Annotated in this window: 35 protein-coding genes and 4 pseudogenes; 24 read left to right on the forward strand and 15 right to left on the reverse strand. The window is 73.8% G+C overall.

Translation table 11 applies throughout. From position 1 onward, the window contains the following. The 3 genes from MCAG_RS23210 to dxs form a co-directional block, all read left to right on the forward strand. A partial coding sequence (locus MCAG_RS23210; protein ID WP_036374874.1) for a class I SAM-dependent RNA methyltransferase occupies positions 1-676 on the forward strand: 676 nt, incomplete at its 5' end. Positions 677-893: 217 nt separating this feature from the next. After that, positions 894-1103, forward strand: coding sequence for an anhydro-N-acetylmuramic acid kinase (locus MCAG_RS35115; RefSeq protein WP_232290251.1), 210 nt, complete (start codon positions 894-896; stop codon positions 1101-1103). 72 nt (positions 1104-1175) lie between these two features. Continuing rightward, positions 1176-3110 (forward strand): 1-deoxy-D-xylulose-5-phosphate synthase, encoded by a 1935-nt coding sequence (dxs, locus tag MCAG_RS23220; protein ID WP_036374877.1) that lies wholly within the window; start codon positions 1176-1178, stop codon positions 3108-3110. A gap of 224 nt (positions 3111-3334) precedes the next feature. On the opposite strand, the gene MCAG_RS23225 is transcribed toward dxs, so the two are convergent. Beyond that, the gene (locus MCAG_RS23225) at positions 3335-4525 is read right to left on the reverse strand and encodes a hypothetical protein (protein WP_007075419.1); all 1191 of its coding nucleotides are present in this window, start codon (positions 4523-4525) and stop codon (positions 3335-3337) included. Between the two features lie 173 nt (positions 4526-4698). Between MCAG_RS23225 and MCAG_RS23230 the strand changes: the two genes are divergently transcribed. Continuing rightward, positions 4699-6633 (forward strand): hypothetical protein, encoded by a 1935-nt coding sequence (locus tag MCAG_RS23230; RefSeq protein WP_007075420.1) that lies wholly within the window; start codon positions 4699-4701, stop codon positions 6631-6633. Next, entirely contained in the window at positions 6633-8390 is a 1758-nt protein-coding gene (locus MCAG_RS23235) for a hypothetical protein (protein WP_007075421.1), read from the forward strand. The genes MCAG_RS23230 and MCAG_RS23235 overlap by 1 nt, the downstream gene beginning before the upstream one ends. Positions 8391-8408: 18 nt before the next feature. On the opposite strand, the pseudogene MCAG_RS23240 reads toward MCAG_RS23235, so the two are convergent. Beyond that, positions 8409-10261: pseudogene (locus MCAG_RS23240) on the reverse strand (hypothetical protein). Between the two features lie 138 nt (positions 10262-10399). Here MCAG_RS23240 and MCAG_RS23245 point away from each other — a divergent pair. The 7 genes from MCAG_RS23245 to MCAG_RS23275 all read left to right on the forward strand — a co-directional run bounded on the left by MCAG_RS23245 (position 10400) and on the right by MCAG_RS23275 (position 21175). Beyond that, positions 10400-11755, forward strand: coding sequence for a PQQ-binding-like beta-propeller repeat protein (locus tag MCAG_RS23245; RefSeq protein ID WP_007075423.1), 1356 nt, complete (start codon positions 10400-10402; stop codon positions 11753-11755). Positions 11756-11788: 33 nt separating this feature from the next. Further along, positions 11789-12457 carry a response regulator transcription factor gene (locus MCAG_RS23250; protein WP_007075424.1) on the forward strand — a complete coding sequence of 223 codons (669 nt, stop codon included), beginning with the start codon at positions 11789-11791 and terminating at the stop codon, positions 12455-12457. A gap of 165 nt (positions 12458-12622) precedes the next feature. After that, complete coding sequence (locus MCAG_RS23255; RefSeq protein ID WP_036377869.1) at positions 12623-13813, forward strand: cell wall metabolism sensor histidine kinase WalK; 1191 nt, start codon at positions 12623-12625, stop codon at positions 13811-13813. Between the two features lie 181 nt (positions 13814-13994). Next, positions 13995-16622, forward strand: a complete 2628-nt coding sequence (locus MCAG_RS23260; protein WP_007075426.1) for a malectin domain-containing carbohydrate-binding protein — start codon at positions 13995-13997, stop codon at positions 16620-16622. Between the two features lie 318 nt (positions 16623-16940). Beyond that, on the forward strand, positions 16941-18464 hold the full coding sequence (locus MCAG_RS23265; RefSeq protein ID WP_007075427.1) for an ABC transporter substrate-binding protein: 1524 nt from the start codon (positions 16941-16943) through the stop codon (positions 18462-18464). 8 nt (positions 18465-18472) lie between these two features. After that, on the forward strand, positions 18473-20239 hold the full coding sequence (locus MCAG_RS23270; RefSeq protein WP_007075428.1) for an ABC transporter permease subunit: 1767 nt from the start codon (positions 18473-18475) through the stop codon (positions 20237-20239). Positions 20240-20440: 201 nt separating this feature from the next. Beyond that, entirely contained in the window at positions 20441-21175 is a 735-nt protein-coding gene (locus MCAG_RS23275; protein ID WP_007075429.1) for a VOC family protein, read from the forward strand. Positions 21176-21326: 151 nt separating this feature from the next. Here the strand turns inward: MCAG_RS23275 and MCAG_RS23280 are convergent, their stop codons facing one another. Beyond that, positions 21327-22265, reverse strand: coding sequence for a DMT family transporter (locus MCAG_RS23280; protein WP_007075430.1), 939 nt, complete (start codon positions 22263-22265; stop codon positions 21327-21329). Between the two features lie 71 nt (positions 22266-22336). Between MCAG_RS23280 and MCAG_RS23285 the strand changes: the two genes are divergently transcribed. Both MCAG_RS23285 and MCAG_RS32810 read left to right on the forward strand, forming a co-directional pair. Then, positions 22337-23227: a LysR family transcriptional regulator gene (locus tag MCAG_RS23285; protein WP_007075431.1), complete on the forward strand. Its 891-nt coding sequence runs from the start codon at positions 22337-22339 to the stop codon at positions 23225-23227. A gap of 9 nt (positions 23228-23236) precedes the next feature. Further along, positions 23237-23348, forward strand: a pseudogene (locus tag MCAG_RS32810) (VOC family protein); the annotation flags it as partial. A 48-nt stretch (positions 23349-23396) separates the two neighbouring features. Here MCAG_RS32810 and MCAG_RS23290 read toward each other — a convergent pair. The 4 genes from MCAG_RS23290 to MCAG_RS23305 all read right to left on the reverse strand — a co-directional run bounded on the left by MCAG_RS23290 (position 23397) and on the right by MCAG_RS23305 (position 29112). After that, positions 23397-24107, reverse strand: a complete 711-nt coding sequence (locus MCAG_RS23290) for a hypothetical protein (protein ID WP_007075432.1) — start codon at positions 24105-24107, stop codon at positions 23397-23399. 160 nt (positions 24108-24267) lie between these two features. Beyond that, the gene (locus tag MCAG_RS23295; RefSeq protein WP_007075433.1) at positions 24268-26337 is read right to left on the reverse strand and encodes a 3-hydroxyacyl-CoA dehydrogenase NAD-binding domain-containing protein; all 2070 of its coding nucleotides are present in this window, start codon (positions 26335-26337) and stop codon (positions 24268-24270) included. After that, positions 26334-27554, reverse strand: coding sequence for a thiolase family protein (locus tag MCAG_RS23300; protein WP_007075434.1), 1221 nt, complete (start codon positions 27552-27554; stop codon positions 26334-26336). The genes MCAG_RS23295 and MCAG_RS23300 overlap by 4 nt, the downstream gene beginning before the upstream one ends. 229 nt (positions 27555-27783) lie before the next feature. Then, positions 27784-29112 (reverse strand): ribonuclease D, encoded by a 1329-nt coding sequence (locus MCAG_RS23305; protein ID WP_007075435.1) that lies wholly within the window; start codon positions 29110-29112, stop codon positions 27784-27786. 196 nt (positions 29113-29308) lie between these two features. Between MCAG_RS23305 and MCAG_RS31255 the strand changes: the two genes are divergently transcribed. The 3 genes from MCAG_RS31255 (at position 29309) to MCAG_RS23320 (ending at position 31644) form a co-directional block, all read left to right on the forward strand. Continuing rightward, positions 29309-30580: a S1C family serine protease gene (locus MCAG_RS31255; protein ID WP_083802458.1), complete on the forward strand. Its 1272-nt coding sequence runs from the start codon at positions 29309-29311 to the stop codon at positions 30578-30580. A gap of 86 nt (positions 30581-30666) precedes the next feature. Further along, positions 30667-30858, forward strand: a complete 192-nt coding sequence (locus tag MCAG_RS23315) for a hypothetical protein (protein ID WP_036374886.1) — start codon at positions 30667-30669, stop codon at positions 30856-30858. 192 nt (positions 30859-31050) lie between these two features. Further along, on the forward strand, positions 31051-31644 hold the full coding sequence (locus MCAG_RS23320; protein WP_036377874.1) for a hypothetical protein: 594 nt from the start codon (positions 31051-31053) through the stop codon (positions 31642-31644). Positions 31645-31725: 81 nt separating this feature from the next. On the opposite strand, the gene MCAG_RS23325 is transcribed toward MCAG_RS23320, so the two are convergent. Beyond that, the gene (locus MCAG_RS23325) at positions 31726-32298 is read right to left on the reverse strand and encodes a DUF3000 domain-containing protein (RefSeq protein WP_007075438.1); all 573 of its coding nucleotides are present in this window, start codon (positions 32296-32298) and stop codon (positions 31726-31728) included. A gap of 274 nt (positions 32299-32572) precedes the next feature. Here MCAG_RS23325 and hemE point away from each other — a divergent pair, with 274 nt between their 5' ends. From hemE to hemQ, 3 genes and pseudogenes are all read left to right on the forward strand, one after another. Next, entirely contained in the window at positions 32573-33664 is a 1092-nt protein-coding gene (hemE, locus tag MCAG_RS23330) for a uroporphyrinogen decarboxylase (protein ID WP_007075439.1), read from the forward strand. 10 nt (positions 33665-33674) lie between these two features. Further along, positions 33675-35091 (forward strand): annotated as a pseudogene (gene hemG / locus MCAG_RS23335) (protoporphyrinogen oxidase). Continuing rightward, positions 35088-35789 carry a hydrogen peroxide-dependent heme synthase gene (gene hemQ, locus MCAG_RS23340; protein WP_007075441.1) on the forward strand — a complete coding sequence of 234 codons (702 nt, stop codon included), beginning with the start codon at positions 35088-35090 and terminating at the stop codon, positions 35787-35789. Before hemG ends, hemQ begins: the two are co-directional and overlap by 4 nt. Before the next feature lie 127 nt (positions 35790-35916). On the opposite strand, the gene MCAG_RS23345 is transcribed toward hemQ, so the two are convergent. From MCAG_RS23345 to MCAG_RS23355, 3 genes are all read right to left on the reverse strand, one after another. Beyond that, complete coding sequence (locus MCAG_RS23345; protein ID WP_007075442.1) at positions 35917-36966, reverse strand: lytic polysaccharide monooxygenase; 1050 nt, start codon at positions 36964-36966, stop codon at positions 35917-35919. A gap of 221 nt (positions 36967-37187) precedes the next feature. After that, positions 37188-37628, reverse strand: a complete 441-nt coding sequence (locus tag MCAG_RS23350; RefSeq protein WP_036374892.1) for a GNAT family N-acetyltransferase — start codon at positions 37626-37628, stop codon at positions 37188-37190. A gap of 112 nt (positions 37629-37740) precedes the next feature. Further along, a complete protein-coding gene (locus MCAG_RS23355; RefSeq protein WP_007075444.1) occupies positions 37741-38001 on the reverse strand; it encodes a hypothetical protein in 261 nt (86 codons plus the stop codon). Between the two features lie 159 nt (positions 38002-38160). On the opposite strand from MCAG_RS23355, the gene MCAG_RS23360 reads away from it, so the two are divergent. After that, positions 38161-38436, forward strand: a complete 276-nt coding sequence (locus MCAG_RS23360; protein WP_036374895.1) for an isoamylase early set domain-containing protein — start codon at positions 38161-38163, stop codon at positions 38434-38436. A 13-nt stretch (positions 38437-38449) separates the two neighbouring features. On the opposite strand, the gene msrB is transcribed toward MCAG_RS23360, so the two are convergent. Continuing rightward, entirely contained in the window at positions 38450-38860 is a 411-nt protein-coding gene (gene msrB / locus MCAG_RS23365) for a peptide-methionine (R)-S-oxide reductase MsrB (RefSeq protein ID WP_007075446.1), read from the reverse strand. Between the two features lie 47 nt (positions 38861-38907). Between msrB and ligD the strand changes: the two genes are divergently transcribed. Next, positions 38908-39936 carry a non-homologous end-joining DNA ligase gene (gene ligD / locus MCAG_RS23370; RefSeq protein ID WP_007075447.1) on the forward strand — a complete coding sequence of 343 codons (1029 nt, stop codon included), beginning with the start codon at positions 38908-38910 and terminating at the stop codon, positions 39934-39936. A gap of 213 nt (positions 39937-40149) precedes the next feature. Here the strand turns inward: ligD and MCAG_RS32815 are convergent, their stop codons facing one another. The 3 genes from MCAG_RS32815 to MCAG_RS23380 form a co-directional block, all read right to left on the reverse strand. Then, entirely contained in the window at positions 40150-40305 is a 156-nt protein-coding gene (locus MCAG_RS32815; RefSeq protein ID WP_157548188.1) for a hypothetical protein, read from the reverse strand. 38 nt (positions 40306-40343) lie between these two features. Further along, positions 40344-40856 carry an RICIN domain-containing protein gene (locus MCAG_RS23375; RefSeq protein ID WP_007075448.1) on the reverse strand — a complete coding sequence of 171 codons (513 nt, stop codon included), beginning with the start codon at positions 40854-40856 and terminating at the stop codon, positions 40344-40346. Positions 40857-40992: 136 nt separating this feature from the next. Continuing rightward, positions 40993-41289, reverse strand: a complete 297-nt coding sequence (locus MCAG_RS23380; RefSeq protein ID WP_198141610.1) for a hypothetical protein — start codon at positions 41287-41289, stop codon at positions 40993-40995. Positions 41290-41478: 189 nt separating this feature from the next. On the opposite strand from MCAG_RS23380, the gene MCAG_RS23385 reads away from it, so the two are divergent. Then, positions 41479-44670 carry an FtsX-like permease family protein gene (locus MCAG_RS23385; RefSeq protein WP_036374898.1) on the forward strand — a complete coding sequence of 1064 codons (3192 nt, stop codon included), beginning with the start codon at positions 41479-41481 and terminating at the stop codon, positions 44668-44670. 743 nt (positions 44671-45413) lie between these two features. Next, a pseudogene (locus MCAG_RS33855) lies at positions 45414-45835 on the forward strand (hypothetical protein); the annotation flags it as partial.

A 45835-nucleotide genomic window follows, 5' to 3' on the forward strand; every position in this document is an offset into this window, starting at 1 on the left:
CGAGGCGGTGGAGGCCGTCGCCTCGACCGGCGGGGACGTCACCGTCACCGCCCTGGCCGACGGGGCGGTCACCCGGGTCGACGGGCCGGCGACGGTCCGCGAGGTGGCCGCCGGGCGGGAGTGGACGCTGCCGGCGTCCGGCTTCTGGCAGGTGCACCCGGCGGCGGCGGACACCCTCGTCGACGCGGTGCTCGACCTGCTCGACCCGCGGCCGGGCGAGTCGGCCTGGGACCTCTACGGCGGGGCGGGGCTGTTCGCCGCCGCCGTGGCCTCCCGGGTCGGCCCGGCCGCGCGGATCACCCTCGTCGAGTCCGCCGCGCAGGGCGTCGCCGCCGCCCGGGAGAACCTGCGGGACCTGCCCCGGGTTGAGGTGGTGGCGGCCCGGGTGGAGACCGCCCTGGCCCGCCGCCGGGTCACCGGCCCGGTGGACTTGGTGGTGCTGGACCCGCCGCGCACCGGGGCAGGCGCGCGGGTGGTGCGGGACGTGATCGCGGCCGGCCCGCGCGCGGTGGCGTACGTGGCGTGTGACCCGGCCGCCTTCGCCCGGGACGTGCGCACGTTCGCCGACGCCGGCTGGGAGTTGGCGGCGCTGCGCGGCTTCGACCTGTTCCCGATGACCCAGCACGTCGAGTTGGTCGGCCTCCTGCGTCCACGGGCCGCGCTGAACCGGCGCTGAGCCGCCCGCCGGGCCTGAGGTGATTGCAGGGGGCCCTTCCTATACCGAAAGCGTTAGCAGGGGGCCCTTCCTTTCTGACCGAGCTGACCGCCCGGACGGTGGCCGCCGAGTGCGACCGGCACGGGGTGGCCGAGGTGGTCGCCGTCGGCGGCGGGGTGCGCAATCTGGCCTGTGGGGCAGGTTGGCCGCGCTGGGGCGGGGCCGGTGGCGGCTGCGGGTGAGCGACAAGCTGGAGGTGCCGGCCCAGGCCAGGCAGGCGTACGCGTTCGCCCTGCTCGGCCGGCTGTCCTGGCACGGCCTGCCGGGGGCGATCCCGTCGGTGACCGGAGCCCGGGAGGCGGCCGTGCTGGGCTCCTGGACGCCCGCCGGGCCGGCCCGGCACGCCCCGCCGGCCGCCCCGCCCCGGCGGCTGGTGATCGTCGGCTGACTGCCTGCCCGGTCGGCGGGGTCGTTCCCCGGCAAGGCTGCGGCTACCGGGCGGCCGATAGACTCTTGGCTCATGAGTGCTGAAGAGGACACGGCCAACCACGGCCGGCTGCTGGCCACGGTGCGGGGTCCGCAGGACGTGAAGCGGATGACCGCCGAGCAGTTGGACATCCTCGCCGCCGAGATCCGTGACTTCCTGATCGCCAAGGTCTCCCGCACCGGCGGGCACGTCGGCCCCAACCTGGGCGTGGTGGAGCTGACGCTGGCGATGCACCGGGTCTTCGACTCCCCCCGGGACCGGCTCCTGTTCGACACCGGCCACCAGGCGTACGTGCACAAGATCCTCACCGGCCGGCAGGACGGCTTCGACCGGCTGCGCCAGCGCGGCGGCCTCTCGGGGTACCCGAGCCAGGCCGAGAGCGAGCACGACCTGATCGAGAACTCGCACGCCTCCACCGCCCTGTCCTACGCCGACGGGCTGGCCAAGGCGTACGCGCTGCGCCGCGAGTCGCGCTCCGTCGTCGCCGTCGTCGGCGACGGGGCGCTGACCGGCGGCATGTGCTGGGAGGCGCTGAACAACATCGCCACCGCCGGCAACCCCCTCGTGATCGTCGTCAACGACAACGGCCGGTCGTACGCGCCGACCATCGGCGGCCTCGCCGACCACCTCTCGTCGCTGCGGCTCAACCCCGGCTACGAGAAGATCCTCGACACCGTCAAGGACGCCCTCGGCTCGACCCCGCTGGTCGGCAAGCCGATGTACGAGGTGCTGCACGCGGTCAAGAAGGGCATCAAGGACGCGGTCGCCCCGCAGGCCATGTTCGAGGACCTCGGCATCAAGTACGTCGGCCCGGTCGACGGCCACGACATCGCCGCGGTCGAGTCGGCGCTGCGCGCCGCGAAGAACTTCGGCGGCCCGGTGATCGTGCACGCGGTGACCCGCAAGGGCTACGGCTACCGCCCCGCCGAGGAGGACGAGGCCGACTGCCTGCACGGCCCCGGCGCGTTCGACGCCGAGACCGGCAGGCTGGTCGCCGCCCCGTCGGTGAAGTGGACGCACGTCTTCGCCGACGAGCTGGTCGCGATCGCCGACGAGCGGCCCGACGTGGTGGGCATCACCGCCGCGATGGCCGAGCCGACCGGCATCGCCAAGCTGGCCCGCAAGCACCCCGGCCGGGTGTACGACGTCGGCATCGCCGAGCAGCACGCCGCCACCTCGGCGGCCGGGCTGGCCCTCGGCGGGCTGCATCCGGTGGTGGCGGTCTACGCGACCTTCCTCAACCGGGCGTTCGACCAGGTCCTGCTGGACGTGGCGATGCACAAGCTGCCGGTGACGTTCGTGCTGGACCGGGCCGGGATCACCGGCCCGGACGGGCCGAGCCACTACGGCATCTGGGACATGTCCGTCTTCGGCGTGGTGCCGGGCCTGCGTATCGCCGCCCCCCGGGACGCCGCGACCCTGCGCGAGGAACTGCGCGAGGCGATCGCCGTCGACGACGGTCCGACCATCCTGCGCTTCCCGACCGGTTCGGTCGCCGCCGACCTGCCGGCCGTGCGCCGCGTCGGCCCGGTCGACGTGCTGGCCGAGGCGGCCCGCACCGACGTGCTGCTGGTCGCGGTCGGCTCGTTCGGTCACCTCGGCATGGAGGTCGCCGCCCGGGTCGCGGAGCAGGGCTACGGGGTGACCGTGGTCGACCCGCGCTGGGTCCGCCCCGTCCCGGCCGAGCTGGTCGAGCTGGCCGCCGGCCACCGGCTCGTGGTCACCGTCGAGGACGGCGTGCGCGTCGGCGGCGTCGGCGACGCCCTCGCCCAGGCCATGCGGGACGCCGACGTCCGGGTGCCGCTGCGGGACCTGGGCGTGCCGGCCGACTGGCACCCGCACGGCACCCGCGCGCAGATTCTCGCCGACCTGGGCCTCACCGCCCAGGACGTGGCCCGCGACGTCACCGGGTGGATCTCCCGCCTGGACGCGCAGTCGGTCGAGGCGGTCGCGCTGCCCGCCGACTGATCGCATTGCAAGGAGGGGCCCCTTCTTAACGCCTGGCGTCGAGAAGGGGCCCCTTCTCGACGCCCCTGCCAACCGGTGCCGTGCGCTGCGGTGCGGGCGTGTGCTTACGAGGGCGCGCGCTGAGGTGTGGGCCGTGCGCCGACGGGGGCGTTGCGGTGCGGGCGTGCGCTCACGCAGGTGTGGGCCGTGCGGTTACGGGGCGAGGTGCCTTCGCAGGCGTGCGGCTACCGGCCGCCGACCGAGCGGTAGTACGTCTTCTCCGCGCCGGCCAGGCTGAACGTGGCCTTGCTCGCCGGCTGCGGCACCACCACCAGCCCCGACCGGTCGACCAGCCGGGGGGTGCCCGGCGGGACCGACAGCGAGGTGTACCGGTTGGCCCGCCAGCTCAGCACCACCAGCGGCTGCCCCGGCACCGGCAGCACGTACGCCTGCAACGTGCTGGCGCGGTCGGCCGGCGAGAACACCGGCTCGCCCGAGGCCGGGCGGTAGACGACCGCCGTCATCGTCCCCGTGCTGGTCTCCCAGCTCAGCTGCTCCAGGTCGGCCGGTTCGCCTCCGCCGAGGGCCACCTCGCCGAGGGCGCGCACGCTCACCTTCCCCCTCGGCCAGGACTCCGGCACCGAGCGGGGCGCGTCCCGGTCGCCGATGCGGCGCGGGATGCTGCCGAACGGGCCCCGCTCGTCGGCCAGCTCGCAGGTGTCCAGGTCGTCCAGCGCCCGCCGGCCCGAGCCCGTCTCGTCCCGGACCAGGGGATAGCGCGGGTCCGTGGTGGCCGTGCCCAGGTCGAGCAGGCGGTCGGCGGCCCGGCCGCGCGGCAGCGAGCTGGTGGCCCGCAGCGTCGTGGTCAGCGGCACGGCCTGGCAGGCCGGAACGTCCACCGGGTCGGTCAGCCCGTCCCGGGTGACGAGGGCACGGCCCTTGGGGCCGAGCAGCCGCTCCACCCGCTCGGAGAGCAGGTAGCGGCGCCCGGCGCTGGTCTGCACGGGCAGCACGTCGGAGTAGACGAGGTAGCCGGGGTCGGTGTATTCGCTGGCCCGGTCGACCACGTACCGGTCGCCGTGGCGGGTCAGTTGCAGCAGCCAGGAGGCGCTCTCGCCGGGGACGTCGGCGGCCACCAGGGCCAGCGGGGCGCCGTCGGCCTCGCCGGACCAGAGGATCCCCGAGGAGGGCAGGTGCGCCCGGTCGTCGACCGGCGACCGCCAGGCCCGGACCGCGTCGGTGACGGCCGCCGTGGCGGCGGCGTCGCCGGCCAGTCCGCCCCGCGCGGGCCACACCCGCAGGGTGCCGTCCAGGGTGTCGTATCCCACCGGGAGGGCGTCGGGCTTGCGGTCGGCCACCGTGCCGCAGGCCGTCGCGGTCAGCAGCAGGGCGAGCAACCCGGCGGCCGTCCCGCCGCGCCGGCGCGCTGAAGCCACCTGTACGCCCCCGTTCGCGTCGCCCGGTCCTGTTGCGTCCCACATGGTACGAGACGGCGTCGGGGCGGGAACCGGCACCTCGATCCCCGGCCGCGAGCTGCGCTCGGACCGCCCACATGGGACGCAACGGTGATTGCCGGGCGTGGCACCGGCTCCGGTAGACTCCGCCGACTGTGACTCCTGCCGAGCCCCGTGGAGACTTCCCGCCGGTCCCCGACGCTTCCGGGGGCTCCACCGACTCGCCGGTTCGGGCCGGGGCGGTGGCGACCGTCGAGCCCCCGGCCCGCGTGGAGCCCGTGGCCGCCCCGCAGCCCGCCGCCGTGGACCCGTCGGCCGGGTCCGCCGGGGCCGGGGACAGGCGGCGCTGGCGGTGGACCCCCCGGCGGCGGGACCTCGCCGTCTACGGTCTCTTCCTGCTCGCCGCGCTCTGGGTGACCAGCCAGATCTGGATCGATCCCGCCGGCCGGGTCGCCTCGCTGTACAGCAGCGACCCCGCCCAGGTGCAGTTCTTCCTCGCGCACTCGGTACGGGTGGTGCTGCACGGCGAGTTCCCGTTCTACACCGAGCAGTTCAACTACCCCGACGGGGTCAACCTGATGGCCAACACGGCCGTCCTGGCGCTCGGCATCCCGATGGTGCCGGTGACCCTGCTGTTCGGCCCCGCCGTCTCCTTCGTGGTGCTGGTCACCTGCGGCCTCGCCGGCACCGCCGCCGCCTGGTACCGGGTGCTCTCCCGGCACGTCGTGCGCAACCCGCTCGCCGCCGCCGTGGCCGGCTGGTTCTGCGGATTCTCCCCGGCGATGCTCTCGCACGCCAACTGGCACCCGAACATCATCAGCCAGTTCCTGCTGCCGTTCATCGTGTGGCGAGTGCTGGTGATCACCCGGTCCCGGCGGCCGGTCCGCGACGGGGCGCTGCTGGCCCTCCTGGTCACCGTGCAGGCGTTCATCAACGAGGAGATCCTGCTGTTCACGGCGCTGGCCTGCGGGGTGTTCCTGATCGCCATGCTGGTGCAGCGGCCGGGGCTGTGGTCGGCGGTGTGGCGGCCCCTGGGCATCGCCGTGGCGGTGTGCACCGTGCTGGCCGGGTCCCTGCTGGCGTACCCGCTCTACGTGCAGTTCGCCGGGCCGATGGCGTACCACGGGCTCAGTGACGCGGTCCGTGACTACGGCAACGACATCGCCGCGTTCTTCGCCCCCGGATCACCCACTCTCGGTGGCAACGAGCGGGCCAACGTCAACCTCGCCCCGAACTACTCCGAGGAGAACGCCTTCCTCGGCTGGAGCCTCGCCCTCATCGCCGTCGGTATCGTGCTCTGGCTGCGTCGCGAGCCGGTGGTCCGCGCCCTCGCGGCGACCGGCGCGTTCTTCGCGGTGCTCTCCCTGGGCGAGCGGGTGTCCTGGTGGGACCGGGAGCTGTTCACCGGCCCCTGGGAGTACCTGGTGCGGCTGCCGCTGCTCGACGCCGTCGTGCCGACCCGGTTCGGCATGATCACCACCGTGGTGGTCGGGGTGCTGCTCGCGCTCGCCGTCGAGCGGGTCTGGTCGCTGCGCACGGCCGAGGCTCGCACCATGCGTACCCTCGGGGTGGCCGCCCTGGTCATGGCGCTGCTGCCGATCGCACCGATGCCGCTGAAGGTCACCTCCCGTCCGCCGGTGCCGAAGTTCATCACCGCAGACCGGTGGCGCGGCTACGTCGCGCCCGACCAGACCCTCGTGCCGATCCCGGTGCCGAGCATGGGCAACACGCACGGGATGCGGTGGGCCGCCGCCACCAATCTCGACTTCAAGATCCCGGGCGGGTACTTCCTCGCCCCGCGCAACGGCAACACCGGCGACCCGGGCCGGTTCGGCGGCCGGCCCAGCGGCATCGGCGAGCTGCTGGAGGAGGTGGCCAGCACCGGCCGTACCCCGAAGCTCGACGACCGCCAGCGCCGCCGCTCGCTGGACGAGCTGCGGCACTGGCGGGCCGCGATCCTGGTGCTCCCGGTGGGCCAGCACAACGCCGAGCCGCTGCGGCGTACCGTCGAGGACCTGGTCGGCCCGGCGCGCCGCGAGCTGGACGTCTGGGTCTGGGACGTACGGACCCTTACCGACCCGTCGGCCTGATGGCCGAGCCCGCCGCCGGCGGCGCGCCGGGCGCGCGGCCCCGGTGGATACGGGGCGTCGACGTCGCCGTCGTCGCCGGCTACCTCGGCCTGGCGGTGCTGCTCACCAGCCGGCAGTGGGGCCGGCCCGACCGGCTGTTCCACCAGGACAACGACCAGATGCTGTTCGAGTGGATGCTCGCCCGGGCGGCCCGCGCCGTGACCGGCGGTGAGCATCCGCTGCACAGCGCGGCCCTGAACGCCCCGGACGGGGTGAACCTGATGGCCAACACCTCGGTGCTCGGGCTGGGCGTGCCGCTGACCCCGGTGACGCTGCTGTTCGGCACGCAGGCGGCCTTCCTCGTGGCGGTGGTCGCCAGCCTCGCCGGCACCGCCACCGCCTGGTACGTCCTGCTGGCCCGCCGGCTGGTCGACTCCCGGGTCGCCGCAGCGGTCGGCGGCCTCGTCTGCGGCTTCGCCCCCGGCATGGTGGCCCAGGCCGGGGCGCACCTGCACATGGCCGCCCAGTTCCTGGTGCCGCCCATTCTGGCGCTGGTGTTCCGGCCCGACGCCGACCGGGTCCGCCGGCACGGGGTGGCGCTCGGGCTGCTCGTGGCGTACCAGGTGTTCATCGGCGAGGAGGTGCTGGTCTTCCTGGCGCTCGCCGCCGGCACGTTCGCCGTGGCGTACGCCCTCGTCGACCGCGCGGCGGCCCGCCGGCTGGCACCCGCGATCCTCGGCCGGCTCGGCGTGGGCGCGCTGGTGGCGGGGGCGCTGCTGGCGTACCCGCTGTGGTTCCAGTTCCTCGGGCCGTACCACTACCGGGGGATGCCCTTCCACGCGCGGGGCTTCCAGCTCGACGCGGCCTCGTTCACCGCCTCGGCCCGGCAGACCGTCCTCGGCGACCGGTACGTGCCCGGGCTGCTCTCGCCGAACCCGACCGAGGAGAACTCGTTCTTCGGGCCCGGCCTGCTGGTGGTCGCCGTGGTGGCCGTGGTCTGGCTGTGGCACCGGCCGCTGGTGCCGGCACTCGCGGCCGTCGGGACGCTCGCCGCGCTGCTCTCCCTCGGCGACCCCGTGCGGGTGGACGGCGCGTCGACCGGGCTGCCCGGCCCGTACCGGCTGCTGGCCGGGGCGCCGCTGCTCGACCTCGTGGTACCGGCCCGGTTCGCCCTGATCTGCGTACCGGTGCTGGGGGTGCTGGTCGCCCTCTCCCTGGACCGGGCCCGGTCGGCCGACGCTTCGGGGGTGCCGGTGCGGCTGCTCTGGGGTGGGGCCGTCGCCGCCGCGCTGCTCCCGCTGGCCCCCACGCCGATCCGTACCGTGCCGGCGTGGCCGGTGCCGGCGTTCGTGGCCGGTGGCGGCTGGCGGGCGTACGTGCCGAACGGGCGGACCCTGGTGCCGGTGCCGCCGGTGACCGGCGCCGGGGTGAGCCCGGCGATGTTCTGGTCGGCCCGCACCGGGCTGGCCTTCACCGCGCCGGGCGGCTACTTCATCGGCCCGAGCGCCGCCGACGATCCGACCGCCCGCTGGGGCGCGCCCGACCGCCCGACGGCGGAGTTGCTGCGCCGGGTGGCCGAGACCGGCCAGGTGCCGGTGCTGACCGACGCGGACCGCCGGCAGGCGGTGACGGACCTGCGCCACTGGCGGGCGGCCGTGCTGGTCCAGGGCGGACTGCACCGGGGCGACCCGGTCCGCCGTACCGTCGACCAGCTCGTCGGCCCAGGGCGCGAAATCGACGGCGCGTGGGTGTGGGACGTACGCCCCCTGACCGGCTGACCGCCACCGCCCACACCGTCAGCGGACGTCCCAGAGCCAGACGTCGTCGACCCGCTGCGGCGGGCCGAGCAGGGCGGTCATCAGCTCACGCAGCACCGCCTCGCGGGGGTGCGCGCCGAGGACGACCACGGACGCGTTCCAGTGGCGCAGGTCCTCGGCGGCCTGCCGGCGGTTCTCCTCGGTCAGCGGCGGCAGGGTGCCGGCGTCCATCGTGGAATAGATCAGGGTGCTGGTCGGCCGGTTCGGGGCGCCGAAGACGCCTTCGCCGTCGGGGTTGGGCCCGATGAAGTAGCCGCCGGGGATCGGGAACTCGTGCCGGGTCAGCGCGCTCCAGCGCAGCGTGGGCAGGCCGTGCACGTTGCTGGGGATCGGCACCGGCACCAGGGTCCGGCCCGCCGGGACGTACGGCCGCCAGCCGCCGGACGTGATGAAGTGCGGCGGCGGGTCGATCCGCTCGGCCGGCAGCGGCCGGGGAATCAGCGGCAGCACGGCGAGCGCGAGCGCCGCGTACCCGACGGGGCGCAGCCAGCGCCGCGACCGGCCGGCGGCCCCGGCTCCGGCCGGTGCCGCGTCGGTCGGCGCGGTGCGGGCGAGCGCGTCCCAGGCGAGGGCGAGCAGCACCCCGACGGCGGCGACCACCACCAGGGCCAGCCGGGTGGGCATCATCATCTCCACCAGCGGCAGGTCGTCCGGGATGTACGCCCACGGCCCGTCGATCGTGGTTTCCGCCCCGTCGAAGCGCACCACCGGGCCGATCGAGGCGACCGTGAACACGACCACCAGCACGGCGACGATCCGGGCGGCCAGCGACCGGCGCACCAGCAGCGCCAGGGCGACCAGCGCCACCCAGCACCAGCGGCCAGCCGAATCAGGTGTTCTGCTCGGTCAGGCCCGATGGTTATTTACCACCGCATCGTTCGCCGGGCCCCGGTGTCCCGGGCGAACGTGTACGAAAGGCCACCCAGGTCCTTTGCCCCCATTTTTGGGGACACCCCCCCCCTGGCAACCCCCGGTTAGGACTGCGGGCCGTTGAACTGGAACCAGATCGGGTACGCGGTGAGCAGCAACGCCAGGGCGCCGCCGAGGCCGAGCGCGGACAGGAAACCGCGGGCGCGGGCCCACGCCGCCCGGGGGCGCTGCGCCGCGTACGCCAGCACGACCACCAGGCACGCCAGCGCCGTGAGCAGCAGCATCTCCTCGTTGATGAAGATCTGGTACGCCACCAGCAGGCCGAGCACCACGCCGTCCCGCCGCCAGCCGCGCCCCGGCGCGCCCAGCAGCAGCACCCGGGCCACGATCAGCGGCAGCAGGTAGTTGGAGACGAAGTTCGGCTGCCCGTTGGCGTGGTGCACGATGCCGGGCGCGAAGCCGAGGAACGCGCCGCCGAGGAACGCCGCCGCTCGCGAGCGCACCAGGTGCCGCGACAGCATCCAGTACGAGGTGGCCGCCGTCGCCGCGAGCGCCCCGCCGAGGTAGAGGGCGTACGTGACCTGCGGGCCGAGCAGCAGCGTCACCGGCGCCAGCGGCAGCGTCGCGCCGAGCAGCGACGTGTTCGCCATCATGTTCACCCCGTCCGGGGCGTTCTGGCGGGTGGAGAAGAGCGGATTCTCCAGGTGCTGCACCGAGTACGCGCCGTGTGCGAAGAGCCACTCGAACCAACTGTGGTCGGTCGGCAGGTGCGACGAGACGCGGTGTTCGACGTCCCCCCAGTAGTTGAGGCACACGAGGACGCCGAGGAGCACGTACGCTCCGATGGCCAGCAGGTCGGCGCGGCCGGGTCGGCGCCGGGGCCGGCGGGATGTGCCTGTGCCCGCCGCGTCGGGTCCGGTCGACGCGGTCCGCGTCGCCACGGGTGCGGAGTCAGAGTTCAGCGAGGGGTCTACCACCGGCACAGCCACGACGCGCCATCGTACAGGCGCGCTCGTGCGGTCCCGGCCGGCCGGTACGCCCCGGAGCGGCCCGGCGGGACGGTCGACCGGCGGCCGGCCACGGCCCGGTGAGGAGCGCGGGTGACCCTCATCGACCTCGGCGAGGTGCGCGGCGCCGCCACCCCGGCGTCGCCGCCCCGGCCGCCCCGGACGGTGGGCCGGCCACTGCGGGTGGCGCTGGCGGGCCTGCTCGCGCTGCTCGCCCTGGCCTCGTCGGCACCCGTGGTGCGTCCCGCGTCGGCGATGCTCGGCGGCCGGCTGGGCAGCCAGGTCCTCGTCATCGGCGGTCGGGTCTACCTGCTGGAACCGGCGCAGTCCGGTGACGCCGGGGGGCGCGAGGTGACCGTGCACGCGCTGCCCGCCGACGCGGGGCCCGCCGCCCGGCCGCTGTGGCGCACGACCGTGTCGGGCGTCGGCAACCTGCTGGGCGTGCAGGAGTACGCCGGCCTGGTCCTCTTCACCGGCAACCGGGACGGGCGGGACGTGCAGACCCTCGCCGTGGACGCGGCGACCGGCGAGCGGCGCTGGCAGCGGCCCGGCGACCCGGTGCCCACCGTGGGCGGGGGTCTGCTGCTCGTCGGCGACGACATCGAGCGGCGGGGCGAGCTGAGGGCGGTGGAACCGTCGTCGGGCAGCGTCCGGTGGTCGCTCCCGGATCACCTGGGCGTGACGACCTTCCACAGTCGCGCCGACGACGGCGCGGTCGACCTGGTGGTGCTGATCACGGCCGCCGGCCGGATCGAGCTGCGCGACGCGCTGTCCGGGGCGGTGCGGGCGAGCCTCGCCCCGCCCGCCGGCGGGCGGCGGGGGTACCTGCAGGTCACCGTCGCCGGTGACCTGCTGCTGGTCGGGAGGCACGAGCAGCAGCAGGTCCTACGGTTGACCGCGTACGGGCTCGCCAACCTGGACCGGCGCTGGGAGCTGGACCGGCCGCCGTTCGGGTACGCGATCGAGTGCGGTCCGCTGCTCTGCGCGGGGGCGTTCCCGAGCGGGGTGTCGGCGCTGGATCCGGCCACGGGCCAGACCCGATGGGCCAACCCGCGCCTACAGACGGTCCTCGCGGTGCACGGCGACCGGCTCCTCGCGGCCGTCGGCGGGCGGCCGGACGCCCCGATCGGCACCGTCAGGGTGCTGGACGCCGCGACCGGGCGGGAGGTCGCCGACCTGGGGCGCTGGGAGATCGTGCGGAGCCACACCCGGGCGGGCCGTGGTACGGCGTCCGGCCCGACCGTGGCGGTGCCGGCCTGGTCGTCGCGGAGCTGGACGTGGCGGGGGCGACGGCCCGGTTGCGCGTCGTGCTGCCCGGCGCGGCGGGGGACTGCGCCGCCGACGGCCGCGACATGGTCTGCCGCCAGCAGTCCGGCACGTACGGCTGGTGGCGGCTGCCGGCCTGAGGACCGGGCCGGGGTGGGACGCTGGTTTGGTGGCCGGCACTAGGTTGTCGGGAGGTCGGCCGGCGAGGAGGCGGGTATGCGGGTACTGGTGGTCGAGGACGAGCGCAACCTCGCCGACGCGATCGCGCGAGGGCTGCGCAAGCGCGGCATGGCCGTCGACGTCGCCTACGACGGCGACAGCGGGCACGAGATGGCCTTCGTCACCCGGTACGACGTGGTGGTGCTGGACCGGGACCTGCCGGGCGTCCACGGCGACCAGATCTGCGCCGAGCTGGCCGCCTCGGGCACCCTGACCCGGGTGCTCATGCTCACCGCCAGCGGCACCGTCGCAGACCGGGTCGAGGGGTTGCAGCTCGGCGCGGACGACTACCTGCCCAAGCCGTTCGCCTTCGACGAGTTGGTCGCCCGGGTGCAGGCGTTGGGCCGGCGGGCCACCCCGGCCGCCCCGCCCGTGCTCGCCGTCGCCGACCTGGTGCTCGACCCGGCCCGCCGGGTGGTGACCCGGGGCGGGACGGCCGTCGACCTGACCAACAAGGAGTTCGGGGTGCTCGCCGAGCTGCTCAAGGCGCGCGGTGCCGTGGTTTCCAGCGAGGAGCTGCTGGAACGGGTCTGGGACGCCAACACCGACCCGTTCACCACCATCGTCCGGGTCACGGTGATGACGCTGCGGCGCAAGCTCGGCGACCCGCCACTGATCGAGACGGTGGTCGGGGCCGGCTACCGCACCGCGGAGGGGGCATCGTGAGTGCGAGGAGTGAGCCGGGTTTGCGAGCCCCGCAGTCGCGAACTGAGGGAGTGTCGTGAGTGCGAGGAGTGAGCCGGGTTTGCGAGCCCCGCAGTCGCGAGCCAAGGAGGTACGGTGACCGCCGCGCCCCGCCCGCAGGTACGACGCGCCCTGCCTCGTCCGGCGTTGCGCCGCCCGACCGTCCGGCTGCGGCCCACCCTGCGGCTGCGGCTCACCCTGCTCAACGGGGTGCTCCTGGTGGGCGCCGGAACGATCCTGGTGTTGCTGGCCTGGCTGCTGGTCCGTGACGCGCTGCGCCCCACCGACGAGCTGCTGCCCGGCACCACCGTGCTGCTGGCCGACGGCCGGTCCCTGGACGCGGCGGAGTGGCAGCGGCAGCTCGCCGACGCCGCGTCCCGGGAGCTGCTGGCCAAGGGCCTGATGGCGCTGCTGGCGATCAGCGTGGTCGGGGTGGCCGGCGCGTACGCGGTGGCCGGCCGGGCGCTGCGCCCGCTGCACCAGGTCACCGCGACCGCCCAGCGCCTCGGCGAGGCCACCCTCGACCAGCGGATCGGCTGGTCCGGGGCGGACGACGAGGTGGCCGAGCTGGCCAAGACGTTCGACGCGATGCTGGACCGGATCACCGCCGCGTTCGAGGCGCAGAAGCGTTTCGTCGCCAACGCCTCGCACGAGTTGCGCACCCCGCTCGCGGTGATGCGGACCGAGATCGACGTGACGCTCAGCGACGACGAGGCCGACGCCGCCGAGTACCGCCGGATGGCCACCGTGGTCCGTGACGCCTCGGAACGGGCCAACGGGCTGGTCGACGCCCTGCTGGTGCTCGCCCGCAGCGAGGCCCAGGCGGGCCGGCGGCTGGGCCAGCGCGTCGAGTGCGACCTGGCCGCCGGTGCCGCCAACGCGCTCTCGGCCGTGCGCCGGGAGGTGGAGCGGATCGGGCTGCGGGTGCAGACGTCGCTGGAGTCCGCGCCGGTGGTGGGCGATCCCGGGCTGCTGGATCGGCTTGCCGGCAACCTGATCGAGAACGCGGTCCGCTACAACCACCTGCACGGCCGGATCACGGTGCGCACCGGCACGGACGGCTGCACGTCCTGGCTGGTGGTCGCCAACACCGGCTTCGAGGTCAGCCAGGCCGACGTGCCGGGGCTGTTCGAGCCGTTCCGCCGGGGCGGGCAGGAACGCACCGGGGCGCGGGGCTCCGGGCTGGGGCTCTCCATCGTCCGGGCGGTCAGCGACGCGCACGGCGGCACGGTGCGGGTGGTCGCGCAGTCCGGCGGCGGGCTGGAGGTCACGGTGACGCTGCCCGCCGCCGACGCCGCCTCCGCCGGTGCCGGCCCGTCCCACGCCGGGCGCCCCTGACCTGGCCCCAGGGGCGGTCGGCGATCGGCTGTTCGTGTGCCGCGCCCGGCTGACCCGGCGAGGTCCGCGTCGGGTGGCCGGGCCGGCGTCGGGTGCTCGGGTGGAGCCGTCGCGCGGTCGGTCAGAATCGGTCATCCGCCCTGGACGCGGGGGCCGCGGTGGGTAAAGGTGTGCTGGTGCCATGCCCCACGTGGTGCGTGCCCCGCGTCGGCCGCCCCGGCCGTCCGGCGGCGAACCGCGTCTCCGCCCGCCCGTGCTCCGGGAGCTGCCCGTGATCTTCCCCTCGGCCCTGACCCGCCGTACCCTGGCGGCGCTTGCCGCGGTCGCCCTGACCGTCGCCGGCCTCGCCGTCGGTGGCCCGGCGAGCGCCGCGCCCGACCACGACAAACTGGTCTCCGACGTTCCGTCGACCGCGTCGCCGGACATCATGGACGGCACCGTGTTCGCCATCCACGACGCCGGCACGAAGATCATCGCCGCGGGCTCGTTCACCACCGTGCAGAACCGCAACTCGGACGTGGACATCCCCCGCAACTACGTGCTCGCGTTCGACAAGGCCACCGGCGCGGTGGACACCGCGTTCGCGCCGGTCGTAGACGACGAGGTGAGCGCGGTGGCGGCCGGGCCGACGGCCGGCACCGTCTACCTGGCCGGCAAGTTCAACACGGTAAACGGGGCGACCCGGCGCAAGCTGGCGCTGGTCAACGTCGCCACGGGGGCCACCGTCACCAGCTTCGCCGGGCCGGCGTTCAACGGACTCATCGAAGACGTCGCCCTGGCTGGGGACCGGCTGCTCGTCGGCGGCATCTTCACCACCGCCGGCAACGCCAACCCGCGCGGCGGCCTCGCCTCGCTCAACGCCGCCACCGGCGCGCTGGACAGCTACCTGACCACCACCCTCACCGAGAACCACAACTACGACGGGGTGAGCGGGGCCAAGGCCGGCGTCGGCGCGGAAAGGCTCGCGCTCTCCCCGGACGGCACCCAACTCGTCGTGATCGGCAACTTCAAGAAGGCCGACGGGGTGCTGCACGACCAGATCGTGAAGCTGGACCTCGGCGCGACCGCCGCGACCGTCGCCAACTGGAACACCAGCCGGTACACCCCGCGCTGCGCGTGGAAGACGTTCGACTCGTACATGCGGGACGTGGCCTTCGCCCCGGACGGCAGCTACTTCGTGGTGGTCACCACCGGCGGCCGGTACAGCGGGTCGCTCTGCGACGCCGCCGCCCGCTGGGAGGCCGCCGCGACCGGCGACGAACAGCAGCCCACCTGGGTGAACTACTCCGGCGGCGACACCTTCCTCTCGGTGGGGATCAGCGAGCAGGCCGTCTACGTCGGCGGGCACATGCGCTGGCTCAACAACAGCCTCGGCGGCGACAGCGCGCAGGCCGGGGCCATCGGCCGGGCCAGCATCGCCGCCCTTGACCCGCGCAACGGGCTGCCGCTGTCGTGGAACCCGGGCCGGCACCCGCGCGGCTACGGCGTGGCGGAGATGCTGGTCACCCCCCAGGGCATCTGGCTGGGCTCGGACCAGTCCTGGATCGGCAACTTCCAGTACCGGCGGGAGCGGATCGCGTTCTTCCCGCTGACCGGCGGCAAAGCCCCGCACCCGACCACCACCGCCGCCGGCCTGCCCGGCACGGTGTACCAGGCCGGGGTGCCGGCGCCGCCGCGCGTCCTGTACCGGGTCAACGCCGCCGGCCCCGCCATCGCGTCCACCGACAACGGGCCGGAGTGGAGCGTCGACACCGCCGCCAACCCCAGCCCGTACCGCAACACCGGCAGCAGCGCGGCCAGCTACCTCACCCAGGCCAGCCTCGACGCCACCGTCCCGCCCGGCACCCCGGCCGGGCTGTACAACGACGAGCGGTGGGACGGCGACGCTGCCCCGGAGATGCAGTGGGACTTCCCGGTGCCCGCCGGCACCGAGGTCACCGTCCGGCTCTACCTGGCCAACCGGTACGTCGGCACCTCGACCCCCGGCAAGCGGGTCTTCGACGTGACCCTCGACGGCACGCTCGTCCTGAACGACATCGACCTGGCGGTCACGCCGGGGCACAACATCGGCACCATGCGGGCGTTCACGGTGGTCAGCGACGGCAACGTCGACATCGACTTCGGGCACGTGGTGCAGAACCCGCTCGTCAGCGCGATCGAGATCGTCAGGGCCGGCCCGCTGCCCACCGGCGACGAGGTGCAGGCCCGCTCGTACGACGGGGCGGCCACCGTCGGCGCGGCGGTTCCGGTGGCCAACCCGGACGACACGGACTGGTCGGAGGCCAAGGGCGCGTTCTGGGTCGGCGGCACCCTGTTCTACGGGATGAACGGCGCGCTCCAGCGGCGCACCTTCGACGGGACCACCTTCGGCACGCCGAGCCTCGTCGACCCGTACCACGACGCGTACTGGGACACGGTGGAGACGGACTCCGGCGCGGCCGGGCAGACGTACGCTGGCGCGACCAGCAACTTCTACCCGGAGATCCCCAACGTCACCGGCATGCTCTACACCGGCGGCCGGCTCTACTACACCCTCTCCGGCCAGAGCGGCCTGTACTGGCGCTGGTTCACCCCGGACAGCGGGGCGGTCGGCGCCGACAAGTTCACCGTCGCGGGGGTGACCGGGTTCGCCGACACCGGGTCGATCTTCCTCGCCGACGGCACCCTGTACCGGGTCAGCCGCTCGACCGGCGCGCTGGCCTCCACCGCGTGGGCCGGCGGCGTGCCCACCGGCGCGTTCACCACCGTCAGCGGCCCCACCCTCGACGGGGTGGACTGGCGCGCCAAGGCCGTCTTCGTCGGCCCGTAGACCCCCGCCGCACCACGGGGGGCACCCCGGCCCGGTTCCGCGTTCGCGCGGTGCCGGGCCGGTGCCTTTTCCGGGTACGCCGTTCGGCCCGTCCGCATTCGATGTCGACTTCGACACCCGGTAGGTGAGTTGCCCACAGGGACAGACCAGGGCCGGTCCACCAGCGGATGGCGGAAGGTGCGCCCAGCAGTGCGGGAGGATGCGATCTCCATCACCCCGGCGAGGTTTGGTAAGCCTTACCTTATAGCCTGGCCTCGCTCCTCGCGGCATCCAACGAGCTGTCGGGGTGACAGAAACTCTTGCACGATAGGACCGGTCATGCGCAGTGTTCCCCGCCGCATCGTCGTGGCGCTTGCTCTCCCCATGTTGCTATCCGGCTGTTTCGCCCCGGGCGACGGTGGCTCCAATACGGATGCCCAAGCCCGGTCGGCCGGTCGCCTGAGGGTCGCACTCGCGGTACCGCCGGTGCAGGCACTGTCCCCCTACAGCAATGACGCCACCGTTCTGAGCAAGCTCTCTGTGGTTGAAGGGCTTACGGCACTGGACGCGGACGGAGCCGCAGTGCCGGCGCTGGCAAAGTCCTGGATCCGAAAGAACCCCACCTTGTGGGTCTTCGAGCTGCGCAAGGCGACGTTCCAGGACGGCACGGAGGTCACCGCCGAGTCCGTCGTCAATGCGCTCGACCACGCCAATGCGGCCAAGACCAAGCCACGCGTCCTCAGTGACGTGACGCTGACCGTGAAGGCCGAGGACAGCGACACTGTCATGGTCAGCACGAAGACTGCCGACCCGGTGCTCCCGCTGCGGCTCGCCAGCCCCGCGCTGGGCATCCTCTCGGTGAAGGCGTACGCCAGCGACGGCACCGTCAGCCCCGTCGGCACCGGAACCGGCCCATTCAAGATCACCAAGCTGATCGGGAAGACCAAGGCGGCTTTGGACCGTTTCGACGGCTACTGGGGCGGCAAGGCCAAGGCATCCGGCATCGACGTCACCTGGATTGCCGACGGGACCGCCCGCGCCAACGCCATGCGCGCCGGCGAAGTCGATATCGCCGAGTGGATCCCCACCGCCCAGGCGAATCTGCTGGACAAGAACACCCGTCGCGAGGTGCCCTCCGTGCGGACCGACAGCCTGATCCTCAATACCCGCAGCGGCATCTTCACCGACGAGTCGCTGCGCAGGGCCGCCCGCGAGGCCGTGAACGGTTCCGCCCTGGTCGGCTCGATCTTCGGCGGGTACGCCGACCCCGCGCAGGGCCTGTTCGGGCCCGCCGTTTCCTGGGCGGCCCACAAGCGTGTCGAGGTTACGGGCCGCGCGGTGGCCGCGACCACCGCCGAGGTCGAGTCGAAGACCAACGGCAGGACGCTGCGCCTGGCCGCCTACACCAACCGCGCCGAACTGCCCGAGGCCGCGACCGTCGTGCAGCAGCAGCTTGAGAAGGCGGGGTTCACCGTGCAGCAGGACGTACGCGAGTACACGCAGATGGAGCCCGACCTCCTCGCCGGCAAATACGACGCGCTCGTCTTCTCCCGCGTGACGCTCCTGGACACCGGCGACGCGGTCGCATACCTGGCGAGCGACTTCATGAGCAACGGCGTCTACAACATCGCGGGTCTGAAGGACTCCAGTGTCGACCAGGCCATCACCTCTGCCGCCGAGGAGGGCGACACCGCGCAGCGGCAGCAGAAGATCATGCAGGCCGAGGCGGAGATTCTGCGGACGGACGCGATCGTGCCGCTGGTCCACGAGAAGGTCGTGCAGGGTGTCAGCTCCAGCGTCGAGGGCGTGCTCCTCGATCCCCGCGAACGCTCCCTGATCAACGTCGGCACCCAGCTGAAATAACCCCGGCGATGAGCAGCGGAACCCTGTCAGGCTCGATCGCGGCCGATGCTCGGCGGGCCCGGTGGTTCGTTGCCGTCGGCCGCGTCGTAGCCGGGGCAGCCCTGCTGGTGACCGTCGCCCTGCTGCCCTGGCTGTCCAGGACCGATCCCGCGCTGACGGTGCTACGGGCTCGCTCCGCCGACCAGGATCCCACCCCGGCGCGGCTGGCAGCCGTACGAGAACAACTGGGATTGGACGAGGGGCCGTTCAGCCATCTCGCGCATTGGTTGGGTGGTCTGCCCCGCGGCGACGCCGGCATTTCGTGGGTGTCGGGCGAACCGGTCCTTCCCCAGGTGACGGCCGCCTTCGCCGTCTCGTTCACGCTGATGCTCGGCGCACTCGTGGTAACGATCGCGGTAGCCGTGCTGGTCAGCGCCCGCACCCTGTACCTCGGCTCCCGGCAGCGGCTGCGCAGAGAGAGCGCGGGCACCGGGGCCGCCGTCCTCGCCGCGCTGCCCAAGTTCCTGCTCGCTTCGCTGCTCGCCACCGTATTCGGTGTGTGGCTGGGCTGGTTCCCGTCCAGCGGCTGGACGGGACCGGGGTCGATGGTGCTGCCCGCGCTCGCCCTGGGCCTGTCCTCCGGGGCGATGATCGGCGGCCTGCTCGGCCACGCTCTGCCCGCCGCCTTCCACGAGCCGTGGGTGCGGACCTGGCGCCTCTGCGGGTTCTCGCCCGGCCGCATTGCCTGGCACGCGCTGCGCCGCACGGTGGCCGGCGTGCTCCCACAGTTTCTGCCGACCGTCGTCGCCCTGGTCGGCGGCGCCGTCGCAGTGGAGAAGATCTTCAACATTCCCGGCCTGGGCCGGCTCGCCCTGGACGCCGCTCTGGCCCAGGATCTCCCGCCCCTGCAGACAGCGACACTGCTCCTCGTCCTGCTCGGCACCGCCGCCGGCCTGCTCATCCAGGCCCTGCGCCGAACGCTTCTCGGCCCCGCCCTGCGCGACGCGGCCCTGCCCGCACTGCACCCGGCGGCCCTGCCACGCCGGCGCTCCACAGGCTGGGTCGCCGGACTGTGTGCGTTCGCCCTGTTCGCGCTGGTCATAGCCGGGCTGCTGCGCGATCCGCTGCACGTGGACACGGCAGCCCGCCTGCTGGTCCCCTCAGCCGCGCACCCGTTGGGCACCGACGCGCTGGGCCGTGACCTGCTGGCCCGGCTCGGCCACGGCGCGCTACGCACGGCCGGAGTCGCCCTCGCGGTGACTGCGGTCAGCGCCGTCGTCGGGCTGCTGCTGGGAATGGCCGGTCGCGCGAGCGCGGGCCTGACCGAGGTGATGTCGACGCTCCCGGCCGTCCTGGCCGGACTGCTGACGACCGCGGTGACCGGGCCGTCGGTGTGGGGAGCCGCGTGCGCGGTGTGCCTGGTCGCCTGGACGCCGTATGCCGCTCAGGCCGCGGCTCTGCTGGAAGAGGAACGGGCGACCGGTTACCTGCTCGCGTCGATCTCGCTCGGTGCGGGGCCGATACATCTGCTGCGCCGCCACCTGCTGCCCGCGGTGTTGCCCGCCGTACTGCGCAACGCCGTCCTACGCCTGCCCACCACGGTCCTTGTGCTGGCCTCCCTCGGCTTCCTCGGCCTGGGTGAGCAACCGCCGACTCCCGAGTGGGGACGCCTGCTGTCGGAGAACCAGCCATACGTGGAACTGGCCCCCTGGACCGTGCTCGGCCCGGCCGGTGCGCTCGTTCTGCTCGCAGTTCTGGCCGTGTCCGGTATGGGGTCGGGACGGAGCAGACTTTGAGGTAGACGGTTGCCGCATCGGCAGGCACCAACCCGCGGCAACCCGGCCGAGGGCGGATCAAGATCGCGTCACTGCCGCCGATTGGCCAGGGGCAGATCGCCGCGTAGAGGCGGGCCGAGGCGTAAGTGTCCCGATGGCGCACGGACCTGCCGAGATCAGTGCGGCTGATCTTGATGCCGGACTGTCGCTAGCATTGCCGGCATGGCAACGCGGCTTGTTCAGATCAACATGAAGGCTCGGGACGATTCCGCGCTGGGCGGTTTCTGGGCGGAGGCGCTCGGCTGGGGAGTCTCCAGCGAGGGACCCGGCGTGACCAACCTCGAACCCGAGGGCTTCGTCTACCCCGACCCCGTCGCCGTCTGTATCGACCTCGTCGCCTCCCCGGAACCCAAGACGGTCAAGAATCGCGTGCACGTCGACCTCGCCACCACCTCGGCGGCCCATCATGCGGAGTTGGTGGCGCGCCTGAGGGATCTCGGCGCAACACCCGCCGACGTGGGCCAGGGCGACGTCCCATGGACGGTCATGGCCGACCCGGAGGGCAACGAGTTCTGCGTGCTGGATTGGCACGACCCGATCCAAGACACTGGACCGATCGCCACGGTCGTGGTCGACTGCGTCGATCCGCGAGCTATGGCCCGTTTCTGGGGCAAGGCCATGGACTGGACCCTGCACAAGGTGACCGACCACAACGCGGTACTGCGCTCCGCCAAGGGCGTCGGCCCATACCTGCAGTTCATCCGCACACCCGATGCAAAGACCACGTGGAATCGAGTCCATCTAGACCTCCGCCCCTATCCAGGTGACGACCTGAAGGCCGAGGCGGCCAGACTGCGGACTCTCGGCGCCACCGCCATCGATTTGGACAGCGATGTCCATTGGATGGTCCTCGCCGACCCGGAAGGCAACGAGTTCTGCCTCCTCACCCCAGGCTGACGCCGCTATCCGGACCGGTGCTGCTGTTCAACGGCGCGCGTGACCCGTTCCCGTCGTGGCCGGCGGCGTCGGCGGCTACCCGGAAGCCGTGGTGCGACCCGGCCACCTGAAGTACCACCCGCGCGGGGGCTCCCCTGCCGCCACCACCGGTTCACCGTTCTTGCCGGTGGAGGGTGGCGGATACGGCCGAGGTTTCCGCCGGCGCTGGTGCCGGCACCGGCCGCTGGTGCCGGCGGGTCAGGCCGACCCCAACGAGCACGACCACCATGCCGGCGATGATCCGCAGGCTGAGATCCTCCTCTCGCACGATGGCCCCCAGCGCCACCGAGACCACCGGCAGCAGATAGCCGATCGTCGCGGCGTTGGTGGCGCCCTCGGCGGCGATGATCCGATAGGTGAGGTGGAAGGTGGCCCCGGTGGCGACGACGCCCAGAATCATGACCACGATCAGCGTCTTCGGGCCGATCTCGATCTGCGTCAGACCGTCGGCCGACAGGGTCGGCGCGGTCAGGCCGGTCGCCGCGATGAGTTGCGCCGCGGACAGCGAGATCGTGGGTATGCCCTTGCCGACCAGGTGGCGGCCCATGTAGGCGAAGCCCACCGCGTAGCTCGCCGCCGCGGCGACGATGGCCAGGGCACCCCAGCCGACCGGCCCGGTCGTCTGCCACGGTGCGAAGATCAGTACGACGCCGGTGAACCCGAGGATGAGACCAACCAGCCGGACCGACCGCAGACCGCGGTCGGAGCCGATGACGACGGCGACCAGCAGCGACCACAGCGGGGTGGTCGCGTTCAGTACCCCAGCCACCCCGGAGTCGATGGTCTGCTGTCCGATGCTGAACATGGCGAACGGCAGGGCGTTGCCGAAGAACGCGGCCACGACGATGTGACCCCACGTCGCACGATCCCGCGGCAGCCGTCGACCCGAGACGAGGCACGCGATCAACAGTGCGGCCGATCCGAGCACGCACCGGCTGAAAGTGACCTGGGCCGGAGTCAAAGCGTCCAGGGCCAGATCGATCCAGAGGAAGGTCGACCCCCACAGCAGGGCGAGTACGCCCACCTGCGTCCACGTTCGTAGCCTGCTCACTCCTCACACGGTGCCGGAGCCAACCTGGAAGGAAAAGCGAAAGATTCTGCACAAGAGTTAAGCTCTGCTACATGCTCGATGTGAGACGGATGCAGGTGTTGCGGGCGGTGGTCACCAGCGGGTCGGTGACCGCAGCGGCGGCGCACCTCGGCTACACCCCCTCCGCCGTCAGCCAGCAGGTGGCGGCGCTGGAGAAGGAAGCCGGGATCGCGCTGCTCGAACGCGTCGGCCGAGGCGTGCAGCCCACGGCTGCCGGCCGGCTGCTCACCGGGCACGCGGCCATCATCAGCCAGCAGGTCGCCGAGGCGGAGACGGCGCTGGCCGACCTGCGCGCAGGGCGTACCGGACGGCTGACGATCCGCTACTTCGCCTCGGTCGGGCCGACCCTGCTGGCACCCGCCCTCGCCCGACTCCGCCGCGAGCACCCCGGCGTGACGATCGACCCCAAGCTTGCCGATTCGGGTGACCCACTGCCGGACGTGGAACAGGGCAACGCCGACCTGGCCCTCGTGGTCCGCCGACCGGGCGATGACATTCGCCAGGGCATCCGCATGGTGCATCTGCTCGACGATGCATTCCAGGCCGTGCTGCCTCCCGGGCACCCGCTCGCCGCGCAACAGGTGATCGACCTGGCCGACCTCGCAGGTGAGCCGTGGGTCGGCAGCGAACCGCCTGGCCCCTGCCTGGAGCCCATCATTGACGCCTGCGCCGCCGCTGGCTTCACCCCGAACTTCCTCGCGAAGTCGGAGGACTACGCCACGGCTCAGGGATTCGTCGCCGCCGGCCTCGGCGTCGGCCTCATCCCCCGACTCGGACTGACCCGCCATCCTGGCGTCACCATCCGTCCGGTCCGCCACCCCGAACCGGTCCGGGCGATCTACGCCGCGGTCCGGGAGATCTCACTGGCCCAGCCCGCACCACGCGCACTGATAGACGCCCTCATCGACGCTGTGAAGGAGTGAGGCGCGGGAGTCGACGACCAGCGGCGGCCGGGCGGCACCGGCTGGGCTGGTGCTCGCCGACCCGGAGGGCAACGAGTTCTGCGTGCTGCGCACCACCGCCGAGCGGGCCGCGTCGGCGTAGCCCGCGGGCTGGCCCCCGCGCGCCGCGCGGGGGCCCGGCCCGTCCGGGTCAGGAACGCTGCTCGATCTGGCCGCGCATGGTGACGAACTCGGCCTTCGCCTCCTTGGCGGACTTGAAGAACACCACGATCAGGCCGACGCTGCCCCGGTCGGCCCAGACGCAGACGCCCAGCGGCATCCCCTCGGTCTTGCCGTCGCCGCAGCGCGCCTCGCCGCCGAGCGGACCCGGCTCCGTCGTGGTCATCTCCTGCACGGCCAGGTCGGTCTTGAGGCCGGCGATTGCGTCGTCCATCTCCTTCTTCGGGTCCGCCAGCACGCCGGACGCCGCGACGACCATCACGAGGTCCTGCTTGGCGACGTCGCCGTAGAACGCCCCGACGGTGCCGGTCTCGTTCTGCACGGTCGACTTCATCTCGGTGACCATCTGGTCCGACAGCTTCGTCAGCTCCGGGTCGGTGACCTGCTTGCGGCCGGCGAGGGTGGCCGGTGCGACGACCCGGGTGTTGGCGGCGTCGACCACGTCGCCGACCTCGTCCTTCACGGTGAACCAGGTGATCGCCGCGCCGCCGAGGCAGAGCACCAGCACCACGGCCAGTGAGATCAGCACGATCTTGCCGGCTTTGGACTTCTTCGGCGGCAGCGGCGCGTCGTACGGCTGGCCGGCCGGGGGCGGGTAGCCGCCCGGCTGCTGCGGGACGGGCTGCTCCCCGTAAGGCTGTTGCGGCTGGTGCGGGTAAGGGTTGCCCGACGGCTGGGACATGTGAGTCAGCTCCAGTTAGTTGATCAGGAGCGGTGATCGTAGCCAGACCAACCGACGGTCGGTGCCCCTGGCGGGGCAAAGGTGAGCGGGATGACGATCGCGGTGGCCGGGACGCCCTGTCGGGGGAGCCCGGCCACCGCGATCGCGTGCGGCGACAGGATCAGGCGGGCAGGCTCGCCAGGCCGCGCGGCAGGAACCGCCGGCCGGTGACCCGCTCGCTGGTGCCGGTCCGGTCCAGGTACGGCGTGACGCCGCCCAGGTGGAACGGCCAGCCGGCGCCGAGGATCAGGCACAGGTCGATGTCCTGCACCTCGGCGACGACACCCTCGTCGAGCATCAGCCGGACCTCCTGGGCCAGGGCGTCGAGCGCGTTCTGCCGCAGCTGCTCGGCGGTCAGCGGCTCGTCGCCCACCACCAGCAGCTTGGCGACGTCGGCGTTGATCTCGTCGTCGACCACGATCGGCTGGCCCGACTCGGCGATCCGCCGCAGGTTCTCGCTGACGCCGAACCGGTCCGGGAAGGCCCCGTGCAGGGTGCCGCCCACGTGGTACGCCACGGCCGGGCCGACGAGCTGGAGCAGCGCGAGCGGGCGCATCGGCAGGCCCAGCGGGTCCAGGGCGCTGTTCGCCACGTCCAGCGGGGTGCCGGCGTCGACGGCGGCGAAGACGGTGCCGAGGAAGCGGGTGAGCAGCCGGTTCACCACGAACGCCGGGGCGTCCTTCACCAGCACGCTGGACTTCTTGAGCTGCTTGCCGACCGCGAACGCGGTTGCCAGGGTGGCGTCGTCGGTCCGCTCGCCCCGGACGATCTCCAGCAGCGGCAGCACCGCGACCGGGTTGAAGAAGTGGAAGCCAACCACCCGCTCCGGGTGCTCCAGCTCCTCGGCCATCGCCGTGACCGACAGACTGGAGGTGTTCGTGGCGAGCACCGCCTCGGGGGAGACGATCTTTTCCAGCTCGGCCCAGACCTGCTTCTTGACGGCCAGGTCCTCGAACACGGCCTCGATGACGAAGTCGGCGTCGGCGAAAACACCCTTGTCGACGGAGCCGCTGACCAGGCCGTACAGCTTGGCGGCCGTGCCCTTGTCCATCCGGCCCCTGCTGACGGCCTTCTCGATCTGGGTGTGCACGTAGCCCACGCCCTTGTCGACCCGGGCCTGATCCAGGTCGGTCATGACGACCGGCACCTGAAGGCGGCGGGCGAACAGCAGCGCGAGCTGGCTGGCCATCAGGCCGGCGCCGACGATGCCGACCTTGTTCACCGGCCGGGCCAGGCCCTTGTCCGGTGCGCCGGCCGGCCGCTTGGCCCGCCGCTGCACCAGGTCGAACGCGTACAGCCCGCTGCGCAGTTCCTCGGAGAAGATCAGGTCCGCGAGCGCCTCGTCCTCGGCGGCGGTACCGGCGGCGAACTCGGCGTCCTTCGCCGTCTCCAGCAGGTCCAGCGCCTTGTACGCGGCGGGGACCGCGCCGTGCAGCCGCGCGTCGAGGGTCTGCCGGGCGAAGTACAGCACGCCCGCCCACATGTCCTTGTCGACCTCGGGCCGGGTCACGGTGATCTCGCCGCGCACCACGCCCGCGGCCCACAGCAGGGACCGCTCCAGGAAGTCCGCCGGCTCCAGCAGCACGTCGGCGATGCCCAGCTCGGCGGCCTGCTTCGGCTTGAGCATCTTGTTCTGCATCAGCGGGTTCTGCAGGATCACCTGGGTGGCGGCCGGGATGCCGATCAGGTGCGGCAGTAGCTGGGTGCCGCCCCAGCCGGGGATCAGGCCGAGGGAGACCTCGGGCAGCGCCAGCGCCGACGCTCCGCCGGACAGCGTCCGGTAGTGACAGTGCAGGGCCAGCTCCAGGCCGCCGCCCATCGCCGCGCCGTTGACGAAGGCGAAGGTCGGGACCGTGCTGTCCTTGAGCCGGGCGAAGACCCGGTGGCCGAGCCGACCGATCTCCAGGGCCTGCTCCCGGTCGGCGAGCTGCGGCAGGCTGGTGATGTCGGCGCCGACGCAGAAGATGTACGGCTTGCCGGTGACCGCGACGAACGCCGGGTCCGCCGCGAGGGCGGCCGTGATCGCCTCGTCCAGGCTGGTCAGGCCGCCCGGGCCGAAGCTGTTCGGCTTGGTGTGGTCGAAGCCGTTGTCGAGGGTGATCAGGGCGGCCGGGCGGGCCAGCCCCGGCACGTTCACCTGGCGCAGCAGCGCCCGGGTGACCACCTCGTTCGGTGCGGCGAGCGTGCTCACTCGTTGCCCTCCTGTCCAGCCGGAACGGCGGAACCGGTCCAGTGCGGGTTCTCCCAGATCACGGTGCCGCCCATGCCGATGCCGATGCACATCGCGGTGAGGCCGTAGCGGACCTCGGGGTGCTCGGCGAACTGCCGGGCGAGCTGCGTCATCAGCCGCACGCCCGAGGAGGCGAGCGGGTGACCGATGGCGATCGCGCCGCCCCACGGGTTGACCCGGGGGTCGTCGTCGGCGATGCCGAAGTGGTCGAGGAAGGCGAGCACCTGCACGGCGAACGCCTCGTTCAGCTCGAACAGGCCGATGTCGTCGATGCTCAGACCGGCGATGCGCAGCGCCTTCTCCGTCGACGGGATCGGGCCGACGCCCATCACCTCCGGCTCGACGCCGACGAAGCCGTACGAGACCAGCCGCATGGCGACCGGGAGGCCCAGCTCGCGGGCGGTGTCCTCGGCGGCGAGCAGGCTCGCGGTGGCGCCGTCGTTCAGGCCGGCCGCGTTGCCGGCGGTGACCTTGCCGTGCGGGCGGAACGGGGTCTTGAGGGTGGCGAGCTTCTCCAGCGACGTGTCGCGGGGCGCCTCGTCGGTCGTGGCCAGGCCCCAGCCGCCCTCGTCGTCGCGGATCGCCATCGGCACCAGGTCGCCCTGGAGCTTGCCGTTGGCGTACGCCTTCGCGGTCCTCTGCTGCGAGGCGAGCGCGAACGCGTCGGTGCGCTCCTTGGTGATGTGCGGGACCCGGTCGTGCAGGTTCTCCGCGGTGGCGCCCATGACCAGGGCGGACGGGTCGACCAGCTTCTCCGCGACGATCCGCGGGTTGGGGTCGACGCCCTCGCCCATCGGGTGACGGCCCATGTGCTCGACGCCGCCGGCGATCGCGACGTCGTACGCGCCCATGGCGATGCCGCCGGCCACGGTGGTGACGGCGGTCATCGCCCCGGCGCACATCCGGTCGATGGCGAAGCCGGGGACGGTCTTCGGCAGGCCGGCCAGCAGGGCGGCGGTGCGGCCGATGGTGAGGCCCTGGTCGCCGATCTGGGTGGTGGCGGCGATGGCGACCTCCTCGACCCGCTCCGGCGGTAGCTGCGGGTTGCGGCGCAGCAGCTCGCGGATGCAGCGGATCACCAGGTCGTCGGCGCGGGTGTTGGCGTACATGCCACCCGCCTTGCCGAACGGGGTACGGACGCCGTCGACGAAGACGACATCTCGAACTTCACGGGGCACTTGAGCCTCCTTTTCGACCCTGACTCGGCCACGTCGCCGACAGGCGGCACCACGGACCGAACGAGGATCGCGGCACGGGCGTGGTTACTCGGATGCTACTCGCCAGTAACCAAGCCTGACACCACCCCCTGTGTAACCCACCCCACACCCCCGACCCACGTCGGCCGATCATGCGGCTGACGGCACGGCCGATCCCTCCGACCGCCGCCGACCCCATGATCGACGTGGCTCAGGCCCCCGGGGAAGGGCTCGTCAGGGCGGGGGTCAGGCCGGGAACCAGGAGGGCGAGCTGCCACTCGCGGGCGCCGAAGCCACGCAGCGTCTCGGCGACCGTGGCCTCCGTGACCTCCTCCGGCGGGGCCCAGGCGAGCCGGCGGATCGAGTCCGGGGCGATCAGGTTCTCCGGCGGGAGGGCATGCTCACCCGCGACCCGGATTACCACCTCCCGGCACCGGGCCAGCCGGCCGGCGGCCACCGGATCCCGCTCCGCCCAGCGGTGCGGCGGGGGCGGACCCTCCACCGCCGGCGTGACCGGCAGCGCGTCCTCGGGCAGTTGCCGGGCGTCGTCCAGCGCCGCCAACCAGGTGCGGGCCAGCCGGCGCACCGACCGACCGCCGAAGCCCGGCAGGGTGAGCAGCGTCTTCTCGTCCCTCGGGTCCAGCTCGGCGGCGGCCACGATCGCCGAGTCCGGCAGCACCCGGCCCGGCGCGGCATCGCGGCGGGCGGCGATCTGGTCGCGGGCGTACCAGAGGGAACGGACCCGGGCCTGGGCGCGGGCCCCCCGCACCCGGTGGATGCCGGAGGTACGCCGCCACGGCTCCGCCCGGACCCGGGGCGGGCGGGCCCCGCTGTGCACCAGCGCGGCGAACTCCTCCGCCGCCCATGCCGACTTGCCCTGGCGGGCCAGCTCCGCGTCGAGCGCGTCGCGCAGGTCGGTCAGCAGTTCCACGTCCAGCGCAGCGTACGTGAGCCACGACTCCGGCAGTGGCCGGCTCGACCAGTCCGCCGCCGAGTGGTGCTTCTCCAGGCTGAAGCCGAGTAGCTGCTCGGTCAGCGCGGCCAGCCCGACCCGCTCAAAACCCGCCAGCCGAGCGGCCAGTTCCGTGTCGAACAGCCGGCGTGGGCGCAGCCCCACCTCGGCCAGGCACGGCAGGTCCTGGCTGGCGGCGTGCAGCACCCACTCGGCGTCGGCGATGGCCGAGTCCAGGCTGCTCAGGTCGGGCAGCGGCAGCGGGTCGATCAGCGCGGTGCCGGCCCCGGCCCGGCGCAGCTGGACGAGGTATGCGCGCTGGCTGTAGCGGTACCCCGAGGCGCGTTCGGCGTCCAGGGCGACCGGGCCGGTGCCGGCGGCGAACCGGGCCACGACCTCGGCGAGCCCGGCCACGGTCGTCACCGGCTCGGGTGTCCCCTCGCGGGGGGCGGTCAGGGGCACGGGCCCGTCGGCGGTCGGTTCGGGCCCCGCGTCCACCGGCTCCGGCGCGGCCGACGGCAATTGGTGCGGCTCGTTTCCCGTTCGGCTTTCGGCGGCCCGACGGCGCAGGGGTGGTTCGTCGGTCACCTGACAACCCTAGTGCGCGCGGCGATCCGGCGCGCGTAGCCGGGTGCGGTGTGTGTCGGCGTCGGCGACTTGACCCGGCGTGCCAGGGTCGGACATCGGGCAGACAAAGCGCGTCGACGCGGGTACGTTCCTTCGGGCCGCCGCCCGGGACCGCACCGGTGTCGGGCGGCGGGGCGTCTACGGGGAGGACGTGGCGATGACGACGGTTGGGTACGGTCCGACGGGCGCGGGGCAGGGGCCCGACGACGGCTCGGGCGGGGGTTGGCCCGCTCCGGCGCGACCCGCCGAGTCCCGGGCCGGCGAGCCGTCCACAGGCGACGCGCGGCCCGGCCCGCTGCCGCCCCGGCTCAACCCACCCCGAGGCTCCGCCGTGCCGTACCCGCACGCCGCGGCCCCCTACCCGCCCGCCGGCCAGCCCACCGAGCCCGGTCGCTGGCCGGGTCACGCCGCTGTGTCGGGTCACGCCGCTGTGCCCAACCAGTGGTCCGGTTCGGCACCCCCCGGCTGGCCTGCCGCCGGGCAGCAGTCACCGCCCGCCGTGCAGCAGCCGCCGGCCGGGTACGCCGCACCGGCGCCCCCGTCTGCGGTCTCCGGCCCGGCGTATTCGCACGGCGGGGCGTCCCCCGTCCCCGGGCCAGCCTGGCCCGCGCCCGCCCCGACCGGCGGTTCGACCCCGCCGCCGCCCCGGGCCCGGGGTCGCGCCCTGACGTTCGTCGCGTTCGGGCTCGCCGTGGTCCTGGCGGTGGTAGCCGGCGTGCAGGCGTACCAGATCAACCGGCTCTCCGGCCGGCTGGCCGACACCGACCGGCGGCTGGCCACCGCACAGAGCGGCGACGGTGCCCGGCTCGACGGCCTGGACCAACGGACGCAGGCCCTGGAGAAGCAGGCCGGGGCGCAGTTCAACCCGGAGGCGGTGGCCAGCGCCGTGCTGCCCAGCGTGTTCCGGGTCAAGGCCGGGCAGTTCACCGGCACCGCCTTCGCGGTCGGCAAACCCGCCAGCGGCGGCGGCACCAACCTGTTCACCAACTTCCACGTGGTGGAGTCGGTCTGGTCCACCGGCGGTCGGGAGGTCTTCCTGGAACGCACCGACCAGCGCTACCCGGCCACCATCGTCAAGGTCGACGAGGCCAACGACGTCGCCCAACTGCGCACCACGAGCAGGTTCGCCGGGCTGGTCACGGCGTCCGCCGCGGTCAAGTCCGGCCAGCAGATCGTCGTCGTCGGTGCCCCGCTCGGCCTACAGGACAGCGTCACCACCGGCGTGGTCAGCGCATTCCGCGAGGCCGGCCAGGGCTCGGGCCCGGTCATCCAGTTCGACGCGCCGATCAACCCCGGCAACTCCGGGGGCCCCGTGATCAACGCCCAGAAACAGGTGGTCGGCATCGCCACCGCCAAGGCCCGCGACGCCGAGGGCATCGGCCTCGCCGTGCCCATCAAGGTCGCCTGCGACGGCTTCCGGATCTGCTGAACCTGCCGTCCAGCGCCGCCCGCCCCGTACCAGCCGGTTCGTCGCGGCCCCCGCCACGGGCCGCCTCACCTGAAGGAAGAAAAGAAATGTCGCAGCCACCGACCGGGTCGGAGGACCAGTCGCCGTACCCGCCGCCGGGCGGCACCGGCCAGCCCGTTCCCCCGCAGTATGACCCGACCGGCCAGCCGGTGGAGCCCACCCGGCAGTTCACGCCCGGTCAGTACGGGACGCCGCAGCCGGCGGCGGAGCCGACGCAGCAGTTCACGCCCGGCCAGTAGGGCGCGCCGCAGCCGGTCCAACCGGCCGGCCCCGGGGTGCCGCAGTCCGCCCCGCCCGCGCCCGCCTACGGCCAGCAGCAGCCACAGTCCGCCCCGCCGTACGCCCCACCGGCTTCCACCCCGCCCGTTTCCGCCCCGCCGGTCCCCGGCGGGGCCGGGTACCTTCCGTCGGCGCCGGCCTTCGGGCAGCCGATGTCGGTGCCGCCCCTCTCCGGGCCGGCGCCCGGCCAGCCGATGTCCGGCCCGCCGGGTGCGACGCCGCCCTACGGCCCGCCGGGTGCGACGCCGCCCTACGGCCCGCCGGGTGCGACGCCGCCCTACGGCCCGCCGGGTGCGACGCCGCCCTACGGCCCGCCGGCGTCGGCCGCCGCCCCGGGCAGGCGCAGCGTGCTGGTTCTGGCCGTGGTGGCTGGGTTGCTCTTCGTCCTCGGCGGCGTGATGACCGGCCTCTACCTGACCAAGAGCAGCGAGCTGGACCGCACCGAGAAGCGGCTGACCGGCCAGGTAAGCGAGCGGGACGGCACGATCGCGGCGAACAAGTCCGAGATCGAGAAACTCAAGGCGGACCTGCAGGGCGTGCGGGACAAGCTCTCCGAGACCGAGCAGGATCTCACCGGCACCCGGAACGACCGGGACGAGCAGGCCCGGCAGAAGAAGGTCATCGCCACCTGCCTGGACAAGCTCACCAGCGCGCTGACTGCGGCGGCGGCGAACAACAAGGCCGCGTACGACAAGGCCACCCAGGGCATGGACAAGGTCTGCGACGAGGCCGAGGACTACCTCTGACGTGCCCCGGCCCCGCCCGTCGCGCCGGACGGGGCCGGGCCAGGTCCATGGGCGGGGGTGGCGTGCGGCGGGGCGGGTGGGTCAGGCGGCGCCGGCTGGGCGGCGTTCCGGCAGGGCCGTCACTCCGGGCGGGGGTAGGCCCGCCGTCGAGGCGAGCAGGGTGCACCAGGCCAGCAGGTGCGAGGTCAGGTCCTCGCCGAGCGGCGTCCAGGAGGCCCGGATCTCGATGTCGGCGGCGGCCGGCGGCCCGGCGAGGTCGCCGAACCGGGTCGACATGGTCTGGGTGACCGTGCCCCCGATGGCGCGATGCGGCGCGCTCTGCGCGTCGAGCGCGTCGGTCAGCCACGTCCAGCCCACCCCGGGCAGCAGCGGGTCGGCGGCCAGGTCGACCTCCAGCTCCGCCGTGACATAGGTGACCAGCCGCAGGGTGCCCTGCCACGCCTCGTGCCCGGCGGGGTCGTGCAGCAGGATCAACCGCCCGGTGGCGACCTCGTCGCCGTCGCGCAGCACCGTCGCGGAAAGCGCGAAGGAGTACGGCGCGAGGCGCTGCGGTGCGCCGACCTCCTCCAGGAGGATCTCCGATCGGGGCGCGGCCGACCGCAGCCCGGCGACCGCGCGGGCGAAGGTCTCCGGGAGCGCGATCGGGGGGGCCATGCCGGCAGCCTATGCCGCCCGCCGCCCGCCCGGCGGAACGGCACGCCGACGGCCTGCGGCGGCACTCCTGCCCGCCCTCCCGCTCCCGCCCCGCTCGCCCGCCGAGCCCTCGCGCCGCCCTCTCGCCCTGCCCCGCCCAGCCGGACGCGCGAACGCAAGGGGTGAGAGGGGAACCCTTTTCGACCGTATGCGTTAACAGGGGGCCCTTTCTTGTGCGTCACAAAAGGCGGCGGGGGTGGGGGAGGGAGGCGAGGGCCGTGGCACGATAGCCGCGATGAGCACCGAGACGACGGGCACCGCCGCCCGAGACGGAGAAGCAGGCCGCAGCGGGACGGGCGGGTCGCTGTTCGTCCGCGCGTGCTGGCGCGAGCCCGGCGCGCACGCCCCGGTCTGGTTCATGCGCCAGGCCGGCCGCTCCCTGCCGGAGTATCGCGAGATCCGCAAGAACGTGGGGATGCTGGAGTCCTGCCGCCGGCCCGAGCTGGTCGCCGAGATCACCCTCCAGCCGGTACGCCGGCACGGCGTCGATGCGGCGATCCTGTTCAGCGACATCGTGGTGCCGGTGGCCGCCGCCGGGGTGGAGCTGGACATCGTCGCGGGCACCGGGCCGGTGGTGGCCGAGCCGGTGCGCACCGCCGCCGACGTCGAGCGGATCCGGCCGATCACCCGCGACGACGTCTCCTGCGTCGACGAGGCGGTGCGGCTGCTCGTCGCCGAGCTGGGCGACACCCCGCTGATCGGCTTCGCCGGTGCCCCGTTCACGCTGGCCAGCTACCTGGTCGAGGGCGGGCCGTCGCGGACCCACGCGAAGACCAAGGCCCTGATGTACGGCGATCCGGAGCTGTGGCACGCCCTGTGCGCCCGACTGGCCGAGGTGACGCTCGCGTTCCTGCGGGTGCAGGTCGACGCCGGGGTGTCGGCGGTGCAGCTGTTCGACTCGTGGGCCGGGGCGCTGTCCGAGGCGGACTATCGGCGCTACGTGCTGCCGCACTCGGCGCGGGTGCTGGCCGGACTGGCCGACGCGGGGGTGCCCCGGATCCACTTCGGGGTGGGCACGGCCGAACTGCTGCCCGCCATGGGCGAGGCCGGCGCGGACGTGGTAGGCGTGGACTGGCGTACGCCGCTGGACGTCGCGTCCCGCCGGATCGGTGCCGATAAGGCGGTGCAGGGCAACCTCGACCCGTGCGTGCTGTTCGCCCCGTGGCCGGTGGTCGAGGCCGAGGTGCGGCGGATCCTCGCCGAGGGTCGGGCGACCCCCGGCCACGTGTTCAACCTCGGTCACGGCGTCCTGCCAGAGACCGATCCGGACGTGCTGACCCGGGTGGTCGCGCTGGTGCACGAGGTGTCCGCGCGTCCGGGCGAGTAGCGGGGTGAGCGTGCGGCAACGGTGGCGGGTGGCGATCGTCGGGGGCGGGATCACCGGGCTGGCCGCAGCCGTCCGGCTGGCCGACCGGGCCCCCGCCGGCACCGAGGTCACCGTGTACGAGCAGTCCGGCGCGCTCGGCGGGAAGCTGCGTACCGGCGAGCTGGCCGGCGGGCCGGTGGAGTTCGGCGCCGAGTCGTTCCTGATGCGGGACCCGGCCGGCGGCGAGTCGGCCGCGTTGACCCTGGTCCGCCGGCTCGGCCTGGCCGGCGACCTCGTGCACCCGAGCGTCGGGCAGGCCGCCCTGGCCGTCGACGGGGGGCTGCGCCCCATCCCGGGCGGGACGCTGGTGGGCGTACCCGGGGATCTGACGAAGGTGGCGGCGGTGGCCGAGCCCGCCGCGGACGCCGACCGCGACGGCGGCCGGCCGCTGTTGGCCCCCGACGCGGACGTCTCGGTCGGGGCGCTGGTCCGCGCCCGGTTCGGCGACGCGGTGGCCGACCCGGCTGGTGGACCCGATGCTCGGCGGCGTCTACGCCGGCCGGGCCGACGACCTGTCCCTGGCCACCACGATGCCGGCGCTGGCCCGCGCGGCGCGGGTGGAGCACACCCTCCTCGGCGCGGTCCGCGCGGCGCAGGCCGCCGCGCCGCGCGCCCCCGGCGAGCCGGTCTTCGGCACCCTGGTCGGCGGGCTGAGCCGGCTGGTCGAGGCCGCCGCCACGGCCGGCGGGGCGACGATCCGCCGCGACGCGGCCGTGCGGGAGCTGACGCCGACGGCGACCGGCTGGCGGCTGACCGTCGGCCCCACCCATGCCCCGGAGCTGGTCGACGCGGACGCCGTGCTGCTGGCCGTGCCGGCCCGCCCGGCCGCCCGGCTGCTGGCCGGCGTCGCCGACCTCGCCCCCGGGGTCGCCGCGACGGTCGGCGCGCTGGACTATGCCAGCGTCGCGCTGATCACCCTCGCACTGCCCCGCCCGGAGCTGCCAGCGCTGTCCGGGTTCCTGGTGCCGGCGACCGAGGGGCTGCTGATCAAGGCGTCGACGTTCCTCACCACCAAGTGGGGGCGCCTGGCCCGGCCGGACGGGCTGGCCCTGGTCCGCGCCTCCGTGGGCCGGTACGGCGAGGAGGTGCCCCTTCAGGTCACCGGGGACGACCTGGTGGAGGTGGTGCACCGGGAACTGTCGAAGGTGCTCGGCACGCCACTGCCCGCGCCGGTGGCCAGCCACGTGCAGCGATGGGGCGGGGCGCTGCCGCAGTACGCCCCGGGGCACCTCGACCGGGTGGCCGCCGTGCGGTCGGCGCTGCGCGGTACGCACCCCACCCTGGCCCTGGCCGGCGCCGGCTACGACGGCGTCGGCATTCCGGTCTGCGTCCGCTCCGGCGAGACGGCGGCCGAGGAGATCATCAAGGCACTGGGAGGATCGGCATGACCGAGCAGACCAACGCGGCGCGGCTGCGGGAGCTGAACGAGAGCATCCGCTACACGATGTGGTCGGTGTACCGGGCGACCAGCCCGCTGCCGTCGCTGCGCGAGAACGTCATCGGCGAGGTCGAGGGGCTCTTCGCGGAGCTGGCCGGCAAGGACGTGACAGTGCGTGGCACGTACGACGTCGCCGGGCTGCGCGCCGACGCCGACCTGATGATCTGGTGGCACGCCTCGACCAGCGACGCGCTCCAGGACGCGTACCTGCGGTTCCGCCGGACCACCCTGGGCCGGGCGATGACCCCGGTGTGGTCGCAGCTGGCGCTGCACCGCCCGGCGGAGTTCAACAAGAGCCACATCCCGGCGTTCCTGGCCGGCGAGCAGGCCCGGGCGTACCTCTGCGTCTACCCGTTCGTCCGCTCCTACGAGTGGTACCTGCTGCCGGACGCGGAGCGGCGCGAGCTGCTGGCCGAGCACGGGAAGATGGCTCGGGGGTACCCGGACGTGCGGGCCAACACGGTCGCCTCGTTCGCCCTCGGCGACTACGAGTGGATGCTCGCCTTCGAGGCCGACGAGCTGCACAGGATCGTGGACCTGATGCGTGACCTGCGGGCGTCGGGGGCCCGCCGGCACGTCCGGGAGGAGATCCCGTTCTACACGGGCCGCCGTCGCGCGATCGCCGACATCGTCACCTGCCTGCCGTGACGTCCTGACGTAAGGAAGGGCCCCCTGTTAACGCATAGCGTTGTACAGGGGGCCCTTCTTTACGCGCTGCCGCGTCAGGCGGGCGCGGCGTTGCGGGCCTGCCGGGCGGGCGCGGTGCTGCCGGCCGTCAGACCGTCGCGGTGCAGGTCGGCGTCGGCGCGGTGTTGGTGCTGGCTCCGGAGGCGACGAACCCGAACGACGTCTTGCCCCTGGCGGCCAGGGACCCGTTGTACGGGGCGTTGCGGGCGGTCACCGTCGACCCGCTGCTGGTGACCGTCGAGCTCCAGTACGAGCTGATCTGCTGGCCGTTGGCCCACGTCCAGGTCACCGTCCAGCCCTTGATCGCCGACGATCCGGCGGTCACCTCGATCTCGCCCTGGAACCCGCCGTTCCAGAAGGACGTGGTCCGGTAGGTCGCAGTGCAGCCGCTGGTTGCCGGCGGGGTCGTCGGCGGGGTCGTGGTGGGGGGAGTGGTGGTCGGCGGCGTGGTGGTCGGCGGGGTGGTGGGGCTGCCCCCGCCGAAGTCGACGTCGCTGCACAGGTAGTACGACTGGTCCAGGTGGCTGGCCTGCCAGATCGTGTAGACGATGTGCCGGCCGGTGCGCCCCGGCGCGTTGGCCGGTACCTGGATCGACACGCCCGAGGCCTCCCTCTTCCACTGGGACGCAGGCGTGTTGCCGATCTGGCCGACCAGCTCCAGGTCGCCCCAGCCCAGTGGCTTGGTCAGGGCGTCGAAGCCCTGCTTCGTCACGTACACCCGGATGTAGTCGGCGCCGTGACTGGCCTGGTCGTTGAGCTGGATGCGGAAGCTGTTGGCGATCGAGGTGGTCTTCCACGCGCCGATGGTGTCCAGCGAGTTGTACTGGCCGCTCTGCGTGCGCCCGGCGCTGCACAGCTGGCCGTCGGGGATCGCGGCCTGGTGGTTGCCGGCGACGCCCTCCCGGAAGAGCCCCATCCAGTTCCACATGGCCTGCGGGTCGGCCTGGAATGCCTGCCAGCACATCGGGTCCTGGGTGGCCATGGCGGGGTTCATGTGGTCGGCGCCCCAACGCTGCCAGCAGCCGTAGTTGCGGGAGGCGGGGTCGACGACGGACCCGTGGGCGGACGCGGGGTTCGCCAGGGCGGTGGCTAGCAGCATGGCGACGGTCGCGCCGACGGCGAGCAGCCAGGCTGCCATGCGCGGCGTGGAGCGCCTGCGCGGGAGGGTGGACAATGGAGCCTCCGGGTGAGAGGTGTGATCGTGACGACGCCCGGATCGCGGGAGTTGCCCCTCCCGTGCCGGCTCGCGTGACTCCCATGGCGGCTCTGCTGCGAGATTCCCACACTCATAGGGGTGTGTCAATCGACGGCGTTCTCCCGGCTTCGAGGCGCGGGGACGCCGGGCATCGGGCGTGCGGGCTACCGTCTCATCGGGGTGTGCGGGATGCCGTCCTCGACGTACTCCGGCCCGCTGACGGCGAAGCCGTGCCGGGCGTAGAAGCCGACCAGGTGGGACTGGGCCTCCAGCACGCACGGCCGGTCGCCCACCGTGGCCAGCGCCTCGGCCATCAGCCGCCCGGCGTAGCCGCCGCGCCGGGCCTGCGGCGCCACCACGACCCGGCCGATCCGCGCCAGGCCGCCGGGGTCGGCCAGTATCCGCAGGTACGCCACGACGGCGCCGTCGCGGGTCAGCCACAGGTGCCGGGTGCCCGGCTCGACGTCCCGGCCGTCGAGTTCCGGGTACGGGCACCGCTGCTCCACCACGAACACGTCGATGCGCAGTCGCAGCAGGTCGTGGAAGGTGCGGGCGTCCAACTCGGCGAAGGAGGCGATCCGGGCCTCGACGGTCTGCGGCGACACTTGGCGATGGTAGACCGCCGCCAGCGCAAGGAAGGGCCCCTTGCTAACGCCTTTTGTATAGCAGGGGCCCCTTGTTAACACCCGGCTGTTAACAAGGGCCCCTGCTTGCACCTCAGCGGGGGCGGGAGCCCACGGCGTCGCGGATCTGCGCGCCCCGGTCGCCCTCCTCCTGCCGGGCGCAGTGCGCGCAGCAGAAGAAGCGCCCCGACACCTCGACCCCGTGGCCGACGATCTTGACCTGACAGTGTTCGCAGATTGGGGCCAGTCGGTGCGCCGCGCACTCGAAGCAGTCGAAGGTGTGCACGTCGCCGCTGACCGTGCGCACCTCGAACGCCATCCAGTAGTCGTTGCCGCAGACCTCGCACGTCGCCATGGCCGGACCCCCGTAGCAATAAGGACAGATGTCCTCCCAGCGTGCGACAGCGGCCCGAACCGGGCGACCGAAACGGCCGAACCCGGCCGCCCCGGCGGCGTGTCGCAACCGGCGTGTCGGCCGTTGTGCCTGGTGACGGCCTCGACCCCGGAGGATGATGTGATCAAGCGCAGCAGGCTCTTCGGCAACCAGACCCGGGTCACCTTCAGCCTTCCCCGCGACGCGCCGGCCGGCCCGGTGAGCGTGGTCGGCTCCTTCAACGACTGGGAACCGGGCCGCCACGAGCTGGTCGCCCGGCGCGACGGCACCCGTACGGTGACCGTCCGGCTCCGGCCCGGGGCGTACCGGTTCCGCTACCTCGCCACCGGCGGGATTTGGCTCGACGACGACTCCGCCGACCGGGTCGACGAGCAGGGCAGCCTGCTGCTCGTCTGAGCCGTGCCCGCCGTCAGCCCTGCGCCGGTTCCAGCCTGATGGAGACCGAGTTGACGCAGTGCCGGGTGTCCTTCGGGGTGAACCCCTCGCCCCGGAAGACGTGCCCGAGGTGACTGTCGCAGCGCGCGCAGCGGATCTCCGTACGCCGCATGCCGTGGCTGTTGTCCTCGATCTCCCTCACCGCGCCCGGGATCGCGTCGTCGAAGCTAGGCCAGCCGCAGTGCGAGTCGAACTTGGTGTCGCTGGGGTAGAGCTGCGCGCCGCAGGCGCGGCAGTGGTAGACGCCCGGGGTCTTCGTGTTCACGTACTCGCCGGTCCACGGGCGCTCGGTGCCCGCCTCACGCAGCACCCGGAACTCCTCCGGGCTGAGCCGGACCCGCCACTCGTCCTCGGTGCGGGGCAGTTCGTTCTCGTCAAGACTCACCCCGCAACGGTACGACGGGTGTCGGTGCCGTGGCATATGGTCGCGTGATGGCAGGCACCGCGAAGGCCACGGCCGCCGAGGTCGAGGTGGCCGGGCACACCGTACGGCTGACCAGCCCGGACCGGGTGATCTTCCCGGAGCGGGGCTTCACCAAGGCGGACGTCTTCGGCTACTACCTGGCCGTGGGCGACGGCATCATGCGCGCCCTGCGGGATCGCCCGACCACGCTGCAACGCTTCCCCGACGGCATCGGCGGGGAGGCGTTCTTCCAGAAACGGGTGCCGGCCCGGGGCGTGCCGCCGTGGCTGACCACCGCCCGGATCAGCTTCCCCAGCGGCCGGACGGCCGACGAGCTGTGCCCGGCCGACCTCGCCCACGTGGCCTGGGCCGCCCAGATGGGCACCGTCGTGTTCCACCCCTGGCCGGTCCGCGCCGGCCACGTCGACCACCCCGACGAGCTGCGCATCGACCTCGACCCGCAGCCCGGCACCGACTTCGCCGACGCGGTCGCCGCCGCTGCCGAGGTGCGGGCCCTGCTCGCCGAGCTGGGCGCGACCGGCTGGCCGAAGACGTCCGGCGGCCGGGGCGTGCACGTCTACCTGCGGATCGCGCCCCGATGGGCGTTCACCGAGGTGCGCCGGGCCACCATCGCGCTGGCCCGGGAGCTGGAGCGCCGCCGCCCCGACCTGGTCACCACGGCCTGGTGGAAGGAGCAGCGGGGCGAGAGGGTCTTCGTCGACTACAACCAGATGGCCCGGGACCGCACCATCGCGTGCGCGTACTCGCTGCGGGCCAACGCCCGGGCCACCGTGTCCGCCCCGGTCACCTGGGACGAGCTGCCCGACGTCGACCCCGACGACCTGCACCTGGGCAGCGTCCCGGCCCGGCTGGCGCAGCGGGGCGACCCGCACGCCGGCATCGACGACGCGCCGTGGGACATCACCCCGCTGCTGGAGTGGGCCGACCGGGACGACGCCGCCGGGCGGGGAGACCTGCCGTACCCGCCGGACCACCCGAAGATGCCCGGCGAGCCGAAGCGGGTGCAGCCAAGCCGAGCGAAGCGGTCCACCAGCTAAGACACCGAACCGTTGAGCGCGGACGGGGTAGCATCACGCGCTGTCCCCGGCCCAGATCACTCCGCGCTGGCCGCGTCCCGGCTCCGTCGCCGCGTCGTCGTACCTGCTCGACCGTGAGTCGGTGCACGCGCCACGGCCCGGTGAGACGGCGGGCCAGTCCCGCCCGGCCGGGTGCCCCACCAGCCACACGGCGAGCAGGGCACCCGGCCGGTATCAGGTCCGCAGAGGCGTGCGCCTGGCGGCGATCCGACCGCCCAGCTCCACCAGGCAGATCGACGCCACGACCACCAGCCCGTCGACGGACAGCGGCAGCAGGTACTGGGCACCGGACGTCTCCCCGGCAGGGTCTATCGAAAACTGGGCGTCCATTCCCGCACCGGGCCGGCGCGCCGGCTGACGGCCGGGTTCTACCAGTAGACCGGATCCATGTACCAGGATTCGTTCACGCCGCCGAAGCAGTCCCACATGCCTACGTAGGCGCCGTTGTGGGGCCAGCTGTCCTGGATCTCCAGGCACAGGCGGTTGAGCCGGTTCCTGAGCTCGTACCCGCCAGCGGGCAGTTGGTTGCCCCAGTACCAGAGCTGGTTGGTGCCGCCCCAGCAGTCCCAAATCCCGACGTACCCACCCCTGTGCGGGTAGATGTCGAGGATCTCCAGGCACTTCCCGGTCGAGACGCTGATGATCCGGTCACCAACCCGGTACCACTGCTGGTTGTATCCACCCCAGCAGTCCCACATCTGTGCCTTCGAGCCGTTGCCGGCGCCACCGACGACTTCGAGGCATTTACCGTTCATGTCGCTGCGGAGGTAGAAGGGCTCGTAGTCGTTCGCGGCCGCCGGGGCGGGCGCCACGGCCAGCGGCAGCACGAAGGCCACCGCCACCATGAGCGCGATGCGCCGGAGCCGTTCGAGTCGGGGCATGGGTTCCTCCCTCGCATCAGGAAAGCAACCTCACCCTAAGTTCGTCTTTTTAACTGTGCGTTGCTTACGGCGGCTGGCCGGCGCGGGCACACGACAGCCACCACACCATGACCGACCGCCCCTGCTGACCGCAGGCTCAGCTGATGGGGCCCATCATCGCCTTCACGGCCTCCTTCGCCGCGCGCAGGTCCACCCCCGTCGCCTCCCGGTACGCCTTGATCGCCTGGATCTTCTGGCCCCGGGCCAGGTATTCGCGGACCCCGGGCGGATCCGGCCGCACGTCGACCACCCCGAGATGGTTCATCAGGAGCTGGAGGCGGCGCTCGATCTCGGCCAGCCGGGCCGCCGTGGCCCGGTCCTGTCTGGGGCTGGCCAGCCGGGCGGCCAGCAGCAGCACGACGCCGACCATCAGTACGGCGAGGGCGATATCCACGACCGCCATCCAAGCAGACAGACGCCAGGTCAGGCGGTCACGGACGGGGCGGCCCCGTCCAGCTCACGGCAGGCATGGCGGGTCGGACCCGCCGTAGGCATAACGGTCGGATAACGGGCGCGAACCTTTCCGTACCCGCAAGGGGTCTTTGTGACCGTCGGCTCCGCTGGGGCCCGGGGAGGTAGCGCGATGGTGATGGTGTGGAGGCGGGCGCGGGCCGCCCGTGGGCTGCTGCTCGCCGCGCTGGTGGCGGCCCTGGTGGCGGTCGCCCTCGTCACCGGGCTGGCCGACTACAGCCGGCGGTCCGTCGACGCGGGGCAGCGCGCGGTGCTCGCCGCGTCCCCCGCCCAGGAGCGCAGCCTGCTGATCAGCGGCTCGGGCGGTCCCGACCGGGCTGCCTTCGCCGCCCGGGATCGGGCGGTGCGCGCCCGCTTCGCCGACGGGCTCGGCGGGGCCACGGTGGCGGTGCGCGGGGCCCGCTACGGTACCGGGCGGGAGCTGACCGGCAATCTCGGTGCCGCCCGGGTCGGCGACGACCCGGTCTTCGCCGCGCTGACCACCCTGGAGGACCTCGCCGGGCACGCCGACCTGGTGGCCGGGCGGCAGCCCAGCAGCGGGGCCGTGCCGACGCAGGTGCTCCTGCCGGAGCGGGTCGCCGGGGTGCTCGGCCTGACCGTCGGCGAGCGGGTGCCGCTGCGCGACCGGGCCACCGAGCGGACCGGCGAGGTGGAGGTGGTCGGCCTCTTCCGGCCCCGGGATCCCACCGGGTCGTACTGGCGGCTCGCGCCGGGTGCCGTCGCCGCCGGCTCCGAGACGTCGTACGGGCCGTTCCTGCTCGACCCGGCCGACTTCGACCGGACGTTCCCCGGCACGACCTCGGCGTCCTGGCTGGTCGAGCCCGACCTGGCGGCGGTCGGGCCGGGCCGGCTCGACGCCGTGCGGCGCGCGGTCGCCACCGAGGTCGCCGACCTGCCCGAGGCGACCGGCCTCGGCTCCTCCGCCCAGACCGTCACCACGATGGACCGGTTGATCGACCGGCTCGTCCGGGCCGATCTGGTGGGCCGGTCCTCGCTGCTCACGCCGCTGCTGCTCATCCTCGTTCTCGGCGGGTACGCACTGGTCCTGGTGGCCGCCCTGCTCAACGAGGACCGCCGGGGGCAGACGGCGCTGCTGCGCGCCCGGGGCGCGGCCCGGCGGCAGGTCGCCGGGCTGGCCGCGCGGGAAGCCGCCCTGGTGGTCCTGCCGGCTGCGCTGCTCGGGCCGCCGATCGCCGCCGAGGCCCTGCGCCGGATCGGCCGCGACCAGGGCTGGTCGGAGTTGTCGGCCGGCGGCGGCAACACCCTCACCTGGGCGGTCGCCTCCGCCACGGCGGCCGGCTGCCTGGTGGCCATGGTGCTGCCGGCGATGCGCCGGGCCGGCACGTACGTCGCCGACCTGGCGGCCCGGTCCCGGCCGAGTCGGGGCGCGGCGGCCCAGCGGGTCGGCGCCGATCTGGCCCTGGTCGGCCTGGCCCTGCTGGCCTGGACGCAGCTACGGCAGTACTCCTCCCCGCTGACCGGCCCCAACGGCCGGCTCGGCGTCGACCCGCTGCTGGTGGCGGCGCCCACGCTGGGCGTGCTCGCCGGTGCCGTCGTCGCGCTGCGCCTGCTGCCGCCGGCGGCCCGGGTCGCCGGGCGGTTCGTCGACCGCCGGCCGTGGCTGGCCGCGATGCTGGGCATGTGGCAGGCGGGCCGCCGCCCGCACGCCGGCCCGGTCCTGCTGCTGGCGCTCGCCGTGGGCGGCAGCACCCTGGCCTGGTCGCTGGTGACGACGGGGGAGCGGTCGCACGTCGACCAGGCGGACTTCACCGTCGGCGCCGACCTGCGGCTGGTCGAGCGGTCCGGGGCCGCACCGGCCGACCGGGCCGGCCGGCTCGCCGCCACGCCCGGCGTGGACCGGGCGGTGCCGGCCTGGCGCGACGACATCCGGGTGGGACGCGAGGACCTGCCGGTGAGCGTGCTGAGCCTGGACGCGGCGGCGGCGCCCGGGGTCGTCCGGTTCGACGAGCGGCTCGCCGGCGGGCCGGCGCGCGCCCTGTTCGACCGGCAGGTACGCGGGCGGGTCGCGCCCCTCGGCGTCGAACTGCCCGCCGCCGCGCGCCGGCTCGCCGGCACGGTCGGCACCCCGGTGACCGGGGCCGCGTACCCGCACCCGGTCCGGGTGTCCGTCCTGCTCACCACGGCAGACGGCGGAGCCTGGAAGCTGCCCCTGGCCAGCGCGGGCAGCGCTGGCCGGCCGGTGGCGGTGGCCGTGGACCTGCCGGACAACGGAGGCCGGGCCTACCGGCTGGCCGGCTTCGAGGTCGACGCCGGACCGGCGCTCGGCTCGGGCTACCGGCTGGAGGTGACCGGGCTGCGCACGGTGGACGCGAACGGGGTGGCCAGCCCGGTGCCGCTCACCGGCGGCTGGACGACCCGGCTGGACGACCCGGAGAACGCGGAGCCGGCCGGGTTCTCCGACGGCGTACTGCGCGCCGGCCGCAAGGTCGAACTCGTCGAGGGCGGACGGTTCGCCACGCAGCCGCCCAGCCGCTTCGCCGTGGTGCCGGCCGGGACCGGACCGCCGGTCCCGGCGCTGATCACGCCGCAGGTGGCCCGGGCGCTGAGCATCGGTCGGGGCGACACGATGGACGTCGGCCTCTCCGGGGTGACGCTCACCGTCCAGGTGGTCGGTGAGGTCGACGCGGTGCCGGCCAGCGGCGGGGCGGCCGGCGGCATGCTGCTGGACCTGCCGGCGGCCGTCGACTGGCTGTTGCGGGCCACGGGGACCGTCCGACCGGTCTCGGAGTGGTGGATCCGCACCGGTCCCGCCGGGCCCGCCGAGGCGATTCGGGCGGTCGCCGACCTGCCCGGGGTGACCGTGCTGGATCGGCGGGCGGCGGCGGAGGAGGCCAGCCGCGACCCGTACTGGCTCGGCACGCGCACCGGCCTGCTCGCGGCGGCGGCGGGCTCGGTGCTGCTGGCCCTGGTGGGGTTGGGCGTGGACGTCTGGGCCACCGCGCGCCGGCGGATCGGCGAGCTCGCGGTCCTGCACACCCTGGGTGCCACGCCGCGGCTGCTCGCCCGCGCCCTGCTCGCCGAGCAGACCTTCCTGGCCGGCATCGGCGTCGGGGTCGGGCTGCTGGTCGGTGCCGGGGTGGGCGCCACCATGGCGCCGTTGGTGGTGCTCACCCGGTCGGCGGACCGACCGGTGCCGGAGGCGGCCTTCGCGCTGCCCTGGCTGCCGGTCGCCGCCACCGCCCTCGGCCTGCTGCTGGCGGCGCTCGCGTTCAGCACGGCGATCGCCTCCGGCCTGCGCCACCGCGTCGCGGCGGCCCAACTGCGCATCGGCGGCGACCGGTGAGCGAGGGCGGGGCGGTGGACCGGCGGGGACCGGTGAGCGGCGGCGGGTTTGAAGGAGGGTCGGGGCCGGTGAGCGGCGGCGGGTTCGAAGGAGGTTCGAAACCGGTGAGCGACAGCGGGTTCGGGGCGCGGCGGCCACCGGTGGGTGGAGGCGGTCTGGCGCTGTTCGGGGCCGCCCGCCGGGTGCGGGCCTTCGGCGGTCAGTTCCTCCTGTTGGGGGTGTTGGCCCTGGTGGCCGCGCTGCTGGTGACCGGGCTTCCGCGTACCGCCGACCGGCTCGCCGAGCAGGGACTGCGGGAGCACGTCACCAGCCGTCACGGCCGCCGAGCGGGACCTGACCCTCGCCACCGCCGAGGCACCGGCCGGCGGAAGCCGGCGGAGCCGGTCAGCCGGTCACCGCGATGCGGGGCCAGGAACTCGACACGCTCCAGGCGGGCCTGCCCGAGGCGGTCCGGGAGGCGGTGGAGAGCCGGTGGTACCTCGCGGAGACCGCCTTCAGCCGGCTGACCGGGCCCGACCTCGCGGCCAAGAACTACTTCGTCGTCGCCCGGCTCCGCGCGGCACCGGGCGTCGCAGGGGCGGCCACCCTGTCCGAAGGACGCTGGCCGGCGGAGGCGGTGGGCGCGGGGCAGCCCGTCGAGGTCCCGCTGGCCGCCGAGGCGGCCCCGCAAGCTGAACCTGCGCGCAGGCAGCCGCCTGCGCTCCAGCGGTGCCGGCGGCACAGAACCGCTCCCGCTGCTCGTGGTGGGCGTCTTCGAGCCGGTGCGGGCCACGGACGGGATCTGGAACACCCTACCGTCGGCGCTGCGGGTGACCGAGCCGGCCGGCGACGCCGAGCCGTACGAGATGGTGGCGCTGACCAGCGACGCGGGCCTGGACGCGGCGATCGCGACCGGGACGCCGGCCCGGTTCTCCTGGCGCTACCGCCTCGGCAACATGGACGTCGCCGACCTGCGCGCCGTCATCGACGGCGTTCGGCTGCTGGAGCGCACGCCGCCCGCCGGGCTGAACGTCACCCAGGCGGTCGACATCCCGCTGCGGCAGTTCCTCGACGCGGTCTCCGCCGCCCGGACGCTGCTCGCGGTGATCGCCGCCGGCATGTTCGCCACCGTGGCGGGGCTGATCGTGCTGGCGGCCCGGCTGGCGGCCCGCCGCCGGGAGGCCGA

It is taken from the genome of Micromonospora sp. ATCC 39149 (genome assembly GCF_000158815.1).
Taxonomy (GTDB): domain Bacteria; phylum Actinomycetota; class Actinomycetes; order Mycobacteriales; family Micromonosporaceae; genus Micromonospora.

Coding starts and splice junctions, on each gene's coding strand:
- dxs (WP_036374877.1), top strand. CDS start 1,176: ATGAGTGCTGAAGAGGACACGGCCAACCACGGCCGGCTGCTGGCCACG.
- MCAG_RS23235 (WP_007075421.1), top strand. CDS start 6,633: ATGGCCGAGCCCGCCGCCGGCGGCGCGCCGGGCGCGCGGCCCCGGTGG.
- MCAG_RS23250 (WP_007075424.1), top strand. CDS start 11,789: ATGCGGGTACTGGTGGTCGAGGACGAGCGCAACCTCGCCGACGCGATC.
- MCAG_RS23260 (WP_007075426.1), top strand. CDS start 13,995: ATGCCCCACGTGGTGCGTGCCCCGCGTCGGCCGCCCCGGCCGTCCGGC.
- MCAG_RS23265 (WP_007075427.1), top strand. CDS start 16,941: ATGCGCAGTGTTCCCCGCCGCATCGTCGTGGCGCTTGCTCTCCCCATG.
- MCAG_RS23270 (WP_007075428.1), top strand. CDS start 18,473: ATGAGCAGCGGAACCCTGTCAGGCTCGATCGCGGCCGATGCTCGGCGG.
- MCAG_RS23275 (WP_007075429.1), top strand. CDS start 20,441: ATGGCAACGCGGCTTGTTCAGATCAACATGAAGGCTCGGGACGATTCC.
- MCAG_RS23285 (WP_007075431.1), top strand. CDS start 22,337: ATGCTCGATGTGAGACGGATGCAGGTGTTGCGGGCGGTGGTCACCAGC.
- MCAG_RS23290 (WP_007075432.1), bottom strand. CDS start 24,107: ATGTCCCAGCCGTCGGGCAACCCTTACCCGCACCAGCCGCAACAGCCT.
- MCAG_RS31255 (WP_083802458.1), top strand. CDS start 29,309: ATGACGACGGTTGGGTACGGTCCGACGGGCGCGGGGCAGGGGCCCGAC.
- MCAG_RS23315 (WP_036374886.1), top strand. CDS start 30,667: ATGTCGCAGCCACCGACCGGGTCGGAGGACCAGTCGCCGTACCCGCCG.
- MCAG_RS23320 (WP_036377874.1), top strand. CDS start 31,051: ATGTCGGTGCCGCCCCTCTCCGGGCCGGCGCCCGGCCAGCCGATGTCC.
- MCAG_RS23325 (WP_007075438.1), bottom strand. CDS start 32,298: ATGGCCCCCCCGATCGCGCTCCCGGAGACCTTCGCCCGCGCGGTCGCC.
- hemE (WP_007075439.1), top strand. CDS start 32,573: ATGAGCACCGAGACGACGGGCACCGCCGCCCGAGACGGAGAAGCAGGC.
- hemQ (WP_007075441.1), top strand. CDS start 35,088: ATGACCGAGCAGACCAACGCGGCGCGGCTGCGGGAGCTGAACGAGAGC.
- MCAG_RS23345 (WP_007075442.1), bottom strand. CDS start 36,966: ATGGCAGCCTGGCTGCTCGCCGTCGGCGCGACCGTCGCCATGCTGCTA.
- MCAG_RS23355 (WP_007075444.1), bottom strand. CDS start 38,001: ATGGCGACGTGCGAGGTCTGCGGCAACGACTACTGGATGGCGTTCGAG.
- ligD (WP_007075447.1), top strand. CDS start 38,908: ATGGCAGGCACCGCGAAGGCCACGGCCGCCGAGGTCGAGGTGGCCGGG.
- MCAG_RS32815 (WP_157548188.1), bottom strand. CDS start 40,305: ATGGACGCCCAGTTTTCGATAGACCCTGCCGGGGAGACGTCCGGTGCC.
- MCAG_RS23375 (WP_007075448.1), bottom strand. CDS start 40,856: ATGCCCCGACTCGAACGGCTCCGGCGCATCGCGCTCATGGTGGCGGTG.
- MCAG_RS23385 (WP_036374898.1), top strand. CDS start 41,479: ATGGTGATGGTGTGGAGGCGGGCGCGGGCCGCCCGTGGGCTGCTGCTC.